At 67.6% G+C, this 57,541-nt stretch carries 47 protein-coding genes (1 of these 47 running past the window's edge); 29 read left to right on the top strand and 18 right to left on the bottom strand.

Features of this window, described 5'->3' with window-relative positions; genetic code table 11:
- Both ABV518_RS07560 and ABV518_RS07555 read left to right on the top strand, forming a co-directional pair.
- On the top strand, nt 1-315 hold the 3' portion of the coding sequence (locus tag ABV518_RS07560; RefSeq protein WP_367766575.1) for an urease accessory protein UreD. 519 nt of this gene lie to the left of the window's left edge; the window shows 315 of its 834 coding nt (coding positions 520-834); the start codon falls outside the window, past its left edge; it ends in the stop codon at nt 313-315.
- A complete protein-coding gene (locus ABV518_RS07555) occupies nt 315-1,376 on the top strand; it encodes a HoxN/HupN/NixA family nickel/cobalt transporter (protein WP_367766265.1) in 1,062 nt (353 codons plus the stop codon). The genes ABV518_RS07560 and ABV518_RS07555 overlap by 1 nt, the downstream gene beginning before the upstream one ends.
- Here the strand turns inward: ABV518_RS07555 and ABV518_RS07550 are convergent.
- Nucleotides 1,333-1,554 (bottom strand): hypothetical protein, encoded by a 222-nt coding sequence (locus tag ABV518_RS07550; protein WP_367766264.1) that lies wholly within the window; start codon nt 1,552-1,554, stop codon nt 1,333-1,335. The genes ABV518_RS07555 and ABV518_RS07550 overlap by 44 nt on opposite strands.
- A 136-nt stretch (nt 1,555-1,690) precedes the next feature.
- Between ABV518_RS07550 and ABV518_RS07545 the strand changes: the two genes are divergently transcribed.
- The 7 genes from ABV518_RS07545 to ABV518_RS07515 all read left to right on the top strand — a co-directional run bounded on the left by ABV518_RS07545 (nt 1,691) and on the right by ABV518_RS07515 (nt 8,431).
- Entirely contained in the window at nt 1,691-2,662 is a 972-nt protein-coding gene (locus ABV518_RS07545) for a serine hydrolase domain-containing protein (RefSeq protein ID WP_367766263.1), read from the top strand.
- 45 nt (nt 2,663-2,707) lie between these two features.
- Nucleotides 2,708-3,148 carry an SRPBCC family protein gene (locus ABV518_RS07540; RefSeq protein WP_367766262.1) on the top strand — a complete coding sequence of 147 codons (441 nt, stop codon included), beginning with the start codon at nt 2,708-2,710 and terminating at the stop codon, nt 3,146-3,148.
- A gap of 1 nt (nt 3,149) precedes the next feature.
- A complete protein-coding gene (locus ABV518_RS07535) occupies nt 3,150-4,049 on the top strand; it encodes a LysR family transcriptional regulator (RefSeq protein ID WP_367766261.1) in 900 nt (299 codons plus the stop codon).
- A 132-nt stretch (nt 4,050-4,181) separates the two neighbouring features.
- Nucleotides 4,182-5,279 carry a tartrate dehydrogenase gene (locus tag ABV518_RS07530; RefSeq protein WP_367766260.1) on the top strand — a complete coding sequence of 366 codons (1,098 nt, stop codon included), beginning with the start codon at nt 4,182-4,184 and terminating at the stop codon, nt 5,277-5,279.
- Between the two features lie 161 nt (nt 5,280-5,440).
- Nucleotides 5,441-6,877: a C4-dicarboxylate transporter DctA gene (gene dctA, locus ABV518_RS07525; RefSeq protein WP_367766259.1), complete on the top strand. Its 1,437-nt coding sequence runs from the start codon at nt 5,441-5,443 to the stop codon at nt 6,875-6,877.
- 1 nt (nt 6,878) lies between these two features.
- A complete protein-coding gene (locus ABV518_RS07520) occupies nt 6,879-8,033 on the top strand; it encodes a glycerate kinase (RefSeq protein ID WP_367766257.1) in 1,155 nt (384 codons plus the stop codon).
- Nucleotides 8,034-8,071: 38 nt separating this feature from the next.
- Nucleotides 8,072-8,431 carry a DUF1801 domain-containing protein gene (locus tag ABV518_RS07515; RefSeq protein WP_367766256.1) on the top strand — a complete coding sequence of 120 codons (360 nt, stop codon included), beginning with the start codon at nt 8,072-8,074 and terminating at the stop codon, nt 8,429-8,431.
- A gap of 26 nt (nt 8,432-8,457) precedes the next feature.
- Here ABV518_RS07515 and ABV518_RS07510 read toward each other — a convergent pair whose 3' ends face one another.
- From ABV518_RS07510 to ABV518_RS07500, 3 genes are all read right to left on the bottom strand, one after another.
- Nucleotides 8,458-10,005, bottom strand: a complete 1,548-nt coding sequence (locus tag ABV518_RS07510) for a carboxylesterase/lipase family protein (protein ID WP_367766255.1) — start codon at nt 10,003-10,005, stop codon at nt 8,458-8,460.
- Nucleotides 10,006-10,104: 99 nt separating this feature from the next.
- Nucleotides 10,105-10,566, bottom strand: a complete 462-nt coding sequence (locus ABV518_RS07505; protein WP_367766254.1) for a DapH/DapD/GlmU-related protein — start codon at nt 10,564-10,566, stop codon at nt 10,105-10,107.
- Complete coding sequence (locus tag ABV518_RS07500) at nt 10,550-11,089, bottom strand: MepB family protein (RefSeq protein WP_367766253.1); 540 nt, start codon at nt 11,087-11,089, stop codon at nt 10,550-10,552. The genes ABV518_RS07505 and ABV518_RS07500 overlap by 17 nt, the downstream gene beginning before the upstream one ends.
- A 179-nt stretch (nt 11,090-11,268) precedes the next feature.
- Here ABV518_RS07500 and ABV518_RS07495 point away from each other — a divergent pair, with 179 nt between their 5' ends.
- A complete protein-coding gene (locus ABV518_RS07495; protein ID WP_367766252.1) occupies nt 11,269-12,021 on the top strand; it encodes an ANTAR domain-containing protein in 753 nt (250 codons plus the stop codon).
- A 15-nt stretch (nt 12,022-12,036) separates the two neighbouring features.
- Here ABV518_RS07495 and ABV518_RS07490 read toward each other — a convergent pair whose 3' ends face one another.
- Both ABV518_RS07490 and ABV518_RS07485 read right to left on the bottom strand, forming a co-directional pair.
- A complete protein-coding gene (locus ABV518_RS07490; protein WP_367766251.1) occupies nt 12,037-12,879 on the bottom strand; it encodes an IclR family transcriptional regulator in 843 nt (280 codons plus the stop codon).
- Between the two features lie 75 nt (nt 12,880-12,954).
- The gene (locus tag ABV518_RS07485) at nt 12,955-14,208 is read right to left on the bottom strand and encodes a glycoside hydrolase family 1 protein (protein ID WP_367766250.1); all 1,254 of its coding nucleotides are present in this window, start codon (nt 14,206-14,208) and stop codon (nt 12,955-12,957) included.
- Between the two features lie 223 nt (nt 14,209-14,431).
- Between ABV518_RS07485 and ABV518_RS07480 the strand changes: the two genes are divergently transcribed.
- From ABV518_RS07480 to ABV518_RS07445, 8 genes are all read left to right on the top strand, one after another.
- Complete coding sequence (locus tag ABV518_RS07480; RefSeq protein WP_367766249.1) at nt 14,432-15,988, top strand: ABC transporter substrate-binding protein; 1,557 nt, start codon at nt 14,432-14,434, stop codon at nt 15,986-15,988.
- A 61-nt stretch (nt 15,989-16,049) separates the two neighbouring features.
- Nucleotides 16,050-17,003, top strand: a complete 954-nt coding sequence (locus ABV518_RS07475; RefSeq protein ID WP_367766248.1) for an ABC transporter permease — start codon at nt 16,050-16,052, stop codon at nt 17,001-17,003.
- Entirely contained in the window at nt 17,000-19,069 is a 2,070-nt protein-coding gene (locus tag ABV518_RS07470) for a dipeptide/oligopeptide/nickel ABC transporter permease/ATP-binding protein (protein ID WP_367766246.1), read from the top strand. The genes ABV518_RS07475 and ABV518_RS07470 overlap by 4 nt, the downstream gene beginning before the upstream one ends.
- Nucleotides 19,066-20,073: an oligopeptide/dipeptide ABC transporter ATP-binding protein gene (locus ABV518_RS07465; RefSeq protein ID WP_367766245.1), complete on the top strand. Its 1,008-nt coding sequence runs from the start codon at nt 19,066-19,068 to the stop codon at nt 20,071-20,073. The genes ABV518_RS07470 and ABV518_RS07465 overlap by 4 nt, the downstream gene beginning before the upstream one ends.
- A gap of 9 nt (nt 20,074-20,082) precedes the next feature.
- Nucleotides 20,083-23,766 carry a family 78 glycoside hydrolase catalytic domain gene (locus ABV518_RS07460; protein ID WP_367766243.1) on the top strand — a complete coding sequence of 1,228 codons (3,684 nt, stop codon included), beginning with the start codon at nt 20,083-20,085 and terminating at the stop codon, nt 23,764-23,766.
- A 77-nt stretch (nt 23,767-23,843) separates the two neighbouring features.
- Nucleotides 23,844-24,203, top strand: coding sequence for a VOC family protein (locus tag ABV518_RS07455; protein WP_367766242.1), 360 nt, complete (start codon nt 23,844-23,846; stop codon nt 24,201-24,203).
- A gap of 123 nt (nt 24,204-24,326) precedes the next feature.
- Entirely contained in the window at nt 24,327-27,011 is a 2,685-nt protein-coding gene (locus ABV518_RS07450; RefSeq protein ID WP_367766241.1) for a glycoside hydrolase family 78 protein, read from the top strand.
- Complete coding sequence (locus tag ABV518_RS07445) at nt 27,008-28,027, top strand: alpha/beta hydrolase (RefSeq protein WP_367766239.1); 1,020 nt, start codon at nt 27,008-27,010, stop codon at nt 28,025-28,027. Before ABV518_RS07450 ends, ABV518_RS07445 begins: the two co-directional genes overlap by 4 nt.
- A 77-nt stretch (nt 28,028-28,104) precedes the next feature.
- Here ABV518_RS07445 and ABV518_RS07440 read toward each other — a convergent pair whose 3' ends face one another.
- Together ABV518_RS07440 and ABV518_RS07435 are read right to left on the bottom strand one after the other, a co-directional pair.
- Nucleotides 28,105-29,112, bottom strand: a complete 1,008-nt coding sequence (locus tag ABV518_RS07440; protein ID WP_367766238.1) for a sugar phosphate isomerase/epimerase family protein — start codon at nt 29,110-29,112, stop codon at nt 28,105-28,107.
- Nucleotides 29,109-30,287 carry a Gfo/Idh/MocA family protein gene (locus ABV518_RS07435; RefSeq protein ID WP_367766236.1) on the bottom strand — a complete coding sequence of 393 codons (1,179 nt, stop codon included), beginning with the start codon at nt 30,285-30,287 and terminating at the stop codon, nt 29,109-29,111. Before ABV518_RS07435 ends, ABV518_RS07440 begins: the two co-directional genes overlap by 4 nt.
- Before the next feature lie 148 nt (nt 30,288-30,435).
- Here ABV518_RS07435 and ABV518_RS07430 point away from each other — a divergent pair, with 148 nt between their 5' ends.
- A complete protein-coding gene (locus ABV518_RS07430; protein ID WP_367766235.1) occupies nt 30,436-31,437 on the top strand; it encodes a LacI family DNA-binding transcriptional regulator in 1,002 nt (333 codons plus the stop codon).
- A gap of 8 nt (nt 31,438-31,445) precedes the next feature.
- Here ABV518_RS07430 and ABV518_RS07425 read toward each other — a convergent pair whose 3' ends face one another.
- Nucleotides 31,446-32,309 carry a LysR family transcriptional regulator gene (locus ABV518_RS07425; protein ID WP_367766234.1) on the bottom strand — a complete coding sequence of 288 codons (864 nt, stop codon included), beginning with the start codon at nt 32,307-32,309 and terminating at the stop codon, nt 31,446-31,448.
- A gap of 84 nt (nt 32,310-32,393) precedes the next feature.
- On the opposite strand from ABV518_RS07425, the gene ABV518_RS07420 reads away from it, so the two are divergent.
- From ABV518_RS07420 to ABV518_RS07400, 5 genes are all read left to right on the top strand, one after another.
- Nucleotides 32,394-33,251 (top strand): DMT family transporter, encoded by an 858-nt coding sequence (locus ABV518_RS07420; protein ID WP_367766233.1) that lies wholly within the window; start codon nt 32,394-32,396, stop codon nt 33,249-33,251.
- A 118-nt stretch (nt 33,252-33,369) separates the two neighbouring features.
- Entirely contained in the window at nt 33,370-34,278 is a 909-nt protein-coding gene (locus ABV518_RS07415; protein WP_367766232.1) for an alpha/beta hydrolase fold domain-containing protein, read from the top strand.
- A 57-nt stretch (nt 34,279-34,335) separates the two neighbouring features.
- Nucleotides 34,336-35,232 (top strand): fumarylacetoacetate hydrolase family protein, encoded by an 897-nt coding sequence (locus ABV518_RS07410; RefSeq protein ID WP_367766231.1) that lies wholly within the window; start codon nt 34,336-34,338, stop codon nt 35,230-35,232.
- Nucleotides 35,232-37,040: an FAD-dependent monooxygenase gene (locus ABV518_RS07405; RefSeq protein ID WP_367766230.1), complete on the top strand. Its 1,809-nt coding sequence runs from the start codon at nt 35,232-35,234 to the stop codon at nt 37,038-37,040. Before ABV518_RS07410 ends, ABV518_RS07405 begins: the two co-directional genes overlap by 1 nt.
- Nucleotides 37,018-38,259, top strand: a complete 1,242-nt coding sequence (locus ABV518_RS07400) for a DUF3500 domain-containing protein (RefSeq protein ID WP_367766229.1) — start codon at nt 37,018-37,020, stop codon at nt 38,257-38,259. The genes ABV518_RS07405 and ABV518_RS07400 overlap by 23 nt, the downstream gene beginning before the upstream one ends.
- Before the next feature lies 1 nt (nt 38,260).
- Here the strand turns inward: ABV518_RS07400 and ABV518_RS07395 are convergent, their stop codons facing one another.
- The 6 genes from ABV518_RS07395 to ABV518_RS07370 form a co-directional block, all read right to left on the bottom strand.
- On the bottom strand, nt 38,261-38,476 hold the full coding sequence (locus ABV518_RS07395; RefSeq protein WP_367766228.1) for an AsnC family protein: 216 nt from the start codon (nt 38,474-38,476) through the stop codon (nt 38,261-38,263).
- A 79-nt stretch (nt 38,477-38,555) separates the two neighbouring features.
- A complete protein-coding gene (locus ABV518_RS07390; protein ID WP_367766227.1) occupies nt 38,556-39,626 on the bottom strand; it encodes a quercetin 2,3-dioxygenase in 1,071 nt (356 codons plus the stop codon).
- A gap of 200 nt (nt 39,627-39,826) precedes the next feature.
- On the bottom strand, nt 39,827-40,744 hold the full coding sequence (locus ABV518_RS07385; protein ID WP_367766574.1) for a carbohydrate kinase: 918 nt from the start codon (nt 40,742-40,744) through the stop codon (nt 39,827-39,829).
- A gap of 182 nt (nt 40,745-40,926) precedes the next feature.
- Nucleotides 40,927-41,721 carry an ATP-binding cassette domain-containing protein gene (locus ABV518_RS07380; RefSeq protein WP_367766226.1) on the bottom strand — a complete coding sequence of 265 codons (795 nt, stop codon included), beginning with the start codon at nt 41,719-41,721 and terminating at the stop codon, nt 40,927-40,929.
- Complete coding sequence (locus ABV518_RS07375) at nt 41,718-42,767, bottom strand: ABC transporter permease (RefSeq protein WP_367766225.1); 1,050 nt, start codon at nt 42,765-42,767, stop codon at nt 41,718-41,720. Before ABV518_RS07375 ends, ABV518_RS07380 begins: the two co-directional genes overlap by 4 nt.
- A 27-nt stretch (nt 42,768-42,794) precedes the next feature.
- A complete protein-coding gene (locus ABV518_RS07370) occupies nt 42,795-43,907 on the bottom strand; it encodes a substrate-binding domain-containing protein (RefSeq protein ID WP_367766223.1) in 1,113 nt (370 codons plus the stop codon).
- A 164-nt stretch (nt 43,908-44,071) separates the two neighbouring features.
- On the opposite strand from ABV518_RS07370, the gene ABV518_RS07365 reads away from it, so the two are divergent.
- A complete protein-coding gene (locus ABV518_RS07365; RefSeq protein WP_367766573.1) occupies nt 44,072-45,073 on the top strand; it encodes a LacI family DNA-binding transcriptional regulator in 1,002 nt (333 codons plus the stop codon).
- 83 nt (nt 45,074-45,156) lie between these two features.
- Complete coding sequence (locus ABV518_RS07360) at nt 45,157-45,450, top strand: putative quinol monooxygenase (protein ID WP_367766222.1); 294 nt, start codon at nt 45,157-45,159, stop codon at nt 45,448-45,450.
- A gap of 73 nt (nt 45,451-45,523) precedes the next feature.
- Here the strand turns inward: ABV518_RS07360 and ABV518_RS07355 are convergent, their stop codons facing one another.
- Nucleotides 45,524-48,238: a GH32 C-terminal domain-containing protein gene (locus ABV518_RS07355; protein WP_367766221.1), complete on the bottom strand. Its 2,715-nt coding sequence runs from the start codon at nt 48,236-48,238 to the stop codon at nt 45,524-45,526.
- A 255-nt stretch (nt 48,239-48,493) separates the two neighbouring features.
- Between ABV518_RS07355 and malQ the strand changes: the two genes are divergently transcribed.
- Nucleotides 48,494-50,716 carry a 4-alpha-glucanotransferase gene (gene malQ / locus ABV518_RS07350; protein WP_367766220.1) on the top strand — a complete coding sequence of 741 codons (2,223 nt, stop codon included), beginning with the start codon at nt 48,494-48,496 and terminating at the stop codon, nt 50,714-50,716.
- Nucleotides 50,713-51,618 (top strand): SDR family oxidoreductase, encoded by a 906-nt coding sequence (locus ABV518_RS07345; protein WP_367766219.1) that lies wholly within the window; start codon nt 50,713-50,715, stop codon nt 51,616-51,618. Before malQ ends, ABV518_RS07345 begins: the two co-directional genes overlap by 4 nt.
- Here ABV518_RS07345 and ABV518_RS07340 read toward each other — a convergent pair.
- Both ABV518_RS07340 and ABV518_RS07335 read right to left on the bottom strand, forming a co-directional pair.
- Nucleotides 51,590-54,676, bottom strand: coding sequence for an alpha-amylase family glycosyl hydrolase (locus ABV518_RS07340; protein ID WP_367766572.1), 3,087 nt, complete (start codon nt 54,674-54,676; stop codon nt 51,590-51,592). The two genes, ABV518_RS07345 and ABV518_RS07340, sit on opposite strands and share 29 nt — an antisense overlap.
- A 291-nt stretch (nt 54,677-54,967) precedes the next feature.
- Nucleotides 54,968-56,029, bottom strand: coding sequence for a lactonase family protein (locus tag ABV518_RS07335; RefSeq protein ID WP_367766218.1), 1,062 nt, complete (start codon nt 56,027-56,029; stop codon nt 54,968-54,970).
- A gap of 195 nt (nt 56,030-56,224) precedes the next feature.
- Here ABV518_RS07335 and ABV518_RS07330 point away from each other — a divergent pair, with 195 nt between their 5' ends.
- A complete protein-coding gene (locus ABV518_RS07330) occupies nt 56,225-57,193 on the top strand; it encodes a methyltransferase (RefSeq protein WP_367766217.1) in 969 nt (322 codons plus the stop codon).
- Nucleotides 57,194-57,541: the final 348 nt, after the last annotated feature.

Raw genomic sequence — 57,541 nt, 5'->3', positions numbered from 1 at the left:
AACCTGCTGGTCCGGCCGCCCGCCGGCGACGTGACCGGATTGGGCTTTATGGAAGGCTTCAGTCACCTGGGCTCGCTGGTGGTGGTGGACGCGCGCGTTGACCAGGCGCTCGCGGATGAGCTGCACGCCTTGACCGCAGGCCATGAGGCGCACACCGGAATCTCCCTGACCCGCACCCTCGCCGGAACCACCGGGCTGGTGCTGCGCTCGCTGTCCGACAGCACTGAAAAGCTCAACGGCCTGCTGGGCGCCTGCACGGCGTTGCTCCGGGAACGGTGGCACGGGCAGGAGCCCCTGAACCTGAGGAAGTACTGATGAGCGCGCTGACCCAGATAACCGTGATGTACCGCGAGCGGGACACCCTGCCGGTCCGGACCCGGCTGTTTTTCACCTTCGGCGCGGTGGCCGCGCTGCACGTTGCCGCCGTCGTACTTCTGCTCAGCGGAACGGCAGGCGGCGGCCAGCCCGTTGCCCTGGGCTTGGTGCTGACCGCCTACCTCGCGGGCGTCAAGCACAGCTACGACTGGGACCACCTGGCCGCCATCGACAACTCCACGCGCAAGTTCGTGGCCCAGCGGCAGGACCCGGTCAGTGTTGGTTTTGCGTTCAGCCTGGGCCATAGCTCCGTGGTGGTCCTGGCCGGCGTCTTGGTGGTCGCCGGCGCCACGATGGTGGGGCAATTTATGGAGGACGGCTCGGGCGGCAACCTGGTGCTGGGCCTGATCGGGAGCGGGGTATCCGGCCTGTTCCTGCTGGCCATGGGGATCTTCAGCGGGTCAGCCTTCGTCCGGGCGGCGCGGGCCTACCGCAGCGCGCACGCCGGCGGCAGCATCGCCGTCGAAGACCTGGAAACGCAGGGCCTGGTGGCGCGCCTCCTGGCGAGGCCGCTGTCCAGGGTCCGGCGGCCGCGGAACATCTACGTGATCGGGTTCCTGTTCGGGCTGGGCTTTGACACCGCCACCACCATCGGGCTGCTGGTGATGACGACGGCGGCCTCGCTGGCCGGGGTTTCTCCGCTCGCGCTGACCGCGCTGCCCCTCGCGTTCACCGCGGCCATGACCCTCTGCGATTCGCTCAACGGCGTGGCGATGATGCGGATGTACCGCGCGGCCCTGGACGATCCGCGCCGGAAGCTCGGCTTCAACGCGGCCGTGACCGGCATTTCCGCCCTTTCCGCGCTGGTCATCGCCGTGATCACCCTGGGAGGATTCGTCAACACGGCGTTCAGACTGGACGACCCGCTGACCAGCTGGCTGGGTGCGATCGACCTTGGCGACGCCGGGCTGCTGCTGATCGCGCTGCTCCTGGCGGTGTGGGGCGCGGCGTCCCTTCCTAGGCGGGGCAGCACTGCGGGACGGGGCCGCGCTTCGGGCTGAAGCTGCGCGCCCACACGATTGCCCGTTGCCGGATCCGGCCTGGCCGAGCTCCGCGCTGCGTCGCGATTGACCGGCGTTCCGCCGCGGCCCGCAGCTGGTCTCTGTGCAGCTGGCTGACCCAGACGTCCCGTTCCTGGTGGGTGAGTGGCAGCCACAGCTCGGCGGGGATGTAGTTCATGACGCTGACTCTTCCTTCTATATTGATGAACTTCGATGCAAAAGATAATGCGGTCTATATCGATGATTGTCAATGCTTTGCAGGTGCTTGTCTGCAATAGGCAGGGCCGTCCCTGGGACTGGGTAACGTAGGCGGCATGGATCTTGATGCCGGCCATATGGGCCAGTTGCTGGGCGAACTGCGGCGCTCGCATCCCCGGCTTGCCGTTGCCACGATTGTCGGCGGCCAAACGGCCACTGCCAGCGCCGGGGCCCCGCTCGAGGCGGACTTCGAAATCGGCTCCGTTTCCAAAGCGATCACCGGGCTCCTGTATGCGGACGCCTGTGACCGCGGCGAAGTGCAGCCGTCCACAACCCTGGGGGAGTTCCTTCCTCTCGGCGACTGCCCGGCCGCGCAGCTGACCCTCGCGTCCATGGGTACGCACTCATCAGGCCTGCCCCGGCTGCCCCACTACTCCGACATGTGGAAGCGTTCGTACGCCCTGTGGCGGCACGGCCGGAACCCCTACGGCGAAGACGTGGCGGAACTGCTGGCCCAGGCCCGGACCGTCCGGTTGAAGTCGCCGCGCCCCCGGTATTCGAACCTCGGATTTGAACTGCTCGGCCACGCCGTGGCCGCCGGCGCAGGGCTGACGTTCCGGGCCCTGGTGGCCGAACGCCTGAGCGCTCCGCTGGGACTGACGTCCACGTATGTCCCCGCCACCAAAAGCGAGCTCTCCCCGCACGCCCTTCCCGGCACCAACCGCAAAGGCCGCAGCCAGGATCCGTGGGTGGGTGAAGCGCTCGGCCCGGCCGGTGGCATCCGCTCCACCATCGGCGACATGGCCACCCTCGCGGGCGCACTGCTGGACGAATCCGCGCCTGGCCTCGCGGCCCTGGATCCCGTAGCCAACTTCGCCGGGCCGGCGGCACGCATCGGGGCTGCATGGATGATCCTGGAAGCCAAAGGCAGGGCCGTGACCTGGCACAACGGCGCCACCGGCGGCTTCAGCTCCTGGATCGGCCTGGACCGGGAAGCGGGCACCGCAGTTGTGCTGTTGTCGGCCACCGCCGGCTCGCTGGACCGGCACGGCTTCAGGATCCTGGCTGACCTCACCCCGGACCGCTGACGCCGAGGGGCTGTGCGTCGCCCGGCGGGTTCTTAGACTGGGGGGATGATCACAGTCAGCGGCACCGTGGAAACCAAACTGTCCCCGGAGAAGGCGTTCGCCTTTCTCTCCGAATTCGAAAACACCAGCGACTGGGATCCCGCCACGCCGGTCATGGACAAGCTGACAGCAGGGCCGGTGGCCGTTGGCCACCGCTACTACGCGGAATCCGAGTTCCGCGGCAAACGCCAGTCGCTCGAATACGAGGTCATCGAGCTGACGGACCGCCACATCAAGCTCCGCGGCGCCAACAAGACCGTCACCGCGTTCGATTCGATCGACGTCGAACCGTCCGGCCAGGGATCGCTCGTGAAGTACACCGCCGAGTTCAGCATCAACGGGCCGGCGAAGATTCTCCAGCTGCTCCTGAAGCCTGCCTTTATGTCGTTGCGGGACCCGGCGCTGAACGGCATCCGCGACACTCTCAACGCCCTGGCTGCCCGCTGACGTGGACACCCGCAAACTCAAATACTTCCTCGCCGTGGTGGACCACGACGGCTTCAACCGGGCGGCCGAGCACCTGCTCATCGCCCAGCCCTCGCTCTCCCAGACCATCGCCGGCCTGGAGAAGGAACTCGGTCTTCCGCTCTTCCACCGGATCGGCCGCCGGGCAGTCCTCAGCGAGGCGGGCAAGGAGCTCGTGGGTCCGGCCCGCCTGGTCATGCGGGACCTGGACGCCGCCCAGTCCGCCGTCCAGGCCCTCCGGGGTGTCAGGAGCGGCCGGCTGGACATCATCACCATGCCGTCCCCGGGCATCGAACCGCTGACGTCCATGATCGCGGACTTCACCAAGCTCCACCCCTCCGTCCGGCTGAACGTCAGCGCCGCCTTCACCCCGGAAGAAGTCGTCGAATCAGTCCGCAGCGGCAGCACGGAGATCGGCCTGGCCGGTTCACCCACCCCGATCCGTGTTCCCGGCGTCGAGGTCCTGGAACTGGAGCGCCAGCCGCTGATCCTCATCGTCAACCCCCAGGCCGACTCGTTCGGATCACAGACAGCCGTCCAGCGCGAGGACCTCGGCGGCCAGCGGATCATCGCCAGCCAGCGCGGCTCCCTCATGCGCTGGCTCGTCGACGACGCCCTGGCCCGCGGCGTGGAGGTGGAAATCGTCGTCGAAGTCGCCCACCGGACCTCCATCCTTCCGCTGGTGCTGGCGGGCGTGGGGCACGCGGTGATGCCGTCGTCGTGGGCGCCCACAGCCCACAAGGCCGGCCTCCGCACCCTGCTGATCGAACCGGTGAGCCACCTGGACGTGGCAGTGCTCAGCCGCAAGGAACACCTCACGCCCGCTGCACGCGCGTTCCTGGACGTCGCGGTTCAGCACACCCTTGAGGACCCCAACCGATAGGCCCTTCCTATCAGGCGTATCGAAACTAAGTCTTGGACGCTGCATGCCTTCCGGCCGTCTACTTGAAGAGGAAGAACAGTGTGACCCCGCTAACAGGCTCACTGCTAACAAACTCAACGAGGAGGTAGGCACATGAGCGCCACCCAGAAATTCAGCATCGCATCCATCCCCGCAGACGGCGTGGGCAAGGAAGTTGTTTCCGCCGGACGCCGCGTCCTGGACGCCCTGGCGGCAAACTCCGGCGGCAAGTTCGCCTTCGACTGGACCGAGTTCCCGTGGGGCTGCGCCTACTACGAGAAGACCGGCCAGATGATGGATCCCAAGGGCCTGGAAGCCCTCAAGGACTTCGACGCCATCTACTTCGGCGCCGTCGGCTGGGAAAACGTCCCGGACCACATCAGCCTTTGGGGCCTGCGCCTGAACATCACCCAGAACTTCGACCAGTGGGCCAACATCCGCCCCGTGAAGTTCCTCCCCGGCGTCCAGTCCCCGCTGCGCAAGGCTGACAACACCGAGCTCGACTGGGTTGTGGTCCGCGAGAACAGCGAAGGCGAATACGCCGGACTCGGCGGCCGCAACCTGAGCGGCCGCGGCCCCGGCAACGAAGTGGCCCTGCAGACCGCACTGTTCACCGAAAAGGGCTGCGAGCGCATCATGCGGTTTGCTTTCGAACTCGCCCGGACCCGCACCGTGAAGAAGGTTTCATCCGTCACCAAGTCCAACGCCCAGCAGTACGGCATGGTCCTCTGGGACGAAGTCTTCAACCGCGTGGCACTGGACTACCCGGACGTCCAGACCGAGAGCGTCCTGGTGGACGCCATGAGCGCCAAGTTCATCCTCAAGCCCGAGGACCTGTCCGTGGTGGTCGCCTCCAACCTGAACGCCGACATCCTCTCCGACCTCGGCTCGGCGCTCGCTGGCAGCCTGGGCCTGGCCGCCAGCGCCAACCTGAACCCGGAACGCCGCTTCCCGTCCATGTTCGAGCCGGTCCACGGCTCTGCCCCGGACATCGCCGGCCAGGGCATCAGCAACCCGATCGGCGCGATCGCCAGCGCCGCCCTCATGCTGGACCACTTCGGCCTGCACGAGGAAGCCCGCCAAGTAGAGGCCGCCATCGAGGCGGCCACCGGCTCCGGCCACCTGACCCGCGACGTCGGCGGCGACGCCAACACGGACGAGGTCACCGAGGCCATCATCAAGGCCCTCACCCTCGCTCCCGCAACGGTCTAGCAAGTCTTTTCCGCGGAGGTCCCAAGCTAAGCGGCGTCCCGAGGGCCCCGACGCGAGCTTGCGAGCGTTGGGAAGGGACCTCCGCGGGCGGCCAGCCGGCCGCCGTCGAACATCCCCCGTACTTATAAGCTCCAGCGACTTTCCACAACGAGGTAGGAATCATGGATCACATCAGCACCGCCGGTCCGGCGACGACGCCGGCCCGCAAAACACGTTGGTACCGGCAGCTTTACTTCTGGGTACTGACCGCTATTGTTGTCGGCATTCTGGTCGGCTGGCTCGCACCGGCCGCAGGCATCGCCATGGAACCCATCGGCACCACCTTCGTGAACTCCATGAAGATGCTGATCGGCCCGATCGTGTTCCTCACCATCGTGGGCGGCATCGCCAGCGTCGCTGACCTGAAAAAGGTCGGCATGACGGGCCTGAAAGCCCTGACCTACTTCCAGGTCGGCACGATCTTCGCCATGATTTTCGGCCTGGTGGCCATCAACATCTTCCGCCTGGGCGATGGCGTTAACGCTGATGCCAGCACCATCAAGACGTCGGAATCCGCCGCCAAGCTGATCGACGCCGGCCAGCACCAGGAGTGGTGGCAGTTCCTCACCCACATCATCCCCAACAGCATCGTGGGCCCCTTCGTTGAGGGCGACATCCTGCAGATCATCTTCATCGCCGTCGTCTTCGGCATGGCCCTGAACGCGATGGGCAAGGTGGGCGCACCGGTCCTGGACGGCGTGCAGCGGCTCACCGGCGTGATGTTCAAGATCCTGGGCTTCATCATGAAGGCCGCCCCGCTGGGTGCCTTCGGGGCCATGGCCTTCGCCGTCGGCAAGTACGGAGTCTCGTCGCTGACCAGCATGGGCGGACTCATCGCCCTCTTCTACATCACCTCCATCCTCTTCGTTGTGGTGGTCCTCGGCTCCGTGATGGCCTTCCTGAAGCTGAACATCTTCAAGATGATCCGGCACCTCAAAGAGGAATACATGCTCATCCTGGGCACCTCCACCGCAGAACCGGCGCTGCCCGGCCTGATGCGCAAGCTTGAGCACGCCGGCGTGAAGAAGGAGACCGTCGGCCTGGTTGTCCCCACCGGCTACAGCTTCAACCTCGACGGCGCCGCGATCTATCTTTCCCTCGCAGCCCTCTACATTGCCCAGGCCACCAACACCGACCTGACCATCGGCCAGCAGTTGGGCCTGCTCGCCGTCATGCTGCTGACCTCCAAGGGCGCAGCCGGAGTAGCCGGCGGCGGCTTCATCGCCCTGACCGCCACCCTCACCACCATCGGCACCATCCCGGCCGCCGGCATCATGCTCATCTTCGGCATCGACAAGTTCATGTCCGAATGCCGGGCCCTGGTGAACTTCACCGGCAACGCCGTGGCCACCCTCTTCATCGCCTGGTGGGACCGCACACTGGACGCTGACCGCGCCCGCCGGGTCTTCAACGGCGAAACCGTGGAACCCATGCCCGCCGAGGACCCGATCCACCTGGACGAGGTTGCCGATATCGACGAGGACCTGGCCGAATACGGCCACCACACGCCCAAGCACCCCTCCACCGACCGCCGCCCCGCCTACTCGGAATCCAACTGACATGACCAACACCACCGCCCCGCAGACCGTCCGGGCCCTCATCGCGCCCGACAAGTCCAAAGGCAGCCTCACCGCCGGCGAGGTGGCGGACGCACTGGCGGCAGGCCTCCGCTCCGCCGCCGGAACCGGAACCGGGACGGTGCACTGCGAGATCCTTCCCCTCGCCGACGGAGGCGACGGCAGCGTGGATGCCGCCGTCGCCTCCGGCTTCACCCGGCGCACGTACACGGTGGCCGGACCCACCGGTCAGCCTGTCCAGGCAGGAATAGCGTTCGACGGCGTCACGGCAGTCGTGGAGGTGGCAAACACCTGCGGCCTCGGGCTCCTGCCGGACGGGAGGCTGGAACCGCTGGCCGCGTCCAGCCGCGGCTTCGGTGAGGCGATCCTGTTCGCCCTGTGCCTCAACCCGGCACGGATCGTGCTGGCCCTGGGCGGCAGCGCCAGCAGCGACGGTGGCATGGGCATGTTCACCGCCCTGGGATACAGCTTCCGCGACGCCGACGGCCGCCGGCTCCACGGCAACGGCGGGAACCTGGACCGGATCCACACCGTCCACCGCACACACCTTCCCGAGCTTGCTGGCACCGAACTGATCGTCGCCAGCGATGTGCACAACCCGCTCCGCGGCGCATATGGGGCGCCGGCCGTCTTCGGACCCCAGAAAGGCGCCAGCCCGGAGGACGTTGCCGCGCTCGATGAGGGCTTGGGGAACCTTGTGGCCAGAATGGCGGAAGGCGGCTTCGCTGAGGCTGCCGTGCTGGCCGACCACGAAGGGGCCGGCAGCGCCGGCGGCATCGGCTACGCCTGCCTGCTGCTCGGCGCGAAGCAGGTCTCCGGCGCCGACTACTTCCTGGACCTGCTGGACTTCGATGCCCGCAAAGACAATTGCGATATCGTCATCACCGGCGAAGGCAGCATCGACGAACAGACCCTCGCCGGGAAACTCCCCGCGGCCGTGGCCAGGCGCTCCGGCGCCCGGCCGATCATCGCCGTCGCCGGGCGGTCCCTCCTCCCCAGGGAGCGGTGGTCGGAAATGGCCCTGACCAGGGTCTACACGCTGGCGGAATACACCGACCTGGATTCCTCCAACGACCCGGAACTTTCCGCCGCGCTGCTGCGGCGGATCGGCCGGGACATCGGCGAAACCCTCCTTTAGGCTGGTCGGTATATCGCCGCATCCCGGAAGGCCGGATCATGTCCAACCGCAATCCCGAGGTCGACAGCTGGCTGGCGAACTATGCCAACCCGCAGCACGACCTGGTGGCCAAGGTCCGTGAGTTCATCATGGACGTCTCGCCCGAGCTGGCCGAGGCAGTGAAGTGGCAGGCGCCGACGTTTATGTACAAGGGGAACATCGCCTCGTTCTTCCCCCGCTCAAAAAAGAACGTCACCCTGATGTTCCACCAGGGTGCTTCCCTCGATGACCCCCACAGTTTGCTGGAAGGGGATGGGGAGACCTCCCGGGTGGCCCGCTTCCTGGACGACGCCGACTTCGAAGCGAAGAAGCCTGCACTGGAGGCGGTCATCCTGGCCTGGATCCGGGACCACTCCTAGGTCCCGGACTCAGTCCCACTACAGGTTCACCGGCCGGCCTGGCCTACCGGCTGCCCTGCCCAGAACGTCCGCAGCGCGGAGCGGGGATCAGCCTCGACCCGCGGCTGGACGTCCAGGACCAGGGTCTCGCGGGACGGCGTTGTATAGGACGGCCAGCGGGGAAGACCGGCGGCGGTGGGCTCCCCACTCCGGGCGAACGCCGCCCATGCAACGCTTATCATCCCGCTCAGCTCCGCAGGAGCCTTCGTCCCCACCAGGAACCTGGCTTCGCGGCAGTCCAGCTGACGGAACACAAACGGGATCTCCAGGGCATGGCAGGCTCCGAGTTTTCCGTCCAGGGCAGGGCTGGGCCAGGTGAAGAGGTAGCTGAACGTCGAGCCTGAGGCTTCGGCCCGGGCGTCGAGGAGCCGGTTGCTCGGCTGGCGGTACAGCTGGTCCGCCAGGCACGCCTCGAGCAGCTGCGTCCCGTCGGGTTGCTCTCCGAGGGCGTCCGCAAGCGCGTCCGCGTACTGCTCCCTTGCCGCGGCGGGGTCCGCGAAGAAGGCCGCCAGCAGCAGCTCCACCCGGTCCTCCAGCAGTGGCGGGTCGCTGGGATACACGGGGCGCATTTCCACGGCAAAGGAACCTTCGTTGAGGTTGGTCCCCACGATCAGGTCCACCGCGGAGTTGCGCCCGTTCCGGACCGCGTCCAGCGGCGGCTCCGGCAGGGAGGGTGTGCCCACCGTTGGCTGGAACGGCAGCGGCACGCTGAAGCTGCGCCCGGCTTCGGCCTCGGCCAGTGCCTTCTGCGCCGCCAGCAGCCGGCCCGCGGGGAGATCAAGGAGTTCCCCGGCCCGTGCGGCATCCAGTCCGCAAAGCCGGAGGAACTCTGCGGTCACCGCGGCCGATTCGTCCGCCGTCCGGTACCGTTCGGCGGTTCCGCTCTGCATGATGGCCCGCCCAAACAGCCCTTCCGACGCCGGCATGCCCAGCAGCGTGCCGATCGCCGCCGCACCCGCGGACTCGCCAAAGACCGTCACGTTCCCGGGATCCCCACCGAAGGCCCCGATGTTCCGGGAAACCCAGCGCAGCGCCTCCAGCATGTCCAGCAGGGCAACGTTGGAGGAATCGGCGTACTCCGGCCCCAGCAGTTCGGGCAGGTGCAGGAAGCCGAAGGCCCCCAGCCGGTAGTTGACGGCAACCACCACAACGTCGGCAGCCGAAGCCAGCGGGCCGCCGTCGTGCATGCCGCCGTTGTTGGAGCCGTTGACGTAGGCGCCGCCGTGGATCCACACCATGACCGGGCGGCGGGCGCCGTCCGGGGCCGGCGTCCAGATATTGAGGTTGAGGCAGCTGTCCTCGTCCCAGAGGTCGGCGAAGGCGTCCGACGGCGGCGTGAACGGGTCAGGGTTCTGCGGCGCCATCGCGCCGGGGACGGTGCAGTCGCGGACGCCTTCCCAGGGCATGACAGGGACCGGAGGGTGGAAACGCGGCGACTCCGCGTAGGGCACTCCCAGGAAGGTGTGCACGGTGCGGCCGCCGACCTGCAGGGCGGCCCCGCGGACGGTGCCCTGCGGCGTGGAAACGGTAGTCATGGCTGCTGTCTGCTCCTCGGTGGCTGAACGACCAACCTTCAGCATCCCACCCGGGGGAGCGTGGGCAGCCCCAACATTCCGGTAAGCCGGGGCCGTCGCTTAGGCCGCCTGCCGGTTCTGGGGTTTCCGCTGCCGTGGCTGGGCACGCTTGGCCGGCGCCGCGCGGGGCCGGCGCCGTGGCTCTGCGGCGACGTGGCCGCCGTCGGGAACCGTGCTGTCAGCGTTTACGCTGGTGCCGTGCTCGATCACGGCGCCGGAGCCGATGCGTGAATGGCTGCCGATGTGGACCCGGTTGCCGATGACGGTTCCGTGGCCCACGCGCACGCCGTCGCCGATGACCGTCCGTTCGCCCACTTGCGCCAGGCGGTCGATCCAACTGCCGTGGCCCACGCGTGAGCCGGATCCGATCCGTGCGCCCGGCTCCACGTACGTCATGGATCCCAGGCGCGCACTGTCGGCGACGTAGGCGCCTGGCCCAACAAAGCCGCCTCCGTTGGGGTGCCTCCGGTACCGGATGACCCTGCCGGCGTCGTCCTCCACTGATTCAAACTTGGTGCTCATGCCGTCCTTCTCCAAGGCTCGGGGGAAATCTCCCGTGCATAGGGTTAACGGCCGGGGCGCCGGGCGGATTCCCGGGGAAGTAGAACTCGAGCTGCCAGCGCTGGGTGGCCTGGGCCGTCCGGTTGGTGGGGCTGGACCCCGGCGGGTAGACGCGGAGGGCGCGCTTTCCGCCGACGAAGTCCTGCGACACAATTCCGCGGGCGAACAGTGTCTCCTGGGGAAAGGCGAAATACCCGAAGCCGTCGTCGCTGCCGGCACTGACCACAAACAGGCCAAACCCGTCGGAGCTGTCGAAGGGCCTGATGGGGCCGGCGCCGGCTGCGGTCCGCTGCCAGAGCGTGACGAACCGGCCTGCTTTTTTCGGGGTTTTCCTGGCAATGCGGAAGGCCGCGGCGAGGCCGTTGACGCGAAAGGTGTGCGCCCCGTAATCAAGGCTTTCCGCCTCCGCGTGTGGCTCCGAGACAGCGAATCCGCGGGCTAGGAAATCGGCCGTGGTGGCCAGCAGGTCCGGAGGCAAAGGCATCCCCGGAGCTTACCTTGGGTACGTCGGCGCAGGTCGGGGGGCGTCGGGTCCGCCAGGACGAATCCCTCAGCTATTCCGCACAATCCACGCCGGGAGTAAGCTTCAATGACCGCGGGGGCGGTAGCCGGCCAGCAGCGTTGCAGCCCGGTTTTGGCTTGCATTGTGTTTCAGGGGGGACATTGGTAGCCGCAAAGGTCTCAAACGACGAAGTTTTCACCGATGTTGCACTGCACCTTCAGGACCTTGTCCTGGGGAACCCGTGCGTGGAGGTGCTGCTGGGAGAATTGGCCGCCTATGCGGCGGGCCGGCTCAGCAGCCGCGGCGGGGAAGTTTCCTGCGGCATTTCTTTGGTGCGAAGCAGGAAATCCAGCACGGCAGCCGGCAGTGACCAGTACGCCCGCCGGATGGTCCGGGCGGAGGACAGCTGTGGCCAGGGTCCGGGCACTGCGGCCGGCGGGGGCGACGGGACGGTGCATGTCCCGGACCTGGGCCTGGAGGAGCGCTGGCCCCAGTACACCCGGTCGGTGGCCGGGCACGGTTTCCTGTCGGTACTCTCCGTGCCGCTGGCCCTGGAAAACCCCAACCGGGCAGTGCTGAACCTGTACAGCCGGCTGCCCAACGCCTTCAACGGGCAGGGGATCGACAGGGTTGAGGCCTTCGCGGAGCAGGCGTCCAAGGGCCTGCGGCTGGTGCTGCGGATGGCACGGCTGCAGGACACCCGCGACGAGCTGAAGGCCGCGATGGAATCCAGGACGGTCATCGACCTGGCTACCGGCGCCATCATGGCCAGGAACAAGTGCAGCCAGCCTGCCGCGTTCAAAGTACTCCTGCGCGCCTCCAATACCCGCAACATCAAACTCCACGATGTGGCTTCGCAGGTGGTGGCCGCACTCTCGGGAACCACCGGCGCCGTCACGCACTTCGACGAATAGCTGCCCGCCGGAAAGTCAGCCCTGCGAATGCGTGCGGACATCGTCCGCCAGCCCGGTCTTGAAGCCCAGGTTTCGCGAGACCGCCCTCGCCGTGGCCCGCACCGCCGGCGCCAGCACGTTGGGCGGCGTGCTCCCGTCCGGCACCACGATGGACAGGGCCGCCACCACCGCGCCCTGCGCATCGAAGATCGGCGCGGCGACGGACACCGTCAACGACGGCGCCGTCCGCCGGATCATCGCGATGCCAGTCCGGTGCACGTCGGACAGGGTCCGCCGCAGCTGGCCCTCGGGCATGGGGGCAACGCCGGGTTCGATGTCCGGCGGCTGGCGGAGGATGCGTTCCTGGAAGTCCGCGTCGGCCCCGGCGAGGAGGACCAGCCCGACGGCGGTGGACCGCAGGGGTGCCCGGCCTCCCACCCGGTAGGCGACCTCGGTGGCCTGCTTGGAGGACAACCGTTCGATCAGCACCGCCTGGTCCTTGTCCCGCACGGCCAGCAGCACGTGGTGCCGGGTCACCTCAAAAAGGTCCTCCAGGTAGGGCAGGGCGATTTCCCGGACCCCGTGCCCGCGCGGAGAGAGCGACGCCACTTCCCAGAGCCTGACCCCCACCACGTACCTGCCGTCGTCGAGCCTTTCTAGCGCACCCCACGCCACCAGCCGGGCGATGAGCCGGAGCGCGGTGGGAGCCGGCATCCCCGCGTGCCGGGCCATCTCGGACAGCGTCAATGCCCGACGGCGGTCGGTGAAGACGGCCAGCAGGCTCAGCGCCCGGTCAATGACGGGTTCACCCTGCTTGGGGCGTTTGCCCCGCGCGGGAGCCGGCGTTACCGCATCTGCAGTGTTGTCGGTGGTTGCCATGACGGGCTGCCGATCCTCCTTGGTCGCCGGTGACACCCAGACTAGTGTTCCACCCAATGAAAATGCGAACGGGGGTCAGGCGACAGGGACCCGTGCCCCGGCCGCCACCCCGCCGAGCCACAGCGCGCTTTCCTTGGGCGTCCGCTGCTGCGTGGCCCGGTCCACGGCGATCAGGCCGAACTTTGGGCGGTAGCCGAACACCCATTCGTAGTTGTCGAAGGCGGTCCAGGCGATGTAGCCGCGGACATCGATGCCGTCCGCCAGGCATGCGGCGACACCGTCTACGGCGGCCTTGTAGTAGTCCACCCGCTGTGCGTCGTCCTCCGTTGCCAGGCCGTTTTCCGTGACGATCACCGGAATTCCCGCTACGCGGGCCGCTTCCCGGATGGTTGCCTCAAGAGCCTGGGGGTAGATTTCCTCACCCATCTGGTTCATTGCCGCGCCTTCGGGGGCCGGCGCCAGGCCGTCCGGGCCGTAGACCGTGCGGCCGTAGGTCTGGATGCCCACGAAGTCATCACCACGGGAAGCCTCAAGGAACCGTTCGTTGACGTCGCGGCGGACCTGCTCCGCTGCGTCCTGTCCGCCGTCGACGGACTGGATGTCCGAGTTTGCAAGGGTCCAGCCCACCATCAGGTCCGGCTGCCAGGCCTTGATGGCGGCGGTACCGGCGCGGTGTGCAGCCAGTTTCACGTCGAATCCGGCCTCCGTCGAGGAGAACTGGAACGGTGCCATCTTGTCTGCGCCGACGCCGAGTGTGCTGGCGGCTGCTGCCCACACAGGCACGGAACCACGTTGCTCGGGCGATTCGCCGCCGATGCCGAAGGACTTCAGGAGCCACGGCAGATTGGGTTCATTCAGGGTGCACGCGACGCCGATGAGGTCACCTAGGTGCTCTGTCACCTTCCCGCAGTACCGGGCGAAGAGCTCCGGTGTCCGGGCGTCCTCCCAGCCGCCGGCGGCCAGCAGCCACCGCGGCGACGTGAAGTGGTGGTAGGTGACCACAGGGGTGAGGCCGTGTTCGTGGCAGACTTCCAGGACGCGGCGGTAGTGGTTGAGTTCCGCCTTCGAGAAGTGCCCCTCCTCTGGTTCGATTCGGGCCCACTCCACGGAAAGCCGGAAGCTGTTAAACCCCAGCGAGGCCAGCAGTGCGATGTCCTCGCGGTAACGGTGGTAGTGGTCGATGGCGTCACCCGAGGGCTCCGCAAACATCGTCTGGGGGAGGTGCTCCAAAAGCCAGGCGTCGCTGTTGACGTTGTTCCCTTCGACCTGGTGCGCGGCCGTAGCGACGCCCCACAAAAAATTCTGGGGAAATGGATAAGAGACAGTCACGGTGGTCCTTTCGGTGCGACGCCGGCAGCGCGGCGTCCGGCTTCGATGCCGTGCTTTCCATCCTGTCTTCCACAGTGACCCGAACCACATAAGTATTTCAACCAATGAAATCATCGTGTCTGCCCCGCTGCGCTGCCGCCGATGCTTGAGGGAGCCGGCCACTCGCCTGGCCCCCATAGCTGTTCACTCACCGTTGTCACATCAGAATGCAAAGGCGCACTACATGAAACTCCTGAACTCCACCGCACGTGGGAGCTCCGCCGTTCTGGCCGGAGCGCTCCTGTTGGGATCCCTCACCGCCTGCGGCGGCGGCTCCACCCAGGTTGGCACCAAGGTCGACACCAGCACGCTGACCCTCGCGATCGACAGCGACTCGGCCTCGTTCGGCTATGACCCGCTGCGCGTCTCCGCCGCCCAGCGCCAGTTCTTCGAAGGCCTCTACGACAGCCTTATGGTCCTTAAGGCGGACGGCTCCGCAGCTCCCGGCCTGGCCACCGCCTTCGAATACAACACCGACGACACGGTCCTGACCCTCACCCTCAAGGATGGCGTGACCTTCACCGACGGTTCCAAGCTCGACGCCGACCTGGTGAAGGCAAACCTTGACCGCCGCTCCGACCCGGCCCTGTCCGCGTACTCGGCTGTTGCCAAGGGAGGCGCCCAGGAGATCACGTCTGTGGACGTCGTGAGCCCCACCCAGGTGTCCCTCACGTTCGCCAAGGCGCAGCCGGGCTTTGAGAAGAACCTGGCCTCCACCACCGGCATGATCGTGGGCAAGGCCGGGGTCACTGACACCGCCAGCCTGGCCGCCACTCCGGCCGGATCCGGCCCCTACACCATCGACCCCTCCACGGTGAAGGGCAACAAGTACGTGATGGTGAAGAACGACAAGAACGCTGACGCCTCCAAGTACGCCTTCAGCAAGGTCATCTTCAGCGTCATCCAGGATCCCCAGGCGCGCGCCAACGCTCTCGTCTCCGGCCAGGCAGACGTCGCCATGCTCACCTCACCCACGGTGGACTTCGCGAAATCCAAGGGCCTCGGCATCTCCCAGATCGGTGGAACCCTGCACACCATGGTTTCCTTCGACAAGACCGGCAAGACCGCCCCGGCCTTCGCCAGCGAGAAGGTCCGTCAGGCGTTCCAATACGCCATCAACCGCAAGGCGCTCGTGGACGCACTGCACAAGGGAGATATCCCGGCCTGGAATGCACTTCCCAAAGATTCGGCGGGCTTCACCGAAGAGCTGAACACCAAGTTCGCCTATGATCCGGCGAAGGCCAAGAGCCTGCTGGCCGAGGCCGGCTACGCCAACGGCTTCGAATTCACCATTGTTGGCAGCGCTGAAACACAAACGGACCTGCAGGCCGTCCAGAAGGACCTCGCCGCAGTCGGTATCACCATGAACGTGAAGATGGCCTCTTCCACCGATGAAGCCTTCGCTGCAGTCGCCACCACACCCCTCGGCTACGCCGCACTCGGCTGGGACAATCCGGTGGGCTTGATGTACGGCGTGGTCCTGAACGGTTTCACCAACGTGCAGAAGGCCACCGACGACCAGCTGACGGCCGCCACGGGTGAAGCGGCGGCCGCGAAGGACGACGCCGCCAAGAAGACCGCCCTCACCAAACTCAACACCCGCCTGGTGGAGTCCGGCTGGATGATCCCGCTGTATGAGTCACTCACCAACCAGGGCTACAACACCAAGAAGATCAAGCAGGTTGAGTTTGCCGGCACCAACGCCTACCCGTTGCTCTCTTCCTACGCACCGGCCAGCTAATACCCCCGAACCTGCCGGGCGGCTTCCCCTCGAGGGGCGGCTGCCCGGCAGATTCCGACCGATGGAGGTCACCATGGCACTATTCATCACCAAACGCCTGCTGATGGCGCTGGCCACCGTGCTGGTGGTCGCGGTGCTGGCATTCCTGCTGGTCCACGCGATGCCCGGCAGCCCCGGCGCAGTATCGCTGGGCGCAGGAGCCAGCCAGGAAGCCATCGACGAGGTCAACGCCCGCCTCGGCTGGAACGATCCGCTCGTGGTCCAGTTCGTCCGCTGGCTCGGCGACGCGGTCCAGGGCAACCTGGGGACCTCACTGATCGATGGCCGGTCCGTCTCCGACGACCTGGCGAACCGGCTGCCCGTGACCGCTTCGCTGGCTGCCGGTGCCACGCTCCTCAGCGCTGTCCTCGGCATCGCCCTGGGCGTGACGGCAGCCGTGCGGGGCGGCATGGTGGACCGCTTTGTCGGCGGGATCTGCGGTTTGGCAGTGGCCCTGCCGGCCTTCTGGATCGGCATCATCTTCGTTTACCTCCTGGCCGTCCAATCGTCGGTCTTTCCGGCGACCGGCTACGTTCCGTTTGAAGCCTCACCCCAGGACTGGGCCCTGTCCTTGGCCCTGCCAGTGATCACCCTGGCTGTGGGCGGTGCAGCCTTTATTGCCCGCCAGACGAGGGCTTCGATGCTGGAGGCACTGCAGCAGGAACACATCCGGACGCTCCGTGCCACTGCCACCCCCACCTGGAAGATCCTTTACATCCACGCCCTGCGCTACGCCAGTCTCCCCATCGTGGCCGGCATCGCCCTGCAGTTCATCGGCCTCTTCGGCGGCTCCGTGATCGCGGAGCAGCTGTTCGCCATGCCGGGCCTGGGCCAGGCCGTCCAGACCTCCGTCAGCACCCACGATGCCCCCTCCGTGCAGGGCGTAGTTGTCATCGCCACCGTGGTGGTGGTGGCCGTGAACCTGGTGCTGGAACTCGCCACCAAGTTCCTCGACCCGAAGTTGCGTGCCTCATGATTCCCAACGTTGCACCCGCCCCGGCTGACAGCACCGCCGCCGCGGCCGCCCTGCCCAAGTCCGGTCCGAAGGCTGCCGTCACCAAGGTTTCCGCCCACCGCCTCTTCGCCTCTCCCGGCGGCGTAGCCGGCGTGGTCTGGCTGGCCGCGCTGGTAGTGGCGTCGCTGACCGCACCGTTATGGCTGCCGTTCAAGACCGAGGACCAGGACTTCACCGCCGTCCTCTCCGGCCCCACGGCCGCCCACTGGCTGGGCACGGACGAACTGGGCCGGGACCTCCTGAGCCGCATTTTCGCCTCGGCCGCCGGCACCCTGGGCACGTCGTTCATCACGGTGATTGTCGCCGTCGGGCTCGGAACCATCCTGGCCATGGCCTCCGCGGCGCTGGGCGACCGCGTGGAAGCCGTCATCAGCCGCGTCACCGAAATCATGATGTCGGTTCCCGGCACGGTAATCATCCTGGCCGTCATCGGCGCCGTGGGAACCAACATCCCCGTCATCATGGCGATCCTGGGCATCCTCATCTCCGCCGGCATCTACCGCGTGATGCTGGGCCAGGCCAAGTCCCTGCAGTCCCAGCTCTACGTGGACGCCGCCAAGGTGGACGGCGTCAGCACCTTTGGCATCAGCCTGCGCCGCGTCCTGCCCGGACTGACGAACACCATCGTGGTGCAGTCCGCGCTCATCTTCGCCGTCGGCATGCTTATCCAGGCCGGCCTTGCGTTCATCGGCTTCGGCCCGCCCATCCCGCAGCCCAGCTGGGGCGGCATGATCCAGGGCGCCTCGCAGCATGTGTACGACGCACCCTGGCTGATGGTCCCCACCGGCGCCGTGCTGGCCCTGACCGTCCTGGCCGCCAACGCCATCGGCAACGCCCTGGCCAAGGCACCCAATGCCGCCGCCTCCCACCTGCCCTCCGCGGCAGCCCGCCGGCAGCGCGCCAAAGCCGTTGCCGCCGTCGGAGCCGCCCAGGTTGCCGCCGGCAGTGACGCCGCACCGGCGAAGGGCCAGCTCAGCATCCGCGGACTGTCGGTAGGGGTCGACGGCGGCCCCCGCCTGGTCACGGACGTCTCCTTCGACGTCGAACAGGGAACCGTGCTGGGTCTCGTGGGGGAGTCCGGCTGCGGCAAGACCATGACCGCGCTGTCCCTGCTGGGCCTCCTTCCCTCCGGGGTGGTGGCCACCGGCGGGCAGATCCTGTGGAACGGCAAGAACCTGGCTGCCGCCACCGACCGTGAGATGGAGGCCATCCGCGGCCGCGACATCGCCCTGATCTCGCAGGAGCCCATGCGTGCGCTGGACCCCATGTTCACCGTGGGCTACCAGCTCACCTCCGCCATCCGGCGGCTCCGGAAGATGGGCAAGGCCGAAGCCCGGAAGGAAGCCCTCAGCCTGCTCGAGAAGGTGGGCATCGTGGACGCAGGGCGCATCCTCAAGACCTACCCGCACCAGATCTCCGGCGGCATGGCCCAGCGCGTGGCCATCGCCCTGGCGCTCTCCGGCCGCCCCCGCCTGCTGGTTGCCGATGAGCCCACCACCGCGCTGGACGTTACCGTCCAGGCCGAAATCCTCTCACTGCTGCGTTCCCTGGTGAAGGACACCGGGATGTCAGTGGTGATGGTGACGCACGACCTCGGTGTTGTGGCCGACATCTGCGACCAGGTGGCTGTGATGTACGCAGGCCAGGTGGTGGAGAACGGCAAGACCGCCAACATCCTGGACAACCCGCGGCACCCGTACACGCTGGCGCTGCTGGCAGCGGACCCGCACGCCAACCACGCGGCAGACATGCCGGAACGGCTGGCCACCATCAGCGGCCAGGTTCCGCAGCCCAAGGACTGGCCCACCGGCTGCCGCTTTATGGCACGCTGCCAGTTCGCCGGTTCAGCCTGCGCCGCCCCGGTACCGCTGCTGCCCTCCGGCTCCGACGATGGCCTGGTCCGCTGCGTCAAGGCGGACGAACTGGCCGTCGAAGGCCTGGAATGGGTCGCCACCGAAGTGCCCACCCACCGGCTGCTGGACCTGACGCCCACCCGGACAAACGTTGTTGAGAAGGACATGGCATGAGCATCGCAACCCCCTCCCGGCAGGAATCCTCCAACGCCGTCCTGGACGGCCCCATGCTCGAAGTGAAGGACCTGGTGGTCCGCTACGGCCGCGGCCGCAAGGCCGCCGCTGCCCCTGCCGCCGTGGACGGCGTCAGCTTCGCCATCCGGCCCGGCGAGACCGTGGGCCTGGTGGGGGAGTCCGGGTCCGGAAAATCCACCATCGGCAAAGCGATCCTGGGCCTGCAAAAAACCGCGGGCGGGACCATCAGCTACCAGGGCAAGGACATCACCCACGCAGGTGCGGCCGAACGCCGGTCCCTCGGCGGCGAACTGCGCGCCGTCTTCCAGGACCCTAACTCTTCGCTCAACCCGCGCAACACCGTGGGCGCCTCATTGGCGGAACCGCTCCGCCTGCGAGGGGTCTCCGCCGGGGACGCGCGGGAAAAGGCGCAGGCCATGCTGGAACGCGTGGGCCTGCCCCGCGAAGCGGTGGACCGCTACCCCAGCCAGTTCTCCGGCGGCCAGCGCCAGCGCATCGCCGTGGCCCGGGCACTGATCTGCGAACCCCAGCTTGTGGTCTGCGACGAAGCAGTCAGCGCACTGGACCTCTCCACCCAGGCCCAGGTCCTGAACCTCCTGGCAGACCTGAGGGACGAACACGGACTGAGCTACCTGTTCATCGCCCACGACATCTCCGTGGTGCAGTTCCTGGCCCAGCGCGTGGTGGTCCTCTACCGCGGCCAGGTCATGGAAAGCGGACCGGCCGCCGCCGTCACCGAATCGCCTAAGCACCCCTTTACCCAGGCCCTCGTCGCCGCGTCGCCGGTTCCGCGGCCGGCCGAGCAGGCGGAACGCCGGACCGTCAGGGAAGCCATGGGCGTCAGGACCGCTGCCTCAGTGTCCGCCTCACCGGGCGGGTGCCCGTTCAGGCAGCGCTGCCCCCTCGCCACCGAGCTCTGCGCCGCCGAACGGCCCGCCCTTCGCGCGGTCGGCGGCTCGGATGTTGCCTGCCACTACGCCTGAACGGAACACATGACGCAGCCCACCCGCCTCCGCACCGGGAACCTCAGCCAGGCCTTCGGCATCACCAGCACCACGCCGCGGTTCAGCTGGACCCCGCCGCAGGGCACGGTCCGCCAGACCGCCTACCAGCTGACCGCCAGCAACGGCTGGGACACCGGCCGGGTGGACAGCGGCACGCACGTCTCCGTGCCGTACGGCGGAACCGTACTCGGGTCGCGGGACCGCTTCGAATGGACCGTCCGGACCTGGGACGAGGCCCCGGACGGCACCGTGACCACCTCCGAATGGGCGGAGCCCATGCCGGTGGAGCTGGGCCTCCTGCAACCGGCCGACTGGACGGCGCAGTGGATCGGACCCGACGAGCCGGTGATCCCGGCGCCGGGGGAGCGCCCCGGGTATGTACTGCACCGCGATTTCACCCTGGACGCGGCCCCCGATTTTGCCCGCGCCTACGCCACCGCGCACGGCATCTACGAGCTGTTCATCAACGGCCGGCGGGTGGGGGACCAGCAGCTCACCCCCGGCTCCACGAGCTACCACAGCACCCTGCAGGTCCAGGCCTTTGATATCACGCACTTGCTCCGTGCCGGCGCCAACACGGTGCGGGCAGCCCTCACCGACGGCTGGTTCCGCGGTTCCTTCGGATTCACGCGCGACGCCGACATGTACGGGACGCAGACGGCCTTCCTGGCGCAGCTGGAAATTGAGTTCGGGGGAGCACGGACGGTCATCGGCACCGATGGGTCCTGGCGGGCCGGCGCAACGGAGATCCTCGCCGCGGACCTGATGGAAGGGCAGCGCGTGGACTTCAGTGCCTCAGCTGTTCCCGGGAGCCAGAACGCCGGGCCCGCCGTCCTGCGGGACGGCAGCTTCACTACCCTCGCCGGCCCGGTAGCGCCGCCCACCCGGATCGTGGAGGAACTCGTACCCGTTTCCATCACCCGCCTTGGCAACGGCAACCAGGTGGTGGACCTGGGCCAGAACATCAACGGCTGGGTCCGGCTTCACCGGCTGGGCGCAGCCGGGACGGAGGTCACCCTGGTCTATGGCGAGGCCCTGGACGACGGCGGCGACGTCACCCAGGACCACCTCCGCCCCATCGACTTCAAGAACCCCGGCCAGTTCCTGGGTGCCGGGCAGGTGGACTCGGTGGTCTCCGCCGGTGCGCCCAGCCAGGTCTTCGAGCCGCGCCACACCGCCCACGGCTTCCAGTACGTTTCCGTCCGCGGCCTGGCCGAGGACCTCCTGTCATCGGACATCGTGGGCTGCATGGTCCAGACCGACCTGGAACGCCTCGGCACTTTCAGCTGCAGCGACGACCGGCTGAACAAACTGCACAACATTGTGGAGTGGAGCTTCCGGGACAACGCCTGCGAGGTCCCCACAGACTGCCCGCAGCGCGAAAAGGCCGGCTGGACCGGAGACTGGCAGCTGTTTGTGCCCACCGCCGCCTACCTCTTTGACGTCACAGGCTTTAGCCGGAAATGGCTCAACGATGTCCGCGCTGACCAATGGGACAACGGCGTCGTGGCCAACATTTCGCCGTCACCGGGTCCGGACGTCATCGGGGCTGACTTCATGGCCTTCACCAACGGGTCCTCCGGCTGGGGGGACGCGATCGCCATGGTTCCCTGGGAGATCTACCTCGCCACCGGTGACACGGGCATCCTGGCAGAGAACTGGGACGCCATGAACCGGTGGCTCGGCTTTGTCCGCAGCACCGCGGAAGGGAACCGGCACCCGGCCAGGGCAACAGCCCACACCACGCCGGCCCCGCACGAGCAGTACCTCTGGGACACCGGCTTCCACTTCGGGGAGTGGATGGAACCCGGCGGCCCGGCGCCGGACCTTTTTGCCTCCCGCTCCGCAGACAACGGCATTGTGGCCACCGCCTACTACCGGCACACTTCGGCCATCATGGCCCAGGCTGCAGCCGTCCTGGGCCGGGATGAAGAAGCCCGGGAACTTGGCGAGCTCTCCGAGAACGTCCGCCGCGCCTGGCAGCAGGAATACCTGCAGGCGGATGGAACGGTATCCCACAAAACCGTCGACGGCCGCACGCAGGCAAATTGCGTCCGCGCGCTGGCCTTCGACCTCGTGCCGGACACTGCACGCGCCGCCGTGACACGTCAGCTTGCCGGGCTGGTCACGGACGCGGGCACCCACCTGGGTACCGGCTTCCTTGCCACGCCCTACCTGCTGCCGGCGCTCGCCGATAACGGCCGCCTCGACCTCGCCTATGAGCTGCTGATGCAGGACTCCGAGCCGTCCTGGCTGGTGATGGTGGACCGCGGCGCCACCACGATGTGGGAGGCCTGGGACGGAATCGGCGCAGACGGAGCAGTGCGCCAGTCGCTCAACCACTACAGCAAGGGTGCCGTTGTCTCCTTCCTGCACCGCTACACGGCCGGGCTGCGCCAGGCACCGGGCAGTGCCGGCTGGGAGCAGATCATCATCGAACCGCGGCCGGGCGCAGGGCTGGCGTCCGCCAGCACCTCGCACCTGGGCCCGCAGGGCCTCATCGAAATCGAGTGGACCATCGACGACGGCGTGCTGGCGCTCACGGCGACCGTACCGTCCGGCACCACCGCGGAGATGCGGCTGCCCGGCGAGCCGGCCGCCGTCGTCGGACCCGGAACCCATTCCTTTGTCGCCGCCGCCCCCGGCGGCAGGCGCAGAAACCACTACCGACTTTGCAAGGAGCCCCCGATGACCCCGGAAGCCATCACCGCCACAACCGGCGTAACCGAAGGTACAGAAACGCCGCGCAGGATGCCTGCCCCGCCTCCTTTCCCGGCCTTCGGACGCCTGGGCACACCCGAGGAAGTCTCCGGGCACTCCCTGGTGCACCGCGAAGTCAGCTACGCGATCGCCGTCGGATTCCGCCGGCTGGCCATGGACATCTGGCTGCCGCGTGCGGCAGCCGGACCGGTGCCGCTGGTGATGTGGATCCACGGCGGCGCCTTCCAGCTCGGAGACCGCCGCGAACTCCCGCCGACGTTCGCCCCCGATTCGGTGTTCCGGCTCCTCAACCAAGCCGGAATCGCGTGCGCCACCGTGGACTACCGGCACGCACTCGAGGCGCCGTTCCCGGCCCAGCTGCACGACATCAAAGCCGCGGTCCGCTACTTGCGGGAGCACGCCGGCGTCCTGGGCATTGATCCGGAGCGCATCGGCGCCTGGGGCGAATCCGCCGGCGGGCACCTTGCCGCGCTGCTGGGCGTCACCGGAACCCGCGCAGACCTCGAGGGCGGGCTTGGCGTGCAGGGGCACTCCAGTGCCGTGAGCGCCGTCGTCGATTTCTACGGGGTGTCCTCGCTGCCGGACATGCCGCCCATGGACACGCCGGCCGGCCTCATGTCCGGCGCGCTGATGGCCGCTGTCCCGCCGGGCATGTCCACGGAACCGGGTCCCATGCTGGTGGGCGGCAGCGCCGATCCCGCACTGCTGGCGGCCGCCAGCCCGCTGGGGTACGTCACCGCCGGGGCGGCCCCGTTCCTGCTGGTCCACGGCGACAGCGATGGCCTGGTCCCGCTGTCCCAGAGCGAACTGCTGGCCGGTGCGCTTGCCGGCGCGGGTGTCCGCAACGAAGTGATCGTCGTCGAGGGCGGGGACCACTGCTTCTTCGGTGCGGAGGACCAGCTGGACGGGATCCTCCGCACGGCCGTGGACTATTTCGCCCGCGAGCTTTAGGGCGGGCTCAAAGGCCCGCGGGCCTCAGGCCCATGAGTTCCACGGGCTTGAATAACATCCGGGGGTAGCATGCCGGTATGGCTATCGCGCGCTTCCCAAACTTGGTCATCGACTGCCCCGACGCCGGGGCCCTTGCGGCGTTTTACGCTGCCCTGCTCGGCTGGAACGTGAAGGATGAGGGTGACTGGGTCGAGATCCGGCCCGACGACGGCAGTAACTGCATCTCGTTCCAGCAGGTGGAGGGCTACCAGGCGCCTGAGTGGCCGGGCCAGTCCCGGCCGCAGCAGATGCACCTGGACTTCGTCGTGGCGGACCTGGACGACGGCGAACAGGAGGCCGCCAGGCTGGGCGCCACCAAAGCGGAAACGCAGCCCGGAACAACCTTCCGTGTCTTCCTGGACCCTGCCGGCCACCCGTTCTGCCTCTGCCTGAGCTAGGTGTTTCAAGGGTCGACCGACGCGGTTTCCAGTCAATGAAACTTCGCTAGCGAGCGCCAGGCCGTTCCCGGGAGGCTGGAGGAAGCCTTAAAACTTCCCCCTTCAAAACGAATTGAGCCGACGTTGACTCCAGATACCCTTCGTTTCCCGTTCCAGGACGCCCACCCGGTGGCCACCACCCCCTCAGCCCTCCGTTTCGAACACCACGAGGAGCCGTTCGGCATCGGCGAAGACCGGCCACGGCTTTCCTGGCAGGTCAGGACCGAAACCCCGGGCTGGGTCCAGTCCGCGTACGAGCTCGAACTTGGCCCTGATGTGGCGCAGCTGGTCAGCTACGGCCGGACCGAATCCGCCGAGCAGCTCCTGCAGCCGTGGCCCGCACCGGCGCTGGCCAGTCGGCAGCGCGTCGCGGCGCGCGTCCGCGTCTGGGGAACGGGCAACGCCGGACCCTCCGAGTGGAGCCCCGTGAGCTACGTCGAAGCCGGGCTCCTCAACCGGGCGGACTGGCAGGCAGCCATGATCCAACCGGCCTGGGACGAAGCGAGCGAAGACACGGAACCCGCCTTTCGGCTGAGCAGGACTTTCGAGCTGGAAGGCGCCGTGGCCTCGGCCCGCCTCTACTCCAGCGCCCATGGCGTTTATGTCGCCTCGATCAACGGCAGGCGGGTGGGCCGCGACATCCTGGCACCAGGCTGGACAAGTTACCACCACCGGCTGCGTTACCAGACCTACGACGTCACCGACTACCTGCAGCCGGGCGCCAACATCATCGGGCTCGAGCTTGCCGACGGTTGGTGGCGCGGCAACCTGGGCTTCCAGGAGAAGCGCAACACCTATGGTGGCCGCACCGCCGCGATCGCCCAACTGGAAATCTCGGACGACGGCGGCAACGTCACCGTCATCGGTACGGACAGTTCCTGGCTGGCAGGCAGCAGCCCGGTGCTCGGATCGGACCTTTACAACGGCGAAACGTACGATGCCCGGCTGGAGGGTGCCGGTTGGGCCGGTCGCGACGATGCTTTGCTCCACGCCGTTGTGCTGAAGGACTTTGATCCGTCGGTCTTGGTGGCCCCGGACGGGCCGCCGGTCCGCGCCACCGAAGAGCTGGCCGTGAGCGCCGTGCTGAAGTCACCCTCAGGAAAGACCATCCTGGACTTTGGGCAAAACCTGGTGGGCCGGGTACGGATTACCGTCAGCGGGGCCGCCGGCACCGAGGTGACGCTGCGGCACGCCGAGGTCCTGGAGCACGGGGAACTGGGCGTCCGGCCACTGCGTGTAGCCAAGCAGACCGACGTTTACAAACTCAAAGGCGCCCCGGGCGGCGAGACCTGGGAGCCCGAGTTCACTATTCACGGTTTCCGGTATGTCGAGGTAAGCGGCTGGCCCGGCGACGTGGAGCCGGAAGCCTTCACCGCCGTCGTGATCCATTCAGACCTGGTGCGCACCGGCACGTTCGAGTGCTCCGATCCGATGCTGAACCAGCTGCACTCAAACGTCGTGTGGGGCATGCGCGGCAACTTTGTGGACGTGCCAACGGACTGCCCGCAGCGCAACGAGCGCCTCGGCTGGACCGGTGACTTCCAGATTTTCGCAGCAACCGCGGCCTTCCTCTACCGGATCCCCGGTTTCTCCGCCTCCTGGCTGAAAGACATGGCCGCGGAGCAGGGGTCCGACGGGCCCCCGCCGCTCGTCGTCCCCGAAGTAACCTTCGACAAGCCGCCGTTCCCCGTCCGCCCCGTGATGGCCGCGTGGGGTGACGCCGCCGTGCTGGTCCCCTGGGTGCTGTACCAGCGCACCGGTGACCGGGAGTTCCTGAGGCGGCAACTGCCGGGAATGACAGCCTGGCTCGAAGCGGCGGCAGAAGCCGCCGGCCCCCAGCTGCGGTTTGAGCACGGCTTCCAGTTCGGCGACTGGCTGGATCCGGCTGCCCCGCCGGAGGAGCCGGGCGAGGCGATCACGCCCTGGCAGCTCGTGGCGCAGGCCTATCTCGCCTACTCCTCGGAAGTGGCGGCCAAGGCAGCAGAGCTGCTGGGGGAACCGTCGAGTCGCTTCAAAGAGCTGGCAGGGCGAGCCACTTCAGTGTTCCGCGAGCGCTACGTTTCCGACGACGGACAGCTCCAGCCGCCCACCCAGACGGCCTACGCCGTCGCACTGGCCTTCGGCCTGCTCGAACCCGGGGAGCGCTCTGCGGCCGCGGCCGGCCTGGCCGCCGCGGTGGAGGACGGCGGCTACCGCATCGCCACCGGCTTTGTGGGGACCCCGCTGGTGTGCGACGCACTGACAGACCACGGCTATGCGACGGCGGCCTACCGCCTGCTGCTGCAGACGGAATGCCCGTCCTGGCTGTACCCGGTGACCATGGGCGCCACCACCATCTGGGAGCGCTGGGACTCGATGCTTCCGGACGGCAGCATCAACGAGGGCGAAATGACGTCCTTCAACCACTACGCCCTGGGCGCAGTGGCCGACTGGATGCACCGCAGCCTCGCGGGTCTGGCTCCGGCTGAACCGGGTTACCGCAAGCTGCTGGTCAAACCGCGTCCCGGCGGTGGACTGGACTGGGCCGAAGCCCGGCACGAGACCCCCTACGGTGAGGCCGCCGTGCGCTGGGACCGGACCGGCCAGGACTTCACGCTGGACGTGACGGTGCCGGCGGGCTGCACCGCCACGGTGGTGCTGCCCGACGCCGCCGGAACAGTCCATGAAGTAGGCTCCGGGACGCATTCGTTTGGCTGTGCTGTGGCGCTGCCAGGCGTGGCCCTGGCCGATATGGCTCCCAGGGTTCCAGAGCCCGTGACGCAGCCATGACCCTGGACCCGGAGCTGGCCGGCCTCCTGCACCACGTGGCCGGCGCGCGTTCCATCGCTGAACTCCTCGCAGACCCGTCCGGGTTGGACAGGCTCGATGTATTTTGCGGCGGCCTGGTTCCTTACCAGGCCCCGGATGTCCGGATCCGGACAGTGGCGGCGCCGGGCCCCAACGGCCCGGTGCCGGTCCGAATCTATGGCGGGCCCGCGGCAGGCAGTTCCGCAGCCGGCCGTTCCGACGGCGGGTCCGACGATGGTGGCCTTCCGGCCCTGGTGTGGATGCACGGCGGCGGCTTCGCCCACGGCGACCTGGACATGCGGGAGGCGGACCAGCTTGCACGGGAACTGGCCGCCATGACCGGCGGCCTCGTGCTGTCGGTGGACTACCGGCTGGCCGGCGGGGGTGTCCATTTCCCGGTGCCGCATGAAGACGTCCTGGCAGCCTGGCTCTGGGCCGTGGAGCACGCCGCTGAGCTCGGGGCTGACCCGCGGGCCCTGTGCCTGGGCGGAGCCAGCGCCGGCGGCAACCTGGCCGTCGGGGCGGCGCTGTACCTCAAGGACTCGGGGCGGCCGCTGCCGGCCAAACTTGTGCTGGCCTACCCCTTCCTGCATGGCGAACTGCCATCGTCGGAGGCCTTCGAGGCAGCGGACATGAGCGGGCTGCCGCCCGTCCTCCGCTTTACCGACGACGACTGCCGCGCCATGGTGGAGAACTACATCGGAGGCCCGCTCAGCATGGCTTCCTCGTACGCCATGCCCGGGTACGCCGATCTCGTCGGCCTGCCACCCGTGGCCATCGTGGCCGCGGAATACGACGACCTTCGCTTCTCATCCGAACAGTTCGTTGAGGGGCTCCTTGCGGCCCGAGTCCCGGTTGAGTACCGGCTGGAACAGGGTGCCGCCCACGGGTACCTCAACCATTCAGCAGGGCTGGGTGTTGTCCGGCGCGGCCTGCAGTTCCTGGCCGATCAGTTTGCCCGCACCCGGGAACCGGCCGAAAGGCCGCTCGGGGGCTGAAACCCATTGCTCCGCAGTGGCCCTTATGAAGCTTCAAAAGGGCCACCACGGAGCAACCGATGATCCTGGCGGTTTTTCTAGGCCGAAACGGTGAGCGCCGCGTCGGCGTCGCGCAGGACCTTGGCTGCAACCTGCAGGCCTTCGATCCGGCCGAGGGAGGTGTCCTCGTGTTCGATGTTGACCAGCATGTCCGGGTCCACTTCGTACAGGGCCCGGAGGAACTCGGTCCAGTAGGCCGTGTCATGTCCGCGGCCGAGGGCAACGAAGTCCCAGGCGGAGTTCTTGGGCCATTCGTTGGCCCATTCGTCGCCGCCGAGGTTGGTGCGGTTTTCCTCGGGGGAGAGCCGGCGGAAGCTGTTGTCCAGGACGCCGTAGAGTGCTGCGTTTTCGGTGTTGACCCGGACGTCCTTCGCGGCCGCCTGGAACACGAGCGGGCCGAGTTCACGGACGACGGCTACCGGGTCCATTTGCTGCCAGAACAGATGGGAGGCGTCGAGTTCGACACCGACGTGGGTGGCGCCCGTGAGTTCGATGAGCTTGTGGACGTCGGCGGTGTTGAAGACGATGTTCTGCGGGTGCAGTTCCAGGGCGACCTTCACGCCGTGGTCGGCGGCGAGGCGGTCGGTTTCCTTCCAGAACTCCGCAGCCACGCCCCACTGGTAGTCGAGGACGTCCAGTGCCGCCGAGTTCCAGGCGTTGACTACCCAGTTGACGGTGGTGGCGCCGGGCTCCCCGCCAGGCAGGCCGGACATGGTGACTACGCGGTTCTGGCCCAGGCGGTGCGCCAGCCTGATGGAGCGGCGGATGTCCTCGGCGTGCTTTTCGCCGATGGCGCGGTTGGGGTGCAGCGGGTTGCCGTTGCAGTTCAGGCCGGCGATGGCGACGCCGGTGCCTTCGAAGATCCCGAGGTAGTCGTCGCGTGCCGCGTCGGACTCGAGGATCTCATCGAAGGTGGGGACGTGCACGGCGGGGAGGAACCCGCCGGTGTTGATCTCGATCCCGGTCAGCCCAAGGTCTGCGATGACTTTCAGTGCCTCGGGGAGCGGGCGGTCGTGCAGGATTGCGTTGTAGACGCCGAGCTTCACAGCGTGACCTTCTTTCCGTTGTTGAGGGCGGATTCGGTGACGGCGCCGAGCAGTTCCATGTTGCGGACGCCTTCGTCGAAGCTGGCGCAGCGCGGAAGGGAGTCCGCTTCACTCAGGCCTGCCACCTCTTCGAGGAACGCCCGGGCCTGGTAGCCGAAGGCATCGTTCTGGCCGAAGCCGACTTCCGGGGCGTCCATCGCGAGGCCGCCGGCAATGTAGGGGTGTCCGGGTCCGAGGATGACCTGGCGGTAGCCGTTCTCGTTGCCGGAACCGTCATTGAGGAACAGCTGGATTTCGGCGGGGCGGCGCTGGTCGAACTTGGCGGCCCCGTTCTCGCAGAAGACTTCGAAGTTCAGGCTGTTGGCGTGTCCGGCCGCGACGCGGGAAACTTCGAAGCTTCCGGCGCCGTTGGCGAACTCTGCGTTGAATGCTGCGTAGTCGTCGTTCTCGACGGCCTCGAACGAGTCGCTGACAGCAGTGTGGTCGTGTCCGATGACGGCACCCAGCGGCAGCGGCCGCTTCCCGATGACGGTGCTCAACTGCCCGCCGGTGATGGATTTGATGTCGCCGCACAGGAATTCTGAAACGTATGCGAGGTGGGATCCGACGTCGGCCAGGGCGCCGGAGCCGGGGCCGCCCTTGTAGCGCCAGCTCATCGGAGCGGAGGGGCTGAAGCCGTAGTCGGTCCAGTAGCGGCCGCTGAAGTGCAGGACGTTGCCCAGGGTTCCGTTCTGGATGAGGTCGCGGATGTAGGCGATGCCGGGGGTCCGGCGGAACGTAAAGCCGATCCGGGCGATGCTGGACGCGTTGCGGGCGGCATCGGCCATGGCGCGGGCGTCTTCCAGGGAGTCGCTCAGCGGCTTCTCGCACAGGACGTGCTTGCCCGCGGCGAGCAGGCCCTCGACAACCTCGCGGTGCAGCGAGTTGGCGATGACAACGCTCACGACGTCGATGTCGTCGGCTTCGGCGATGGCCTGCCAGGAGGTGTCGTTGCGCTCGTACCCGAAACGGCGGGCTGCGAGGGATCCGAATTCGGCGTTCACGTCGCCGATGGAGACCAGCTTCACCGGGGGCAGGACCGGGCTGTAGAGGGCAGAGGCCGTGCGGTAGGCGGCGGCGTGGGCCTTGCCGGCCATGCCTGCCCCGATAACTGCAACGCCAAGTTCCTTGGGCATTGATTTTCTCCTTCGAAAAGTCAGCCGAGGCTGAACGGCTCAACCGCCGCATGGTGATGTGATTTGGAGCGCTCCACAAAAACGATAGGGCCGGAAGTTTGTCCTGTCAATATCCCTAATGTGGCTGCGGATGGGTAACAATGGCTGGATGACCCAGGAAGCAGGCAAAAGGCCGAATATCTATGATGTGGCCACCGCAGCCGGCGTTTCGAAGTCCCTCGTTTCGCTGGTCCTTCGGGGCGCGCCGGGGGTATCGCCGGCGCGGCGGGCAGCCGTGGAAGAGGCCATCGAGCGGCTCAACTACCGCCCCAGCAGGGCGGCTGCGACGCTGGCCGGAAACGCGTCGCGCACTATCGGCGTCGTCCTGGACGACTACCGGAACCTGTGGTTTGTCGGGTTGCTGGCCGGACTGCACGAGCACCTGGCGCCGCTGGGCTTCCGGGTGGCGGTGGCGGACCCGTCGTTCAACGCCCATCTGGACCGGACCCCGGTGGACGGGCTCATCTCCCTGCGCGTGGACGGCATCGTGATTGCCACCGAGCCCACCGAGGACATGTTTCCCGGGCTCGACGTGCCCACCGTGGTGGCCGGAAACCGCGACCTCGCTGTTCCCGGCGCGGATATTGTGGCCAACGATGACCTGCTGGGCGGGCGCCTCGCCGTCGAACACCTGGCCGGCCTGGGCCACCGCGACATCGGGCACATCACCGGCGGCGGCGGGGCTGCCCGCCTCCGCGCCCAGGGCTACGAGGCCGAGATGCGCGGGCGCGGGCTACGGACCCTCGTGGCCGGGGGTCACGGGCAGACAACCGAGTCCGACGGCTACCAGGCGGCCCTGCACCTGCTGGACGAAAATCCCACACTCACCGCGATCTTTGCCGCCAACGACACCATGGCCCTCGGGGCGGCTGGTGCGGCCCGCGACCGGGGCCGGCGCATCCCGGAGGACCTGTCCCTGATCGGCTACGACAATTCGCCGCTGGCGTCAGCCAACCTGCTGCGCCTGACCACCATTGACGGCAAGAACGGCGAGGTCGGGGCCGGAGCCGCGAACGCACTGCTGGACCGAATGAAGGATCCCACGGCCGCCGTCCATACGGAGCTTGTGACGCCGGAGCTGGTGGTCAGGGCATCAACGGCCCCAGCCTGACGAGACCCTCAGGAACGTCCTGTGCCGTACAGTGCGGCCAGCAGGTCGATGACCCGTTGCCGCTGCCGCGGGGCGTCGGTCCTGGACCAGGCCAGGTAGACGGGAACGGGTGGCGCATCGCGTACGGCCCGGTAAACAACCCCGCGGCGCCGGTACTGGTGTGCCGTTGACGCCGCGGTGATGCCGCGCGCCTTGCCGCTTCCGATGACCGTCAGCCAGTCGTCGACGTCGCGGATGGCAACAAACTTCGCTGGCTGGCTGTCTGCGGGCCACAGCGACTCGGTGGTGCTTCCGGTCCTGGCGTCCACCGCCAGCGCGGATTGCGCCACCTGTGCCAGGGTCACCGACCGCCTGCCGGCGAGCGGGTCATCGGAACTCATCGCGCAGTAGCGTTTTTCCTCGCCAACCGACACGAAGTCGATGCCTGCCGCTTCCGGCGCCCGCCGGAGGATGGCGAGGTCTGCCGTCCCCTCGGTGAGTCCCGCCGTCGGGGTGTTGTTCCGGACGAGCTCCAGCTCCGTGTCCGGGAAAGCTGCGGCCCAGCGGCGCTGAAAGTCCGTGGTGTGCTCGCCCAAGGCAGACCATGCATAGCCGATGCGGACGGTCCCCGCCTGGGAACCCGCCTCACGGACCAGCTCGTCCAGCGCGGAGAGTGCGCGGCGGACATGGATCAGGGCCCGCTCCCCGGCCTCCGTCAGGGCGACGCTCCGGGTGGTCCGGTGCACCAGCCGGACGCCCAGCGTGCGCTCCAGCGCTGCAATGTTCCGCGAAACGGCAGCCTGCGAGATGCCCAGGTCAATGGCGGCGTCGGTAAAGGTGCCCGCCTCCAGAAGTGCCGCGAGGCAGCGGAGCTGCCGCAACTCAAGATCCATGCGGCCAGTCTATTCATACGCCTGGCGCATAAATAGAGCATCCATGCATTTAGCGGATGCCGAACAGCGGAGCACACTGCCTACATGATGGAAGGAACTTCACCCAGGAAAGCGGGCAAGGGCGGTACGGCAACACTCGTGGCCAGTGCCTTGTCCAACCAGCTTGGCGCCGCCAGCGGCTCGCTGGCCTTCCCCGGGATGGGACCCGTCGGCGTGGTGGCGGTGCGCCAGCTGGTTGCCGCCGCGGTGCTGCTTCCCGTAGTCCGGCCCAGGCTGTGGACCCTCACCCGGCAGCAGTGGTGGCCGGTCCTGCTGCTGGCGGTGGTCTTCGGAACCATGAACCTGTCCCTCTATTCGGCCATCCAGCGCGTGGGGCTGGGGCTGGCGGTCACGCTCGAATTCCTCGGGCCACTGGCCGTGGCGCTGCTCAGCAGCCGGAACAGGTCCAGCGCCGTCTACGCGGTCCTCGCCGGGGCAGGCGTTGTGGCCATCACCCAGCCGAAGCCCTCCACCGACTACTTCGGAATCGCGCTGGGCCTCATCGCGGCGTGCAGCTGGGCGGCGTACATCCTCCTCAACCGCACCGTGGGCCGGCGGATCCCGGGAGTCCAGGGCACCGCCGCCGCCACCGGCGTTTCCGCGGTGCTGTTCCTGCCTGTTGCGGCGGTGATCTTCATTAGCCGGCCACCGGACGCGTTCACGGTGCTGTGCGCCGTCGGCGCCGGAGTGCTGGCCTCGGTGGTGCCCTACCTGGCCGACCTGATTGCCCTGCGCCGGGTACCGGCCAACGTCTTTGGCGTCCTGATGAGCATCAACCCCGTTTTCGCGGCCCTGATCGGTGCACTCGCGCTCCATGAGCACCTGGGGGCGGCGCAGTGGTGCGGGATTGGGCTGATCGTTGTCGCCAACGCCGGCGCGCTCCTGTTCCGCGGCGGCCGCTAATCCGGGCACCCTTTCAATCATTGAAATATCACGTTCCCTGTCCCGTACCGTTCCAGCAGGCTTAGGTAAGGCGCCGGATCGATCCTGATTCCGGCCACGGCAATGGATGGAGTCGCTGATGACTGCAGGGGAAGTCCTGAAGGGGATTGAGTTTTCCCGGCCCGGCGGTGTGCCGTTGCTGCTGGACCTTTACCTCCCGGCCGGCGCGGACGCTGATGCGCCGGCTGATGCGGGCGCCCTGGTGCCGGTGCCCGGCCCCGTTCCGGCCATCGTCCACTTCCATGGCGGCGGCTGGCGGATGGGGGAGCGCTCCTCGCTTGGGCCCGTCACGGACGGGTTCGCCCTGGCGCCCTTTGAACGCGTCGCCTCGGCCGGTTTTGCCGTGGTTTCCGCTGACTACCGGCTGTCCTCGCAGGCAGTCTTTCCTGCCCAGCTCCAGGACGCCCAGGCTGCCGTCGCCTGGCTGCGGGCCCATGCCGCGGAGTACAACGTCGACCCCGACCGGATCTACGCGTGGGGGGATTCCGCCGGGGGCCACCTGGCCTGCCTCGTGGGGCTCGGGGCGGATCCGGACTCCGGGTCTGCGGGCTCCGGCGTGCCGGCCGCCAACGCCTCGGTGGCCGCCGTCGCCGCCTGGTATCCGCCCACCGACCTGGTCCACATGGGTGAGCAGGCGCTGCCTAATGCCGTCGCTACGGCCGACGATCCCGGGTCCCGCGAGGCCCTCCTGATCGGCGCGCAGCCCGCGGATGCCCCGGAGAAGGCCGCAGCTGCCAGCCCCCTGACGTACGCGGGCGACCACGCTCCACCGTTTTTCCTGGCTCACGGCACCGCCGACCGGTTCGTCCCCGCGGCGCAGTCCGCCACCCTGGCCGCGGCGCTGGAAGCCGCCGGGGCCGACGTCGAACTTCTCCTCATTGAAGGCGCCGACCACATGTGGTCGCTGCCGGACAACAGTCCGGCCGCGGTGCAGACGGTCCTGGACGCCACCATCGATTTCTTCCGCAGGCAAGCCCAGGCTTCCTGACTCCTGAACCCGCCGGACCGGCATACGCCGTGCCCGGGCAGACCTGAAAGGCTCCACATGCAGTACATCGGCATCACCCACCGCGGGGAATCCTGGGCAGCGGCCCTGGTGGATTCCCGCGTTTTCCCCCTGGCCCCCGTTGCTGAGTTCTGGGCGGACGCCGCCGGCTGGCAAGACAAGTCTGTCTCCCTGGCCTCGGAGGTCTCCGGCGCCTCACTGTCCGGCAATTCAGGGTCCGACGCCGGCAGCTGGCTCGATCGCGGCAGCGTCGCCGAGGTGCCGCTCGTCCCCGCGTCGGCACGAGTCATCTGCGTCGGTTTGAACTACAAGGCGCACGTTGCCGAAGGCAGCTACAAGGACCAGGAACTTCCGCCGTACCCCACGCTGTTCGGACGCTGGACCGCATCCCTGTCCGTGGGCAACGTGCCTGTTCCGGTTCCTGCCGGTGAGGACGGCCTGGACTGGGAAGGCGAAGTGGCGGCGTACATCGGCCAGCGCGTGGAATCCGTGGACGAGGCCGCTGCCGCCGAGTCGGTCTTTGGCTACTCCACCTTCAACGACATCACCGCCCGCCGTGCCCAGAAGCTCACGTCGCAGTGGACCCTGGGCAAGAACGGTGACTTCACCGGCCCCCTGGGCCCGCTGGTCAGCCGTGACGAGGTGGGCGACCTCCGGGACGGCCTCCAGGTCCGCACCCGGGTGAACGGCGTCGAGGCCCAGAACGGCAACACCCGGGACATGATCTTCTCCGTGCCGGCCATCATCTCGCTCATCAGCCAGACCCTGACCCTGCACCCCGGTGACGTCATCGCCACCGGGACCCCGGAGGGCGTTGGCTATGCCCGCACGCCGCAGTGGCTGCTTCAGCCGGGCGACACCGTCGAGGTCGAGATCGACAAGCTCGGCACCCTGACCACCCCCGTCGGCGACATCTCACTCCGTGGCCGTGCCTGATGGCCACCCTGCAACCGGCCTCCCCTGATGTGCTGCCGGGGGAGGCAGAAGTACTGATTGCCGGGGGCGGTCCCAGCGGGCTCTTCCTCGCACTGGACCTGGCTTCGCGCGGCATCCCCAGCGTGGTGATCGAACCCCGGACGTCGGTTGATTCCACCCGGCCCCGGGCCAAAACCACCAACGCCCGGACAATGACGCACCTGTGGCGGCTGGGGCTCGCCGACGCGCTCCGCACCGCCGCCCCGCTTCCCGTGGACTACGCCCAGGACGTCACCTTCTGCACCGGCCTCACCGGACCCTCAGCCCACGAACTCCGTACCTTCCGCAACGCTTTCCAGCTGGTCCCCGGCCGCTACGGTCCGCAGCCCGAGTGCGGCCAGCAGGTTCCGCAGCCGGTCCTGGAGGAGGTCCTCCGCGCCGCGGTTGCCGAGGCTCCGCTCGTAACCCTGCTCACCGGCTGGCACGTCCAGGACGTCGCCGTGCACTCCGGACGCCCATCCACCGTTACTGCAGCGGACGGCGCCGGAAACACGCGCACCGTCTCCGCTCGCTATGTCATCGGGGCCGACGGCGGCTCATCGGCCGTGCGGCGCAGCCTGGGCATCCGCCTCGAGGGCGGCTCCGCGGCCCTGTCCAACATCAGTATTATGTTCCGGTCCAGGGACCTGGGCTCCGCGATCACCCTGCCGCCGGCCGTCCAGTACTGGGTGGTGGGCACGGAAGCCGCCGGGATGGTGGGCCGGATGGACCTTGCCGATACCTGGTGGGCCATCATCCAGGGCGTGGACGCCTCCGCGGCCGAAAAAGCTGCCAACACTGACAGCTCATCGGCGGACGGCGCTGTGGCCATGGTCCGCCAGCTTGTCGGCGCAGAGGTGGACGTCGACGTCGTCGCCACGGACCCGTGGACGGCGCGCATGCTGCTGGCTCCTGGCTATGGCCGCGACGGCGTCTTCCTGGTGGGGGACGCGGCGCACCTGAACCCGCCGTGGGGCGGGCACGGCTTCAACACCTGCATCGGCGACGCCGCCAATCTCGCCTGGAAGATCGCTGCCACGCTGTCCGGCTGGGGCGGGCCGGAGCTCCTGGACAGCTATGGGCTGGAACGCCGCCCGGTAGCGGCGAGGACCATCCGCGAGGCCGCGTCCAACGGCAAGGCGCTGGCCTACCACTTCGCCGATCCCGCCTTGCGCAGCGACGGCGACGACGGCGTCCGCGCCCGGCAGTCCGCCCACGAGGCGCTTGCGGTAAAGCAGAGCGAGTTCGATTCGCTGGGACTGGTGCTCGGCTACGCCTACGGGGATTCCCCGCTGGTGGTGCCGGACGGTTCGCCCGTGCCCGCCGAAGACCCCATCCGCTATGTCCCGTCGGCCAGCCCGGGTGCCCTCCTCCCGCATGCGTGGCTGGACCCGTCCACATCGTTGTACAGCCTCCTCGGCAGCGGCTTCACGCTGCTGGCCGACGCCGGTGCGCTGGCCGGGGTGCCGGAGTCCCAGGCCTTTGCGCCGGTCCTCGAAGCCGCGGCCCGGCAGGGTATTCCGGTGACCGTCGCCGCCGTCGGACCTTCCGCCGACGAAACGCCGATGGCTGACCTGTGGGGCGCCGACGCCGTGCTGGTCCGCCCGGACCAGCACGTGGCCTGGCGCGGCAGCTCGGCCGAAGCCGCAGCAGCTGCGCTCGCCGTGGCCGCCGGCTGGGGCGCCGCAAGCCCGGCCCCAACGGAGGCTTCGTCGCAGCCCACCGCGACGCAGCAAGCCTCATCCCAGGACAACGAAAGGAACGCCCGTGTCAGCGCCGTCATTCCGTGATTTCCTGTTCGCTCCGGACCACCCGCGGGTGGCGGAAATCCGGGGCCTCAACGCCCGGGAGTACGCCGAAGCGGCCACGGCGGACTCCTTTGCCGGCCCCATGATCGAAGGCTGGAAGAAGCTGTACCCGCAGCCGTTCAAGGGCATCACGAACGACGGCGGCCTCCGCCCCGGGCTGTATCCGCTGGCTCCGGCGCGGGCCGGCGAAGAAGCCCCGACGGCGGCGATGGTGGCGGCCGCTCGGAAGCTGCTGTCCGCCGCGAGCCTGGATGAGGTGTCCCGGGTGAGTTATCCCGTGGACGCCCCCGAATGGCAGAGCTGGGCCAACCCGGAGTTTGTGCAGCACGACACCGGGCTCCGCCTGGACGAGCTGGATCCCGCCGTCCGGGATGCCGCCCTTGCCGTGGTGGAGGCAAGCCTCAGCCCTGCCGGGTTCCGGCTGGTCCGGAACCTCATGCGGATCAACGGGTTCCTGGGCGACCTGGTGGAGCTGCCCCTGCTGATGAACGAGTTCAGCTACAACTTTGCGCTGTTTGGCGAGCCGTCCGAAACCGTGCCATGGGGCTGGCAGCTCTTCGGCCACCACGTGGCGCTGAACTGCCTCGTCGCCGGCACGCAGCTGGTGATCTCGCCCGTCTTCCTGGGGGCGGAACCGGACGGCATCGACGCCGGACCGCACCAGGGTGTCAAAGTTTTCAAGGAGCGCATCGCCCTTGCCCGGCAGCTGATGGGCGCCCTGCCCGCCGGCCTGCGGAAGGAAGCCACCGTATACGAGTCGATGGTGGACCCGGCCATGCCGGACGGGCGGATCCATCCCGGCGACGAGCGGCACCTGGGCGGCTGTTTCCAGGACAACCGGGTGATCCCGTACGAGGGCATCCTGGTCAGCTCCATGCCGCCCGAGGCCAGGGCCGTGCTGGATGACGTGGTGGAGGACTTCATCGCCTACCTGCCGGACGGTCCCCGGACGGCCCGCCGTCGGGAAATCCAGGAGCATTACGGTGAGACCTGGTTCAGCTGGATCGGCGGCTGGGCGGAGCCGGAAGCGTTCTACTTCCGCCTGCAGAGCCCCGTCCTGGTTCTGGAGCTGGACCACCACACCGGGGTGTTCCTCAGCAACGACGAACCCGCGCCGTTCCACATGCACACAGTGGTCCGGACCCCCAACGGCAACGACTACGGCCGCGAACTGGTCCGTCAGGCGCTCGCGGGTTCCTGAGCTACTGCTTGCCGTATTTCCGGTGGACCGCCTGTTTGCTCACGCCCAGGCATAGCGCGATTGCCTCCCAGGACAGTCCTGCCTGCCGGGCCTTGCGGACCAGGGATGCCTCGGTCCTTCCCACTTCCTTTTGCAGCTCGGCCACGGCAAACAGCGCCTCAGCGGGTCCCTTGCCATCCATCGACGCAACGAGTGTTTTCATCCTCTCCACCTCCATTTCGTCAACATTAGTTGACGAAGAATGGTCCGTCAACATATGTTGACGGACCATTCTTGTTTCGAGCTAAGGGTTGGGGCTAGGAGATTTCCAGGGCCGCCCGGCGCTGCGGCGGCGGACCCACCACAGTCAGGTCCATCTCGGCCTGGGCGCGGCCAAAGCCTTCCATATCCATGTAGGGCGTCCCGCCTTCGGTGTACATGTAGTCCTCGGTGGGCTTGTTGAAGTACTCAAAGAAGCCGTTGAAGACCGACGGCGTCAGGAAACCCACCATCTGCGTGTTGTGCGAATCGAACGCGAACGAGTGTACGGTGCCGGCCGGGGCGTGCAGGAAGTCGCCCTTGGTCAGCAGCACTTCGCGGCCGTTGGCGTACAGCCACATCCGGCCCTCGGTGCACAGGAAGTTCTCCGTGTGCTCCGAGTGGAAGTGCAGCGGGATGTATGGCGACTTGGCGCCCTTGGTGTGGACTGCGAAGTAGTTCGAACCGGTGTTCGCCGGGCGCGACAGGTACGTGAACATGGTCTGGTAACTGGCCAGGCGCTCACCCTCGTGGGCACTGAGGAAGTAGGGGCTCTGCGTGGCGGGGAGGCCGGCGTCGTGCTTGAACGTGGGGGTGACGCGCTCCACGTCCGGGAAGGTGATGCCGAACTCGGCGCCCACCTCGGCCTGCTCCTGGAGGCTGGCGGAACGGCCGGCGTGGACCGGAGGCACATGCGAATCGATGGGTGTGCCAACACGCTCGTAGTAGGCCTCGGCGCCGCCGGGCGTCATCCAGTTCAGGAAGCGTGTGTAGTGGCTGGCCATGCGATAGGCGTGCGGGGTTCCGGGTGGGATGACCACGGAGTCGCCGGGGGTCAGGATGCGGCTTTCGCCGGGCAGCCAGACGTGCAGGATGCCGTCGAACACGTAGAGGGTCTTGTGCTCCACCTTGTGGCTGACGAACGGTGATTCCGCCCCCATGCCGCCGGAGATGTAGGCGGCGCTGAAGATGCCCCCGGTGTCCGCGGCGCGGGCGATGACCGTTACCAATTGGCCGTTGATTTCGTAGCGGGCACCTTCCCCCGAGGCCATGTAATACGGCACGGCCTCGCCGGGCAGCGCATTGGCCACAGGGAGTTGCTTGTTCATTTCCTCAACGCTGAGGGACATCGGTTCCTTCTTTCCTGTCAGTCTGCTGCGACCAGTCTGCTGCGCAGAAGTGTGGTCACCAGCATGACTGGCGCGGACTGCCCGCCGCGAGCCCGGTTTCCATTGGATGAAAACCGGATTCGCCGGCGTCCGGCCTCAGCGGCCGGCTCAGAGCACGACGGCGGCAGCCGTCGTCGCCCGTTCGCTCGCCCGCGCGTCGGTCACCCGGCTTCGGCCAGGGCTGCCTCGTCCAGGCCGGTCTCGTCCAGGTCCGCCGACAGCTCTGCGGCCGTGGGCGGATTCGCACCCGGCCGGCGCACGGTGATGGCGGCAGCCTTCGACGCCGTCTGCCCGATGGAGGTCAGGACGTCCCGTCCCAGGCCCTCGGTGCGGCGCGACAGCAGTCCGTAGATCAGGGCGGCCATATAGGAGTCGCCGGCGCCGATGGTGTCCGCCACAGTGGACCGGATGGCGGGGATGAAAAGCTGGGTGGCGGGCGTCGCCAACAGGGAACCCTCCCCGCCGCGGGTCACCACGGCCAGTCCGGCGCCCAGCGTCAGGATCCGTCCGGCGGCGGCCTCCAGGCTGACTCCCGGGTACAGCCAGGCGGCATCCTCATCGCTGAGCTTGACCACGTCCGTCAGCGGAACCAGGTCCTCGAAGATGTTCCGGGCCTGCGCCTGGCTGCCCAGCAGGGCAGGCCGGATGTTCGGATCGTAGGTGACCAGGCACTCACGGTGCGACTGCTCCAGCAGCGCCCGCACCGCCGTCGCGCCCGGTGCCAGGAACGTGGCGATGGAGCCGGTGTGGAGAACCTTGGGCAGGTGGGCGGGGGTGACTGCCGGCAGGTCCCAGCTGACGTCGAAGTCGTAGGTGGCTGAGCCGTCCGCGGCAAGGGTTGCCGTGGCGGACGCGGTCCGCGCTGCGGACTTTGAGCCCGGAAGGAGTTCGACGCCGGCACGCCGCAGGTGCGCCTCGATCGCCCCGCCGCGGGCGTCGTCGCCGAGGGACGTCAGCAGGGCGGTGGAAACGCCGAGCCGCCCCAGACCGTAGGCCACGTTCATCGGCGAGCCGCCCGGATGCTCGATCGGGCCGGCGGGGGAGGCGACAACGTCTACGAGTGCTTCCCCGATGACGATGACGTCCGGGGCTGTAGGGGCGGTGCGGGCAGCCGGCGGCGTCGCGGAGAGGGGGCTGGGGGATTTGCTGTGCACGGGCGGGCCTTTCATGGGGCCGTCCGCGGGCCTGGTGCAGGCCCGCGGACGGAGGTTGGGGATGTATCAGGTGGGGATGAACCCGGGGCGGTGCGGGGTAGCGCAGGTCAGGCGGTGGCGGCACCGGTCATGATGGCCACCGCGTCGGTCATCGTGTGGGACTGCGGCGTGATGGTTGCCGCGCACTTTCCCAGCCGCTGGATGTGGATCCTGTCCGCAACGTCGAACACGTGCGGCATGTTGTGGCTGATCAGGATGACGGGCAGTCCCCGGTCCCGGAGGTCCCTGACCAGCTGCAAAACCTGGTTGGACTCGCGGACGCCGAGCGCCGCCGTCGGCTCGTCCAGCACTACGACTTTGGAGCCGAAAGCCGCCGCGCGGGCCACTGCCACGGCCTGGCGCTGGCCGCCGGAGAGGTTCTCCACCGGCACCGTAACGTCCTGCAGCGTGGAGATGCCAAGTCGGGTCAGCTCCTCTTTCGCCTTGCGGCGCATGCCCTTGGTGTCCAGAACCCGGAAGATGCTGCCGAGCGGTCCGGCCACGCGCTCCTCGCGGCCCAGGAACAGGTTGGAGGCGACATCGAGCGCGGGCGAGACGGCCAGGTTCTGGTAGACGGTCTCGATTCCGTGGACGCGGGCGTCCTGCGGGCGCTTGAAGTGGACCGGCTGGCCGGACACAAAGAGCTCGCCGGAATCGGGAACCTCGGCCCCGGTGAGGCACTTGATCAGGGTGGATTTTCCCGCCCCGTTGTCGCCGATGATCGCCAGGACTTCGCCCGGGTAGAGGTCCAGGCTGACGCCGTCGAGCCCCACCACCCGGCCGAAGGTCTTGACGAGGTTCCTGGCCTGCAGGATGGGCTGGCGGACCTCGGTGCCGGCGGATTCCAGCTGGGACGCGGTCATGACTTCACCTTTCGGATCCACTGGTCGATGGACACAGCGAGGATGATAAGGACGCCCACGGCGAGGGTCTGGTACAGCACGTCCAGGCCGGCAAGGGAGAGTCCGTTGCGGAAGACGCCGACGATCAGGGCGCCCAGGAGGGTCCCCCACACCGAACCGCGCCCGCCGAAGAGGCTGGTCCCACCGATCACGACGGCGGTGATGGAGTCAAGGTTCAGGTCCACGCCGGCGTTGGGGCTGGCCGCGTTGGTGCGGCCGATCTGGATCCAGGCGCCGATGGCCAGGACGGCTCCGGCGGCGAGGTAGACGCTCATGAGGACTTTGTTCACGGCGATGCCGGCCAGGCGGGCGGCTTCTTTGTCATCGCCGACGGCGTAGACGTGCCGGCCCCAGGCGGTTTTGCCCAGGATGAACGCGATGGCGATGTAGAGAAGCAGCATCACGACGACGCCGGTGGAGATCCGCACGGGGCCCACCGGGAAGGTGCTTCCCGTCCAGGTCAGGAGGTCCGGCATTGCCGAGCCGCGAACTGTCGCTCCGCTGGAGTAGAGCAGCGTCAGCGCGATGAAGATGTTGAGCGTGCCCAGGGTGACGATGAACGGGGGGAGGCGGAACCTGGTGACCAGGAACCCGTTCAGGGCGCCGGCGGCGAGTCCGACGAGCAGGCCTGCGAGCAGCGCAACGGGTGCCGGCAGTCCGTTGTTGACGGCGAGCTGGGCCACGATCATTGAGGAGAGGATCATGACGGCTCCGACGGACAGATCGATGCCGGCGGTGAGGATGATGAGCGTCTGGGCGATGGCCAGGGTGCCCACCACGGACACCTGCTGGGTAATCAGCGAGAGGTTTTCAACCCGCAGGAACCTGTCATTGAGCAGCCCGAAGACCACGACGGCTATAAGAAGGACGAGGGCGGGGCTGACGGCTGGGTAGCGGTGCAAGATATTGCGTATCCGGCTGAGTGGCGTCCTGCGGTCGAGGAATTCTTCTGCCAGGTCGGCCTGCTGCCCTGCAGCGGGGGGTCCGGCGGTCTGTTGCTGGGTCACGGTTTCTCCTGAGATCGTTCTGCCCACTTACTTGCCCCAGCAGATGTCGCTGGCTTCAGTCGTGGTGATGCCCTTGACGCCGTCTGCGGGCTTGTCGGTGACCAGCTCAACACCGGTGTTGAAGAAGTCCAGGCCCGCGGAGTTGGCAGGCTTCTTGCCGGTCTTGGCCAGTTCGACGATGGCCTTGACACCCATTTCGGCCATCTTGACCGGGTACTGCTGTGCGGTGGCGCCGATGATGCCGGACTTGACGTTGTCCACGCCGGCGCAACCGCCGTCGACCGAGACAATCAGGACGTCTTTCTCCTTGCCCGCGGACTTCAGGGCCTCGAAGGCGCCGGCTGCGGCGGGCTCGTTGATGGTGTAAACAACGTTGATGTTCGGGTTCTTGGACAGCAGGGTCTCCATGCCGGTTCGGCCGCCGTCTTCGGCGCCCTGGGAGGCCTGGCTCCCGACGATCTCGTACTCGCCGCCCTTGCCGCCGGTGTACTTGCCGGTCTTGGCTTCGTCGCCGTTCTTCTTGGCGTCAGCGGTGTCGATGCCCAGCCCCGTGAGGAAACCCTGGTCGCGGTTGTAGTCAACGGAGACAACCTTGTCGTCAAACAGGTCCAGCAGGGCGATCGTGGCCTTCTTGCCGCCAAGCTGCGCGGCGGTCCACTTGCCGATCAGCTCGCCGGCCGCGAAGTTGTCGGTGGCGAAGGTGATGTCCGCGGCGTCGGCGGGGTCCGGCGGGGTATCCAGGGCGATGACAAAGAGTCCGGCGTCCTTGGCCTTCTTCAGGGCATCCACCACGGATGGGCCGTTGGGAGTGATCAGGATTCCCTTGTCGCCTTTGGAGATGGCGTTTTCGATGGCCTGGATCTGGGTGTCCTCATCGCCGTCGGCCTTGCCGGCGGCGAGCTTCAGGTCAACGCCGTCTGCCTCCGCAGCCTTCTTGGCGCCTTCCTGCATGGCGACGAAGAACGGGTTGGACGTGGTCTTGACGATCAGCGACACGCCCACTTTTTCACCAGAGTCGGTGCCGGAGGTGGCTGGGGCGTTTCCGCCGCAGGCCGTGAGGCTCAGGGTGCCGAGGGTCAGGACGGCGCCCACGGCAACCAGGCGGCGGGCGATGGTGCGCGGGGTCTTGGAAGTCAACATTGAATCTCCTGTGTTCGTGGCACTTCCCGTGCCTGACAACGATGTCAGGCATCATGTAATCAGCGTCACAGGGTAGAGTCAAGACAAATTCGATGATGAAGGGCGAGTTAATGACAACGATGTCGAATCGTTACCAGACGGACTCCGCGAAGGGCCGGCCCACCATGCGCCATGTCGCCGCGCTGGCCGGGGTGGGGATCAAGACCGTTTCCAGAGTGATGAACGACGAACCGGGCGTCTCCGAAGCCACCCGCCAAAGGGTGCTCGGGGCATCCCAGCAGCTCAACTACCAGTTGGACATGGCGGCGGGCAGCCTCCGCCGCACCGGCCGCCAAACACTCTCCATCGGGCTGCTTTTGCCCAGCGTGGCCAACCCGTTCAGCAGCGAGATCCACCGGGCCATGGAAGACTCCCTCACGGCACGCGGAATCGCCGTGTTCGCGGCCAGCCTGGACGATGACCCCGAACGGGAGAAGTCGCTTGTGGCGGCTTTCCTCGGCCGGCGCGTGGACGGCCTGGTGCTGACCCCCATCGCCCGGAGCCAGTCGTACGCCATCCCGGAGCATTCCCGGGACCTGCCCATGGTCTTCATTGACCGCGAGCCGGTGGGCATCGAGGCCGACGCCGTGGTGACGGACAACGCCGTCGGAGCGGCGCGCGCGGCTGCCCACCTCATGGCCCACGGCCACACGAAGCTGGCTTACCTGGGCGACCGGCCGGACATCCAGACCGCCCGGGAACGGCGGCGCGGCTTCATCGAGGAACTGGGCCGGGCGGGACAGTCGACCGCCGCAGTGCCGGTCCGGGAAGGACTCCACGACGAGGAATCAGCCCGGCTGGCCGCCCTGGAGATCCTCACATCCGAGAACCCGCCCACGGCGATTTTCTCCAGCCAGAACCTCATCACGTTCGGCGTGATGCGCGCGCTGAAGGAACTGGGCGCCAGCCGTCGCGTGGCCCTGGTGGGCTTTGACGACTTCACCCTGGCGGACATGATGGAGCCCGGAATCACCGTCATCGCCCAGCACCCCGAACGGATCGGCAAGCTCGCCGCCGAGCGGCTGCTGGCCCGGATCGACGGCGACAGCAGTGCGCCACAGACCTACGTTGTTCCGTCCGAGCTCATCCAGCGTGGCTCCGGTGAGCTCCCGCCGCCTGCGGACTGAACCCGGCAGGCCCAAGTACCAGCACCTCCAAGCACCAGCAGACCCAATCACCAGCAGATCCAAGCAATCCAGAGGGGACAACCATGACCAAAACGCTTTACGCCGAATTTACCGTCAAGCCCGGCAGCGAGGACCGGGTGGCGGAGATGATGCGCCAGTTGACCGACGAGGTGAGGCGTGAGCCGGGGAACCAGCTGTTCCTGCCTTATACGCGGGAAGCGAATCCCCGTGAGTACTTCGTGTTCGAGGTCTACGAGGACGACGCCGCCTTCCAGGAGCACATCAGCGCTGACTACGGTGCACGCTTCAACGGCGAGCTCGCGGACCTGATCGAAGAGGACGGCTCCATCCTGACCTGGCTCCAGCCGGTCCATTGACCGCAAAGCTGGGCTTGTCCGCGGTTCCGAACCTTCAAGGCAGGGAGCCGCGGACAAGACCCGGCGGGTCAGGCTACTTCTGGCGGTCCTTGACCGGCTTGGCCAGCGTGCTGAACATCGACTGTGCCAGCGGAGTCACGGTGACCGACTTCAACTGGGCCGTGCCGCCGTCGGCAAAGAGGGCCACCTGGTTGGCCCCCGCTGCAGGGAACACCTGGTCCGTGATGGTCCGCTGCCCGCCCTGGGTGAAGACCTCTACAGAGGACCGGTCGAGGTACACCCGCAGGGTCACCGTGCCGTCGGCCTCCAATGTGACGGGCGCAGAGTCCACCGACGTGAACAGCGGGTGGAAGCCGGTGTCGCCCGAGTTCTGCCGGTCCACGTACACCTCGCCGGTGGTCCGGTCGTAGCCGATCCTGGTGGCGGAGCTGCCATTCCCCAGCACGGTGATTCCGGCCCGTGATGCCGTGCCCGGCGCGAGCGTGACGTCGAGCCGCTGGGTCTGGCCCCAGGCCGCCGCGGGAAGTGCAGTGGTGCCCGGCGTGATGTCCCGCGGGCTCTTCTCGGCGTAGCTGGGCTTGGCGGCGAGGTCATCCACCTGCTTGACGGCCTTCTGGGTGAGCCGCGGTCCGGCCGGAGTCTGCGTCAGCGCGACTTCCCTGGGCAGTGACATGGCGCTGCGCCACGGCGAGGTGGGAATGGCCTGCGCGTAGTCCCAGTTGTTCATCCAGCCGAGCATCACGCGCTTGTCCTGCGGCATGTTGGCGAAGGAGACGGAGGCATAGTAGTCGCGGCCGTAGTCCAGCCAGTCGTAGGTCTGGATCCGCGGGGTGGCCGCCTGCGCCGACGCCACAAACTCATCGGCAAGGATGTGGCCCCAGCCGAAGCGGTTGTTGTCCACCACCCGGATGCTGGCCTGCCGGTCCTTGAATTCGGCAACGTTCCAGGAGGCCCAGTCCAGGACCTCGCTGTTGGCGCCGGTGGCGGTCCGGACCACCTGGCCGTCCACCACCAGGTTCACAGTGGTCTCGTCCGACCGCGGCACCGCGGCCTGGTCGGTGAGCATGACGTGGTCCAGTGTCAGGTGGCCCCAGCCGCCGGTTGCCTGGTCCACGATCCGCAGCTGGGCCTCCCGTCCGGCGAACTCGGAAACGTCCCAGCCCTTCCAGTTCAGGGCGCCGGCGTCGTCCCCGGCCAGGCTCCGGACCACGTTGCCGTCCACCAGCAGCTGGACCTCCAACTGCTGGCCGGAGTCCGCGGCCCGGTGTCCGCCGCCCACCAGCATGCTCATGAAGTCCCGGGAGAGCGTGAACGACGGCGACGTCAGGGTTCCCTGCCTGTCGTCGCCCGGTGCGCCGCCCGTATCAAACGTGTTGATCCGCTTGGCGCCGATGTAGAAGTCGCCGCCGGACGTGGCGGGCTGGAACGAAGGTGCCAGGTCGGCGGTTCCGGTCCAGCCGGCGTCGGCCATTGACGTTCCGTCCGGAACCTCGAACCCGTTGAACAGGAGGTCACCGGCCGGCGGGGTGTTGTCCAGCTTGTCCGAGACGCGGGGATGCTGGCCGCCGCCCACCAGGAAATTCAGGTAGTCGCTGGTGACCGTGAACTGCGGTGATTCCGCGGTGCCCAGGGGCCAGTCGCCGTCGTTGAACGAGTTGATCAGCCCTGCCCCGGCAAAGCCGCTCACCGTGTTTTGTCCGGGCAGCGATCCGGTGGCCGGAGCATCTCCCAACGGGCCGTTCTTCCAGTTTCCGGGTTCGTTGGCCACGGTCCAGCCTTCGTAGGTGCCGTTGTTGAAGCCGGCGATCGGGGTTCCGGCGGGGAGGGCATCGCTGGCTTTGGTGGTCTCGGACGTGAAGGTGGTGCCGTCGAAGTCGCCGACAAAGTACTGCCCGGCCGATCCGCCCGCGACGCCGCCGGGGTTGATGTTGACCACCATGACCCACTTGATGTTGGCGGGGTCGCCGTCAACGGCCAGCGGGAAGAGGTCCGGGCACTCCCAGAGCCCGCCCGTGGCGTTAGCCGGCCCGAATTCGCTCAGGAGCGTCCAGTCCAAGAGGTTCCCGGATTTGTACAGCAGGACCTTGTGGTCCGTGGCCTCGACGGCGGCCATCACCCAGTAGCCGCCGCCATCCGGGGTGCTGTACCAAAAGACCTTGGGGTCGCGGAAGTTTGCCGAGTTCCGGTTCAGCACCGGGTTGGCGCCGTACTTGGTCCAGGTCTGGCCGTCGTCCAGGCTGTAGGCGAGCGACTGGGCCTGCAGTCCCTGGTAGGGCGATCCCGGCTTGTACGCGCTGGTGAAGACGGCCACCAGCGGCGGGTTCTCCACGGTTCCGAACCCTGAGGTGTTGCCCTTGTCCACCACCACGCTGCCGGAGAAGATGTCCTGCTGGTCATCGGTGGCGATGGCCAGCGGCTGTTCCGTCCAGTGCGTCAGGTCCTTGGACGTGGCATGCCCCCAGGACATGTTGCCCCACGCATTTCCCGAGGGGTTGTGCTGGTAATACAGGTGGTAGACGCCCTTGTGGAAGACCATTCCGTTGGGATCGTTCATCCAGTTCTGCTTCGGCGAGTAGTGGAAGGCCGGCCGGTACGGCTCCCCGCCGACAGGCGTTCCGGAACCGGCGGCCTCGGACACGGTTCGTGCCGCTGGTGCCTGGATTTCAGGGGAAGCCGGCGCTGCCGAGCCCCAGGCAGGGCCTGATCCGGCGAGTATTGCGGTGAGGCTGAGGCCAGCCAGGGTGAGTGCCGAACATGTACGGACTGTCCGGGAATTGTTGATCTGCATGGATAGGGGTTGCCCTTCATCGCGCGTGCCTATTGGATAGACAACGTTGTCAGTGACAGGAACGGTATGGGATGTCCACAAGACAAGTCAACGGTTTGAAACAGTCATGTCCCGGTCTTGAAGCGGTCCGGCGCCGGCCCCTGCAATAATCGGAACCAACGTGTGTCCGGGTGCAGCGAAGCCCGGCGCGCAAGCAACAACGTGCAAAGCATCAATGTAAGTTCGGGCCCATCACACCAGGCGAGGCGGACATCCATGAAGGCTCCAGATCAGCAGTACGCGCAATTCTCCGGAACGCCGGGTTCGCCCGGCGGCGGTGGGGCGGCTGGTCGTGGGCCCGTGGATCAGCATCTCCTGCAGCGCCTCGCAGATGCGCACGGAGTGGGCACCTCGTTCCATGGCTGGGACGGACTGCCGCACAGCGTCGCCCCGGAGACCCTGATCAAGGTCCTCGCGGCGCTCGGGGTCCCGGCGCATTCCAATGAGCTGATCGAAGCTGCCCTGGCCGAGGCGGAACTGGCGCCGTGGCGGCGGATGCTGCCGCCCGCCGTCGTGGTCCAGCAGGGTGAAACCGCGCTGGTTCCCGTCCACGTCCGGGACGGCGCCACCGCCCGCCTGCACGTGGAGCTGGAAACGGGAACCGGCGAGCCCGTGGACGCCGTCCAGCAGGACATCTGGGTGCCGCCGCAGGACGTGGACGGCATCGCCACCGGGCGCGCCACTTTCGCCGTGCCGGAGGGGCTGCCGCTGGGCTGGCACACGCTGCATGCCGAGTCCGACGGCGTCACCGCCAAGGGTGCGCTGGTGGTGGTTCCCGCACGGCTCACCACCGCCGCGCCGCTGCTGGAGCGCCGCGGCTGGGGCCTGGCCACGCAGTTGTATTCCGTGCGGTCCAAGCGATCGTGGGGAATCGGCGACTTCGCTGACCTGGCCGATCTGGCCACCCTCAGCGGCGCACGCGGCGCGGATTATGTCCTGGTCAACCCGTTGCATGCCGCCGAGCCCGTCCCGCCGGTCCAGCCCTCGCCGTACTCACCGTCCACGCGCCGGTTCTTCAACCCCCTCTACATTCGCGTGGAGGCCATCCCCGAGATTGCCTACCTGAAACCGCGCAGGCGGGCCGCGGTGGACAGGCTCCAGGAGCAGGTCCACGGCCTGAACAGGGACGCCGAAAAGCTGGACCGCAACGCCGTCTACGCGGCCAAGCTCCAGGCCCTGGAGCTGCTGTACCACGCCCGCCGCGCACCGGCGCGGCAGGCCGCGTTCGACGAATTCTGCCGGATCTCCGGCCAGGGGCTGGACGACTTCGCGCTATGGTCAGCCATCCGCGAGGACCTGGCGCCGGAGGATCCGCTCTGGGCCGATCCGGACTGCGCCTTGGGGTCGCCCGAAGCCGAATCGCTGAGGGAAAAGCTGGCGGACAGGATCGGGTTCCACCGCTGGCTGCAGTGGATCTGTGACGAGCAGCTGGAGAACGCGCAACAGGCGGCACGCCGCGCCGGGATGCGGCTCGGCGTGGTCCACGACCTCGCCGTCGGTGTCGACCTGAGCAGCGCCGACGCCTGGACGCTGCGCGGTGTCCTTGCCCCCGGAGTCAGTGTGGGCGCGCCGCCGGACATGTACAACCAGCTGGGCCAGGACTGGAACCAGCCGCCATGGCATCCCACCCGGCTGGCCGAGGCCGGCTACGCACCCTTCCGCAACATGCTCTCCACGGTGCTTAGGCACGCGGGCGGCATCCGAGTGGACCACGTGCTGGGCCTGTTCAGGCTGTGGTGGGTGCCGGCCGGCAATTCGCCGCGGGACGGCGCCTACGTCAAGTACGACCACGACGCCCTGATCGGCATCCTCGCCCTGGAAGCCCAGCGCGCCGGCGCGGTGGTGATCGGCGAGGACCTCGGCACGTTTGAGCCGTGGGTGCGGGACTACCTCGCCGCGCGCGGCATCCTGGGGACGTCCATCCTGTGGTTTGAGAACGACGGCGACTCGCCGCTTCCGCCGGAAAGGTACCGCACGCAGGCCCTCGCCAGCGTCAACACGCACGACCTGCCGCCTACTGCCGGCTACCTGGCTGGAAACCACGTGGCGCTGCGGAGCAGGCTGGGCCTGCTGGAACGCTCCGAGGCGGAGGAGCTGGCGGAGCATACGGCCACGCTGGAAAAGATGATGGGACTGCTGCGCGAACGCGGCCTGCTGCCCGAGGGCACTGAAACCGCGGACGGCCAAAGCGAAGAGCGCACCATCGTGGCGCTGCACAACCTGCTGGCCCAGTCGCCGTCGGTCTTGCTCGGGGTGGCACTTGTGGATGCGGTGGGGGAGCGGCGGGTGCAGAACCAGCCAGGCACCACCGAGGCGCTGTACCCGAACTGGCAGGTCCCGCTCGGCGGTCCGGACGGAAAGCCCGTGTTCATCGACGACCTCCCCGCCAACGCGCGGTTCAACGCATTGCTGGCTGCAGTCTCGGAGGCGCTCTCATGACCGACGGACCCGTACTTGTAGTGGGAGGCACCGGCATGCTGGGCAGCCAGGTTGCCACGGAGCTGCTCAAGCGCGGCAAACACGTGCGGGCGCTGGTTCGCCCTGGCTCCGATGCGTCCCGGCTCGAAGCCGCCGGAGTGGAGATCGCCCGGGGCGACATGATGGATGCCTGGTCGCTTTTGCGGGCAGTGGAGGGCGCCGACGCCGTGATCACTTCGGCGGCCGGGTACACCAGGCACCGCAAGGGCGACACCCCCAAGACGGACACGGTGGGGAACATCAACCTGGTCGAGGCAGCCAGCCGCTCGGGTGTGCGCCGGTTTGTCCTCACCAGCATCCTCACGTGCGACCAGACCCCGCAGGTTCCGCACTTCTGGCACAAGAAGCTCACGGAAGACCGGCTTGAGGAACTGGGCGTGCCGTTCGTGGCACTCCGTCCCGGTGCGTTCCTGGACCAGGTCACGCGGTTCGGCGGCGATCCGTTCAGGAAAGGCCGGCTCAGGTGGATGGGGTCGCCTCAGATCCCGTTGACCTTTGTGCTCACGGCCGACCTCGCCGGCTACCTCGCGGAGGCGGTTGACCTTCCGGATCTCGAAGGCCGGCGCATTGACATCGGCTGGGACCGGCCAGTGGGCATGCAGGACGTCGCGGACATCGCCGGGCGGCTCACCGGCAAGACGCTCAGCGTCAGCACCGTTCCCGCCGGCATTCTGCGCGCGGCGGGAACGGTGCTGGCTCCGGTCAGCCCCATGGCCAAGGACCTCTCCGCCATGATCGAGTGGTTCCAGACCGGCCGCTATGTCGCGGACACCACCCTCCAGCGGCAGTTCTTCGGCGAGCCGCCCACTGCCGAGCTCGCCATCCGGCGGTTTGTCACGGGCCTGGGGCAGACCGTCCGCTAGGCCCGTGACAAAGCGGGACCGTGACAAAGCTGGACCTGTCACTCATCCCGCGCGGTGACTGGCCCGCCGTGAGCAGGTGGGTGACGTGGTCGTACCGGAAGGTGACCGGGCCGCCGTCGTGCGTATAGGAGATGTCGCCGCCGTTGGCCACGCCGTCAGCGCCGTAGTTCAGTGCCCAGCTGCGGTTCAGCGCAGCCTTGAACTGATACGTCCCGGCCGGCAGGGCCGCCACGGCCAGTTTCCACACCATGGTTGCCGGGTCCAGGGTCAACTGGGCCTGGTCGCAGGCGGGATCCCAGTCGGCGGCGCACCCGAGCTCGCTGTCCAGGCTGCCGGCGATGGCAACGGCGCCCGGCTGTTGCGAGGCATACAGAGCACTGACGACGTGCGTGCTGTTGTCGTAGCGGAACGTGACGGCCCCACCGGGGTGGTCCAGGACGATGTCCGGCCCGTTGAGGACACCACCGGCGCCGTAGTTCACATCCCAGGTGCCGTTCAGCGCGGCCTTGTAGCTGTACTGGCCGGCGGGGAGGTCAACAGTCAGCCGCCAGATCCTGTCCGCCGGGTCCAGGGTCATCATGGCCTGAGGGCAGGCAGGAGCCCATTCGCCGCAGCCCATCTGCAGGTTCAGGTTCCCCGCCACAGTCACCGAGCCGGGCTGCGGGGCTTCCCCCACGAACACCGTCCTCGGTTCGCTGACCACGTTGAAGCCGGGCCCCGACATGGTTGCGCGGTACTGCACCTTCGTGCCGTCGGCCAGTTCCAAGGCAGCCAGGTCATCCGCAACCGAGTACACCGGCGAGGAATCGTCTGAGCCCACGGCCGTCCATTCTCCACCGGCCACGCTGCGTTCGAAGGACACCAGGTGGCTGGATTTTTCCGGATCGGCCGTGGCGCTGAGCTCGACTGACCCTTGCACGCTGCTGCCCTCAACCGGCTTCTGAATGGTCAGGATTGGTGCCGGAACCGAGGCTGCCTTGGACGCGCTGGTGGCCGTGTGGCCGTTGTTGTCCAGGACGGTGGCCCGGTATTCCAGGGCGGTGCCGGCATCCAAAGCCGCTACGTCGTGGAACACCTGGTAGGGGGCGGTGTCGTCGGTGCCGATGGGCGCCCAGCCACCGCCGGCTGTTTTCGCCTCGAAGGTGACCTCGTAGAACGAAGCACCGTCGACGTCGGCCGTCACCTTGATCCGGCCGTTGTCCGCGGTTGCAGCAGCAGGTTCCTGGAGTGCGACGGCGGGAGCCGCCTTGGAGTGCGGAATGCGGCCCGAGGACTCGTAGACCACGGCGGATAGCGGCGGTACGGTGACCGTCAGCTTCCCGTCCGCCGAGGTCTTGGCTTCCTCGGCGGCGCCGCCATAAATCCGGGTGTAGGTGCGTTTTTCGATGTAGGTGGGCACGTCCGCCGTCTGCGGCTGCTCGCTGTTGTTCAGTGCAACGACATATTCGCGCTGGTCGTCGGAGTCGGTACGGGAGAAGGCATAGATCCCGGGACCATCGGAGGCGTAGCGGTGCTGGTGGGCGCCGTCGCGCAGGGCGGGGTGTTCCTTGGTCAGGGCCGCGAGCTGGCTGATCTTGGCGTACAGCGGGTGGCCGGCGTTGAAGTTGTCGGTGGCGTGTGTGGCGTCGGTTCCCAGCAGGTCGTCGTCGAGGTAGTCCGGAACCTGGCTTGCGAACAGCGTCTGCCGGGCATCCTGGTCCCCGCCCGGACCGGTGAAGCCCTGCTCGTCACCGTAGTAGATCACCGGGTTGCCGCGGGAGAGATACATCAGCTCATGGGCCAGTTGGTCGCGGGCCACCTGCTCCGTGTCGGTTGAACCAGGGTTGTCGGCTGCGATGAAGCTGCCGATGCGGCCCATGTCGTGGTTGCCCAGGAAAGTGGGCAATTGGTAGACGTTGGAATCGGCGTCGGTGTACCAGTCGTCGCCGGCGAAGAAGGACTCCAGAGAGCGGGTGGCCTGGCCCTTGGAAGCGAAGCTGCGGGCGGCGTCCTGGAACGGGAAGTCCAGCACGGCCTGCATCTGGTTCCGGGTGGTGAACTGCGAGGTGAATGACTTGGAGGTGTCGAAGACTTCGCCGAACATAAAGAATTCGTCCTTGCCCTGTGCCTTGGCGTAGTTGAGGACCTCGGGGCCGAATTCCTGCCAGAACTCGTTGTTGACGTGCTTCATGGTGTCGATCCGGAAGCCGTCCACGCCGAAATCGCCGATCCAGGTCTTGTAGATCTCCTCCATGCCACTGACCACTCTGGGGTGCTCGGTGAAGAGATCGTCCAGTCCGAAGAAGTCGCCGTAGTAGGAGTCCTCGCCCTGGAAGGTGGTGTCGCCGCGGTTGTGGTAAAGCGTGGGATCGTTCAGCCAGTTGGGCACTTTCAGGTTCTGTTCGGCCTTATCCAGGACGGGCGTGTACGGGAACGAGGTTGCTGCGTTGAGGGCCGGGAAAGCGTCAGTGCCGGCGTAGTCGCGGTCGTCGAACGCCGCACCGGCCGTGGTCTTGTAGGGCTCCGTGTCCTTGGAGACGTAGGGCTGGCGTGCTCCCTCCTGGTAGCCGATCACGTCCGCGGTGTGGTTGGTGATGATGTCGAAGTAGACCTTCATGCCGCGCGAGTGTGCCTCGTCGATGAGGGCCTGCAGTTCGTCATTGGTGCCCAGGTGGGGATCGATCTGGGTGAAGTCGGTGACCCAGTAGCCGTGGTAGCCGGCCGACTTGTCCTCCGGCTGGACGGCCTTGTTCTTGAAGCTCGGCGTCAGCCAGATGGAGGTGGTGCCCAGGCCCTGGATGTAGTCGATCTTGTTCAGCAAGCCGGCCAGGTCTCCGCCGTTGTAGAAGCCTTTTTTGGTTGGATCGAAGCCGGACACCATGGGGTCGGCGCCCAGCCCGCCGTCGTCATTGGCTGTGTCCCCGTTGCTGAAACGGTCCGCCATCACGAAGTAGAAGTTCTCGTCCGTCACCGGGGCGCGGAGTGAATGAAGGGCCGACGACGACCCCGGGCCCTTGGGGCCGGGCGCCGCTTGCGCAGGGAGCACAGCTGTGGCCGCGGCTACGGCCGCGGCCAGGATGCCGGCAGCAGCGCGGAAAGGCGCGGTGCGCAGGAGCGTTGTCCGGCTGGGTGGTGGGCACGTTTGGATGGCTGGATCGAGGCCTGGGGTGGAGCCTCTGGGGGTGCGGGAGTTCACGTCAGGAGACCTTCCTGGGTTAGCGGCGCTGCTGTACAGGCTTGCCGTGGGCAAGTGACTACTGCTTCGGTGTTGGTCGGTCCGACAGGGCCCTCGAGGGCTATCCTGTGAACCAAGTCACAACTGTAAGCGCTTGCACTGAATAAATCCAGTGTTTAGGGAAAGGCCTGAAAGCTAGCTCGCGGGCACCAAGGCGGTGGGTGAGGGTGTCTTGAGGACCTGAAGAACCGGCCCGGGCAGGCCGGTGGCAGGGTCCAGTTCGAAGGTGGCAACGTCGCCCGAGCGCTCGTGTGCCACGTGCAGCCACTGGCCGCGGACCAGGTGGTGCCGCGGCCAGTTACCGCCGCTGGCGATGTCCTTGAGCGGCGAGAGAACGGCGCCGCTCGGGCCGACCTGCAGGACGCTGATCAGGTTGGAGCCACGGACTCCCACGTACACATATTCGCCGCCAGGCCCCAGGCAGATCTCCGCTGCGGAATCGCCCGGCAGCGCGCCGCCGGACGTTGCTGGCCCGGCGTTCAGCAGCGTGAACCTGCCGTCTTCACCGGCCGCCACCACAAAGGCCTCAATTGAGTATTCCGACACCACAAAGACGCTCCCGCTGGAGTGCTGGACGAGGTGGCGTGGCCCGCTGCCTTCCGGGAGGACGAGCTCGTGATCCGGCGTTAGCCCTTCGCCGGGGACGTAGTTCCAGATCCGCAGGGTGTCGTGGCCCAGGTCGGTGGTCATGATCCGGCCGTCGGCGAGCATCAGGCTCGCGTGCGCCCGGCTTTGCCTTGGCTGCTCGGCGCTGGTGCTGTGGCTTTCGCTGTGGTGGGGATCCACCGACGGTGCGGCCTGGAACCGCCCTGTTATGCCGCCGTCGTGGTCCAGTTCGTAAAGCAAGACCTGTCCGTCACCCCAGCACGCGGCAATGAGGAAGCGGCCCTCGGGGTCAACGGCGACGTGGCAGGTCGCAGCGCCGGCAGGCTGCGGTTCACCGATCGGTTCCAAGCCAAACTCTCCCGTGCGCCGGAAGGCCCGGACCATCTGGCGCTGCTCGGCGACGGCGTAGACCACCGGCAAGGTGGGGTGCGCGGCAACAAACGACGGCGAATCTGCCGTTACTGCCGTCCCCAGCCATTCGAGCGTGCCGTCGTTGTTGGCCGCGATGGCGCCGATTCCGTCTGCCTGGCCGCCGCCGTCGGCTGTGTACGTGCCGGTCCAGATGAGGGTCTGCTGCTGCGCGGAAGTCATGGGGTCCATCCTGCCAACATTTGGCTTCTGCGGCTGGATTGCGACGTCAGTTAGCATGGGAGTTCCAGTCAAGGCAGAAGGAGGTGAGTGAGATTACCGCTTCATCAGTTTCGGGTACTCCCTCACCCTGCCGTTCGGGCCGCCAGGCTTAGATGACGCGCGGAGTGCCCCCTCGGCTCACCGAAAGGCGTCCCCATGCCAGCTCCTGAACTATTTTCTGATTCCCTCACGTTTGCCCATGTTGTCTCTGCGCTGCGGGCAGCAGGCTGCGTTTTCGCCGAAGATGAGGCCCGGTTGCTCCTGTCCGAGGCCACCAGCACCCTTGAACTGGCCGGATGGGTGGATCGCCGCGTTGCCGGTGAACCCCTGGAATACATCCTCGGCTGGGCTGAGTTTTGCGGACTCCGCGTCGCGGTGGATCCCGGCGTTTTTGTGCCACGCCGGCGCACCGGGCTTCTCGTCTCCGAAGCGGTGACGCTTCTGCAGGAACGTCTCGCAACAGTTGGTCTCACAACGGTTGGTCTCACGACGGAAACCCTCACCGATGCGGCCGGCCCGCCGGCCACGCCAAGCACGCCAAGCACGCCGCGCCTGCCGCAGTCGCCGCCCCCGCCGCCCATGGCTGCAGGAATTCTTGTGGATCTGTGCTGCGGTTCAGGGGCGGTTGGGGTCGCGATTGCTTCCCGGTTACCCGGTGTGGAACTTCACGCCGCGGACATTGACCCCGTGGCCGTGAGCTGCGGGCGCGTGAACATCGCACGGGTTGCGGGGCAGATCTATCAGGGCGACCTGTACTCGGCGCTGCCTTCCAAGATCCGCGGGCGTGTTCGGCTATTGGCCGTGAACGCTCCGTATGTGCCCACTGGCGCGCTGCAGACCATGCCGCCTGAGGCCCGGAACTACGAGCCCCGCGTCTCGCTCGACGGCGGCGCCGACGGGTTGGACCTGCACCGGCGGGTGATTGCGGAGGCCGCGGATTGGCTGGCTCCTGACGGGCACCTCCTCATCGAAACGAGCGAACGGCAGGCGGCCGGAACCGCCGCGATAATGGACGCCGCGGGATTCGCCGCCCGGACTGTCCACTCGGATGAACTGGACGGCACCGTCGTCATCGGCGCAGCGCCGCAGAGTGGTCTGCTCGCGTCCGGACTCCTACTTTTCTAGGCCTTCCCTACCCAGGTCCCCGGTTTGCCTTCAAGACCCCGGCTCAGCTGTCCCGATCATCTGTTGCATCATTTGGGATCGATCCTCCGGTGCTGATCGTTGAGTTCGGCGCGAGGGCCATCTTCGTGCGGGTCGTACTGTTCCATGCCTTTGCATTCTTGCCCGCGTCGTCCGCCAGCGAGCCCGCCAGACCTGGTCGCACGCCGGACGGCCCGCAGACTAAACGCTGGTGGCAAACCAGGCGGCCGCCCGCATACCAGGCACCGCGCGCCAAGCTGCCCGCAAATCAGGCACCGGTCGCACGCCAGGCGCCGGCCGGTGTCGGCTCATGCCGGCTCGGCTTTTGTT

Source organism: Arthrobacter sp. HS15c, from assembly GCF_040812005.1.
Lineage (GTDB): Bacteria > Actinomycetota > Actinomycetes > Actinomycetales > Micrococcaceae > Arthrobacter.
Note: the sequence above shows the minus strand (reverse complement) of the source record. Positions and strands in the feature narration are given on the sequence as shown.

What these genes read in the sequence shown, in the direction of transcription:
- ABV518_RS07555 (WP_367766265.1), top strand. Translation starts at nt 315, where the DNA reads ATGAGCGCGCTGACCCAGATAACCGTGATGTACCGCGAGCGGGACACC.
- ABV518_RS07550 (WP_367766264.1), bottom strand. Translation starts at nt 1,554, where the DNA reads ATGAACTACATCCCCGCCGAGCTGTGGCTGCCACTCACCCACCAGGAA.
- ABV518_RS07545 (WP_367766263.1), top strand. Translation starts at nt 1,691, where the DNA reads ATGGATCTTGATGCCGGCCATATGGGCCAGTTGCTGGGCGAACTGCGG.
- ABV518_RS07540 (WP_367766262.1), top strand. Translation starts at nt 2,708, where the DNA reads ATGATCACAGTCAGCGGCACCGTGGAAACCAAACTGTCCCCGGAGAAG.
- ABV518_RS07530 (WP_367766260.1), top strand. Translation starts at nt 4,182, where the DNA reads ATGAGCGCCACCCAGAAATTCAGCATCGCATCCATCCCCGCAGACGGC.
- dctA (WP_367766259.1), top strand. Translation starts at nt 5,441, where the DNA reads ATGGATCACATCAGCACCGCCGGTCCGGCGACGACGCCGGCCCGCAAA.
- ABV518_RS07520 (WP_367766257.1), top strand. Translation starts at nt 6,879, where the DNA reads ATGACCAACACCACCGCCCCGCAGACCGTCCGGGCCCTCATCGCGCCC.
- ABV518_RS07515 (WP_367766256.1), top strand. Translation starts at nt 8,072, where the DNA reads ATGTCCAACCGCAATCCCGAGGTCGACAGCTGGCTGGCGAACTATGCC.
- ABV518_RS07510 (WP_367766255.1), bottom strand. Translation starts at nt 10,005, where the DNA reads ATGACTACCGTTTCCACGCCGCAGGGCACCGTCCGCGGGGCCGCCCTG.
- ABV518_RS07505 (WP_367766254.1), bottom strand. Translation starts at nt 10,566, where the DNA reads ATGAGCACCAAGTTTGAATCAGTGGAGGACGACGCCGGCAGGGTCATC.
- ABV518_RS07500 (WP_367766253.1), bottom strand. Translation starts at nt 11,089, where the DNA reads ATGCCTTTGCCTCCGGACCTGCTGGCCACCACGGCCGATTTCCTAGCC.
- ABV518_RS07490 (WP_367766251.1), bottom strand. Translation starts at nt 12,879, where the DNA reads ATGGCAACCACCGACAACACTGCAGATGCGGTAACGCCGGCTCCCGCG.
- ABV518_RS07480 (WP_367766249.1), top strand. Translation starts at nt 14,432, where the DNA reads ATGAAACTCCTGAACTCCACCGCACGTGGGAGCTCCGCCGTTCTGGCC.
- ABV518_RS07475 (WP_367766248.1), top strand. Translation starts at nt 16,050, where the DNA reads ATGGAGGTCACCATGGCACTATTCATCACCAAACGCCTGCTGATGGCG.
- ABV518_RS07470 (WP_367766246.1), top strand. Translation starts at nt 17,000, where the DNA reads ATGATTCCCAACGTTGCACCCGCCCCGGCTGACAGCACCGCCGCCGCG.
- ABV518_RS07465 (WP_367766245.1), top strand. Translation starts at nt 19,066, where the DNA reads ATGAGCATCGCAACCCCCTCCCGGCAGGAATCCTCCAACGCCGTCCTG.
- ABV518_RS07460 (WP_367766243.1), top strand. Translation starts at nt 20,083, where the DNA reads ATGACGCAGCCCACCCGCCTCCGCACCGGGAACCTCAGCCAGGCCTTC.
- ABV518_RS07455 (WP_367766242.1), top strand. Translation starts at nt 23,844, where the DNA reads ATGGCTATCGCGCGCTTCCCAAACTTGGTCATCGACTGCCCCGACGCC.
- ABV518_RS07445 (WP_367766239.1), top strand. Translation starts at nt 27,008, where the DNA reads ATGACCCTGGACCCGGAGCTGGCCGGCCTCCTGCACCACGTGGCCGGC.
- ABV518_RS07435 (WP_367766236.1), bottom strand. Translation starts at nt 30,287, where the DNA reads ATGCCCAAGGAACTTGGCGTTGCAGTTATCGGGGCAGGCATGGCCGGC.
- ABV518_RS07430 (WP_367766235.1), top strand. Translation starts at nt 30,436, where the DNA reads ATGACCCAGGAAGCAGGCAAAAGGCCGAATATCTATGATGTGGCCACC.
- ABV518_RS07425 (WP_367766234.1), bottom strand. Translation starts at nt 32,309, where the DNA reads ATGGATCTTGAGTTGCGGCAGCTCCGCTGCCTCGCGGCACTTCTGGAG.
- ABV518_RS07420 (WP_367766233.1), top strand. Translation starts at nt 32,394, where the DNA reads ATGATGGAAGGAACTTCACCCAGGAAAGCGGGCAAGGGCGGTACGGCA.
- ABV518_RS07415 (WP_367766232.1), top strand. Translation starts at nt 33,370, where the DNA reads ATGACTGCAGGGGAAGTCCTGAAGGGGATTGAGTTTTCCCGGCCCGGC.
- ABV518_RS07410 (WP_367766231.1), top strand. Translation starts at nt 34,336, where the DNA reads ATGCAGTACATCGGCATCACCCACCGCGGGGAATCCTGGGCAGCGGCC.
- ABV518_RS07405 (WP_367766230.1), top strand. Translation starts at nt 35,232, where the DNA reads ATGGCCACCCTGCAACCGGCCTCCCCTGATGTGCTGCCGGGGGAGGCA.
- ABV518_RS07395 (WP_367766228.1), bottom strand. Translation starts at nt 38,476, where the DNA reads ATGGAGGTGGAGAGGATGAAAACACTCGTTGCGTCGATGGATGGCAAG.
- ABV518_RS07390 (WP_367766227.1), bottom strand. Translation starts at nt 39,626, where the DNA reads ATGTCCCTCAGCGTTGAGGAAATGAACAAGCAACTCCCTGTGGCCAAT.
- ABV518_RS07380 (WP_367766226.1), bottom strand. Translation starts at nt 41,721, where the DNA reads ATGACCGCGTCCCAGCTGGAATCCGCCGGCACCGAGGTCCGCCAGCCC.
- ABV518_RS07370 (WP_367766223.1), bottom strand. Translation starts at nt 43,907, where the DNA reads ATGTTGACTTCCAAGACCCCGCGCACCATCGCCCGCCGCCTGGTTGCC.
- ABV518_RS07365 (WP_367766573.1), top strand. Translation starts at nt 44,072, where the DNA reads ATGCGCCATGTCGCCGCGCTGGCCGGGGTGGGGATCAAGACCGTTTCC.
- ABV518_RS07360 (WP_367766222.1), top strand. Translation starts at nt 45,157, where the DNA reads ATGACCAAAACGCTTTACGCCGAATTTACCGTCAAGCCCGGCAGCGAG.
- ABV518_RS07355 (WP_367766221.1), bottom strand. Translation starts at nt 48,238, where the DNA reads ATGCAGATCAACAATTCCCGGACAGTCCGTACATGTTCGGCACTCACC.
- malQ (WP_367766220.1), top strand. Translation starts at nt 48,494, where the DNA reads ATGAAGGCTCCAGATCAGCAGTACGCGCAATTCTCCGGAACGCCGGGT.
- ABV518_RS07345 (WP_367766219.1), top strand. Translation starts at nt 50,713, where the DNA reads ATGACCGACGGACCCGTACTTGTAGTGGGAGGCACCGGCATGCTGGGC.
- ABV518_RS07335 (WP_367766218.1), bottom strand. Translation starts at nt 56,029, where the DNA reads ATGACTTCCGCGCAGCAGCAGACCCTCATCTGGACCGGCACGTACACA.
- ABV518_RS07330 (WP_367766217.1), top strand. Translation starts at nt 56,225, where the DNA reads ATGCCAGCTCCTGAACTATTTTCTGATTCCCTCACGTTTGCCCATGTT.